At 43.9% G+C, this 56,512-nt stretch carries 60 protein-coding genes, 5 tRNA genes and 2 rRNA genes (2 of these 67 running past the window's edge); 60 read left to right on the top strand and 7 right to left on the bottom strand.

What is annotated here, in order from left to right; translation table 11 throughout:
* From ACZ5O6_RS02135 to ACZ5O6_RS02235, 21 genes are all read left to right on the top strand, one after another.
* A 23S ribosomal RNA gene (locus ACZ5O6_RS02135) occupies positions 1-2,100 on the top strand (it extends 773 nt beyond the left edge of the window).
* A 229-nt stretch (positions 2,101-2,329) separates the two neighbouring features.
* Positions 2,330-2,445, top strand: a 5S ribosomal RNA gene (gene rrf, locus ACZ5O6_RS02140).
* Between the two features lie 76 nt (positions 2,446-2,521).
* A complete protein-coding gene (gene alr / locus ACZ5O6_RS02145; protein WP_447093021.1) occupies positions 2,522-3,724 on the top strand; it encodes an alanine racemase in 1,203 nt (400 codons plus the stop codon).
* 15 nt (positions 3,725-3,739) lie between these two features.
* Complete coding sequence (birA, locus tag ACZ5O6_RS02150; protein WP_447093022.1) at positions 3,740-4,726, top strand: bifunctional biotin--[acetyl-CoA-carboxylase] ligase/biotin operon repressor BirA; 987 nt, start codon at positions 3,740-3,742, stop codon at positions 4,724-4,726.
* Positions 4,716-5,522 carry a type III pantothenate kinase gene (locus ACZ5O6_RS02155; protein ID WP_447093023.1) on the top strand — a complete coding sequence of 269 codons (807 nt, stop codon included), beginning with the start codon at positions 4,716-4,718 and terminating at the stop codon, positions 5,520-5,522. The genes birA and ACZ5O6_RS02155 overlap by 11 nt, the downstream gene beginning before the upstream one ends.
* A gap of 65 nt (positions 5,523-5,587) precedes the next feature.
* Positions 5,588-6,346 carry an SPOR domain-containing protein gene (locus tag ACZ5O6_RS02160; protein ID WP_447093024.1) on the top strand — a complete coding sequence of 253 codons (759 nt, stop codon included), beginning with the start codon at positions 5,588-5,590 and terminating at the stop codon, positions 6,344-6,346.
* A gap of 94 nt (positions 6,347-6,440) precedes the next feature.
* Positions 6,441-6,516 (top strand) — tRNA-Thr (locus ACZ5O6_RS02165).
* A gap of 62 nt (positions 6,517-6,578) precedes the next feature.
* Positions 6,579-6,662, top strand: a tRNA-Tyr gene (locus ACZ5O6_RS02170).
* Between the two features lie 83 nt (positions 6,663-6,745).
* A tRNA-Gly gene (locus ACZ5O6_RS02175) sits at positions 6,746-6,819 on the top strand.
* Between the two features lie 31 nt (positions 6,820-6,850).
* Positions 6,851-6,926, top strand: a tRNA-Thr gene (locus tag ACZ5O6_RS02180).
* A gap of 173 nt (positions 6,927-7,099) precedes the next feature.
* Positions 7,100-8,323 carry an elongation factor Tu gene (gene tuf / locus ACZ5O6_RS02185; protein ID WP_464283529.1) on the top strand — a complete coding sequence of 408 codons (1,224 nt, stop codon included), beginning with the start codon at positions 7,100-7,102 and terminating at the stop codon, positions 8,321-8,323.
* A 108-nt stretch (positions 8,324-8,431) separates the two neighbouring features.
* Positions 8,432-8,507 (top strand) — tRNA-Trp (locus ACZ5O6_RS02190).
* 59 nt (positions 8,508-8,566) lie between these two features.
* Positions 8,567-8,935, top strand: a complete 369-nt coding sequence (secE, locus tag ACZ5O6_RS02195) for a preprotein translocase subunit SecE (protein ID WP_447092984.1) — start codon at positions 8,567-8,569, stop codon at positions 8,933-8,935.
* 6 nt (positions 8,936-8,941) lie between these two features.
* Positions 8,942-9,475 carry a transcription termination/antitermination protein NusG gene (gene nusG / locus ACZ5O6_RS02200; RefSeq protein ID WP_447092985.1) on the top strand — a complete coding sequence of 178 codons (534 nt, stop codon included), beginning with the start codon at positions 8,942-8,944 and terminating at the stop codon, positions 9,473-9,475.
* A gap of 126 nt (positions 9,476-9,601) precedes the next feature.
* Positions 9,602-10,036 (top strand): 50S ribosomal protein L11, encoded by a 435-nt coding sequence (gene rplK, locus ACZ5O6_RS02205; protein ID WP_447092986.1) that lies wholly within the window; start codon positions 9,602-9,604, stop codon positions 10,034-10,036.
* A 2-nt stretch (positions 10,037-10,038) separates the two neighbouring features.
* Complete coding sequence (gene rplA, locus ACZ5O6_RS02210; RefSeq protein WP_447092987.1) at positions 10,039-10,734, top strand: 50S ribosomal protein L1; 696 nt, start codon at positions 10,039-10,041, stop codon at positions 10,732-10,734.
* A gap of 323 nt (positions 10,735-11,057) precedes the next feature.
* Entirely contained in the window at positions 11,058-11,588 is a 531-nt protein-coding gene (gene rplJ / locus ACZ5O6_RS02215) for a 50S ribosomal protein L10 (RefSeq protein ID WP_447092988.1), read from the top strand.
* Positions 11,589-11,652: 64 nt separating this feature from the next.
* Positions 11,653-12,033, top strand: coding sequence for a 50S ribosomal protein L7/L12 (gene rplL / locus ACZ5O6_RS02220; RefSeq protein ID WP_447092989.1), 381 nt, complete (start codon positions 11,653-11,655; stop codon positions 12,031-12,033).
* A gap of 250 nt (positions 12,034-12,283) precedes the next feature.
* Positions 12,284-16,369: a DNA-directed RNA polymerase subunit beta gene (gene rpoB / locus ACZ5O6_RS02225; RefSeq protein WP_447092990.1), complete on the top strand. Its 4,086-nt coding sequence runs from the start codon at positions 12,284-12,286 to the stop codon at positions 16,367-16,369.
* An 80-nt stretch (positions 16,370-16,449) separates the two neighbouring features.
* The gene (rpoC, locus tag ACZ5O6_RS02230; RefSeq protein ID WP_447092991.1) at positions 16,450-20,679 is read left to right on the top strand and encodes a DNA-directed RNA polymerase subunit beta'; all 4,230 of its coding nucleotides are present in this window, start codon (positions 16,450-16,452) and stop codon (positions 20,677-20,679) included.
* Between the two features lie 114 nt (positions 20,680-20,793).
* Entirely contained in the window at positions 20,794-21,735 is a 942-nt protein-coding gene (locus ACZ5O6_RS02235; protein ID WP_447092992.1) for a L,D-transpeptidase family protein, read from the top strand.
* 14 nt (positions 21,736-21,749) lie between these two features.
* On the opposite strand, the gene ACZ5O6_RS02240 is transcribed toward ACZ5O6_RS02235, so the two are convergent.
* Positions 21,750-22,598 (bottom strand): M14 family zinc carboxypeptidase, encoded by an 849-nt coding sequence (locus ACZ5O6_RS02240; RefSeq protein ID WP_447092993.1) that lies wholly within the window; start codon positions 22,596-22,598, stop codon positions 21,750-21,752.
* A 91-nt stretch (positions 22,599-22,689) separates the two neighbouring features.
* Positions 22,690-23,148, bottom strand: coding sequence for a hypothetical protein (locus ACZ5O6_RS02245; RefSeq protein WP_447092994.1), 459 nt, complete (start codon positions 23,146-23,148; stop codon positions 22,690-22,692).
* 319 nt (positions 23,149-23,467) lie between these two features.
* On the opposite strand from ACZ5O6_RS02245, the gene rpsL reads away from it, so the two are divergent.
* The 4 genes from rpsL (at position 23,468) to tuf (ACZ5O6_RS02265) (ending at position 28,048) form a co-directional block, all read left to right on the top strand.
* The gene (gene rpsL, locus ACZ5O6_RS02250) at positions 23,468-23,839 is read left to right on the top strand and encodes a 30S ribosomal protein S12 (protein ID WP_009669144.1); all 372 of its coding nucleotides are present in this window, start codon (positions 23,468-23,470) and stop codon (positions 23,837-23,839) included.
* A 139-nt stretch (positions 23,840-23,978) separates the two neighbouring features.
* A complete protein-coding gene (rpsG, locus tag ACZ5O6_RS02255) occupies positions 23,979-24,449 on the top strand; it encodes a 30S ribosomal protein S7 (RefSeq protein ID WP_447092995.1) in 471 nt (156 codons plus the stop codon).
* A gap of 138 nt (positions 24,450-24,587) precedes the next feature.
* Positions 24,588-26,696, top strand: coding sequence for an elongation factor G (gene fusA / locus ACZ5O6_RS02260; RefSeq protein WP_447092996.1), 2,109 nt, complete (start codon positions 24,588-24,590; stop codon positions 26,694-26,696).
* A 128-nt stretch (positions 26,697-26,824) separates the two neighbouring features.
* The gene (tuf, locus tag ACZ5O6_RS02265) at positions 26,825-28,048 is read left to right on the top strand and encodes an elongation factor Tu (protein ID WP_464283529.1); all 1,224 of its coding nucleotides are present in this window, start codon (positions 26,825-26,827) and stop codon (positions 28,046-28,048) included.
* A gap of 64 nt (positions 28,049-28,112) precedes the next feature.
* On the opposite strand, the gene ACZ5O6_RS02270 is transcribed toward tuf (ACZ5O6_RS02265), so the two are convergent.
* The 4 genes from ACZ5O6_RS02270 to ACZ5O6_RS02285 form a co-directional block, all read right to left on the bottom strand.
* Positions 28,113-29,264 carry an IS4 family transposase gene (locus ACZ5O6_RS02270; protein WP_447093036.1) on the bottom strand — a complete coding sequence of 384 codons (1,152 nt, stop codon included), beginning with the start codon at positions 29,262-29,264 and terminating at the stop codon, positions 28,113-28,115.
* A gap of 143 nt (positions 29,265-29,407) precedes the next feature.
* Positions 29,408-30,652 (bottom strand): retropepsin-like aspartic protease family protein, encoded by a 1,245-nt coding sequence (locus ACZ5O6_RS02275; protein WP_447092165.1) that lies wholly within the window; start codon positions 30,650-30,652, stop codon positions 29,408-29,410.
* A 201-nt stretch (positions 30,653-30,853) separates the two neighbouring features.
* A complete protein-coding gene (gene fusA, locus ACZ5O6_RS02280) occupies positions 30,854-32,938 on the bottom strand; it encodes an elongation factor G (protein ID WP_447092164.1) in 2,085 nt (694 codons plus the stop codon).
* 248 nt (positions 32,939-33,186) lie between these two features.
* Positions 33,187-33,903: a glycosyltransferase family 25 protein gene (locus ACZ5O6_RS02285; protein WP_447092163.1), complete on the bottom strand. Its 717-nt coding sequence runs from the start codon at positions 33,901-33,903 to the stop codon at positions 33,187-33,189.
* A 334-nt stretch (positions 33,904-34,237) separates the two neighbouring features.
* On the opposite strand from ACZ5O6_RS02285, the gene rpsJ reads away from it, so the two are divergent.
* The 28 genes from rpsJ (at position 34,238) to rplQ (ending at position 48,422) form a co-directional block, all read left to right on the top strand.
* On the top strand, positions 34,238-34,549 hold the full coding sequence (rpsJ, locus tag ACZ5O6_RS02290; protein WP_009668524.1) for a 30S ribosomal protein S10: 312 nt from the start codon (positions 34,238-34,240) through the stop codon (positions 34,547-34,549).
* Between the two features lie 200 nt (positions 34,550-34,749).
* A complete protein-coding gene (rplC, locus tag ACZ5O6_RS02295; protein WP_447092162.1) occupies positions 34,750-35,388 on the top strand; it encodes a 50S ribosomal protein L3 in 639 nt (212 codons plus the stop codon).
* Between the two features lie 11 nt (positions 35,389-35,399).
* Positions 35,400-36,014, top strand: a complete 615-nt coding sequence (rplD, locus tag ACZ5O6_RS02300) for a 50S ribosomal protein L4 (protein ID WP_447092171.1) — start codon at positions 35,400-35,402, stop codon at positions 36,012-36,014.
* Positions 36,011-36,316: a 50S ribosomal protein L23 gene (rplW, locus tag ACZ5O6_RS02305; protein WP_447092161.1), complete on the top strand. Its 306-nt coding sequence runs from the start codon at positions 36,011-36,013 to the stop codon at positions 36,314-36,316. The genes rplD and rplW overlap by 4 nt, the downstream gene beginning before the upstream one ends.
* 11 nt (positions 36,317-36,327) lie before the next feature.
* Positions 36,328-37,155, top strand: a complete 828-nt coding sequence (gene rplB / locus ACZ5O6_RS02310; RefSeq protein ID WP_447092160.1) for a 50S ribosomal protein L2 — start codon at positions 36,328-36,330, stop codon at positions 37,153-37,155.
* 41 nt (positions 37,156-37,196) lie between these two features.
* Positions 37,197-37,472 (top strand): 30S ribosomal protein S19, encoded by a 276-nt coding sequence (gene rpsS, locus ACZ5O6_RS02315; RefSeq protein ID WP_447092159.1) that lies wholly within the window; start codon positions 37,197-37,199, stop codon positions 37,470-37,472.
* A gap of 10 nt (positions 37,473-37,482) precedes the next feature.
* On the top strand, positions 37,483-37,812 hold the full coding sequence (gene rplV / locus ACZ5O6_RS02320; RefSeq protein ID WP_447092170.1) for a 50S ribosomal protein L22: 330 nt from the start codon (positions 37,483-37,485) through the stop codon (positions 37,810-37,812).
* A gap of 28 nt (positions 37,813-37,840) precedes the next feature.
* Positions 37,841-38,527 carry a 30S ribosomal protein S3 gene (rpsC, locus tag ACZ5O6_RS02325; RefSeq protein WP_447092158.1) on the top strand — a complete coding sequence of 229 codons (687 nt, stop codon included), beginning with the start codon at positions 37,841-37,843 and terminating at the stop codon, positions 38,525-38,527.
* An 18-nt stretch (positions 38,528-38,545) separates the two neighbouring features.
* Positions 38,546-38,959, top strand: a complete 414-nt coding sequence (gene rplP, locus ACZ5O6_RS02330) for a 50S ribosomal protein L16 (RefSeq protein WP_447092157.1) — start codon at positions 38,546-38,548, stop codon at positions 38,957-38,959.
* A complete protein-coding gene (gene rpmC / locus ACZ5O6_RS02335) occupies positions 38,959-39,150 on the top strand; it encodes a 50S ribosomal protein L29 (protein ID WP_447092156.1) in 192 nt (63 codons plus the stop codon). The genes rplP and rpmC overlap by 1 nt, the downstream gene beginning before the upstream one ends.
* A gap of 3 nt (positions 39,151-39,153) precedes the next feature.
* Entirely contained in the window at positions 39,154-39,432 is a 279-nt protein-coding gene (rpsQ, locus tag ACZ5O6_RS02340) for a 30S ribosomal protein S17 (protein ID WP_447092155.1), read from the top strand.
* A 55-nt stretch (positions 39,433-39,487) separates the two neighbouring features.
* A complete protein-coding gene (rplN, locus tag ACZ5O6_RS02345) occupies positions 39,488-39,856 on the top strand; it encodes a 50S ribosomal protein L14 (RefSeq protein WP_447092154.1) in 369 nt (122 codons plus the stop codon).
* Between the two features lie 35 nt (positions 39,857-39,891).
* On the top strand, positions 39,892-40,209 hold the full coding sequence (gene rplX / locus ACZ5O6_RS02350) for a 50S ribosomal protein L24 (RefSeq protein ID WP_447092153.1): 318 nt from the start codon (positions 39,892-39,894) through the stop codon (positions 40,207-40,209).
* 45 nt (positions 40,210-40,254) lie between these two features.
* On the top strand, positions 40,255-40,794 hold the full coding sequence (gene rplE, locus ACZ5O6_RS02355; RefSeq protein ID WP_447092152.1) for a 50S ribosomal protein L5: 540 nt from the start codon (positions 40,255-40,257) through the stop codon (positions 40,792-40,794).
* A gap of 20 nt (positions 40,795-40,814) precedes the next feature.
* The gene (rpsN, locus tag ACZ5O6_RS02360) at positions 40,815-41,120 is read left to right on the top strand and encodes a 30S ribosomal protein S14 (RefSeq protein ID WP_447092151.1); all 306 of its coding nucleotides are present in this window, start codon (positions 40,815-40,817) and stop codon (positions 41,118-41,120) included.
* Positions 41,121-41,134: 14 nt separating this feature from the next.
* Positions 41,135-41,527 carry a 30S ribosomal protein S8 gene (gene rpsH / locus ACZ5O6_RS02365; protein WP_447092150.1) on the top strand — a complete coding sequence of 131 codons (393 nt, stop codon included), beginning with the start codon at positions 41,135-41,137 and terminating at the stop codon, positions 41,525-41,527.
* A 40-nt stretch (positions 41,528-41,567) separates the two neighbouring features.
* Entirely contained in the window at positions 41,568-42,101 is a 534-nt protein-coding gene (gene rplF, locus ACZ5O6_RS02370; protein WP_447092149.1) for a 50S ribosomal protein L6, read from the top strand.
* Positions 42,102-42,162: 61 nt separating this feature from the next.
* The gene (rplR, locus tag ACZ5O6_RS02375) at positions 42,163-42,513 is read left to right on the top strand and encodes a 50S ribosomal protein L18 (protein ID WP_447092148.1); all 351 of its coding nucleotides are present in this window, start codon (positions 42,163-42,165) and stop codon (positions 42,511-42,513) included.
* Between the two features lie 10 nt (positions 42,514-42,523).
* A complete protein-coding gene (gene rpsE, locus ACZ5O6_RS02380; RefSeq protein WP_009668425.1) occupies positions 42,524-43,033 on the top strand; it encodes a 30S ribosomal protein S5 in 510 nt (169 codons plus the stop codon).
* Between the two features lie 61 nt (positions 43,034-43,094).
* Positions 43,095-43,280 carry a 50S ribosomal protein L30 gene (gene rpmD, locus ACZ5O6_RS02385; protein WP_009668414.1) on the top strand — a complete coding sequence of 62 codons (186 nt, stop codon included), beginning with the start codon at positions 43,095-43,097 and terminating at the stop codon, positions 43,278-43,280.
* Between the two features lies 1 nt (position 43,281).
* Positions 43,282-43,716, top strand: coding sequence for a 50S ribosomal protein L15 (gene rplO / locus ACZ5O6_RS02390; RefSeq protein ID WP_447092147.1), 435 nt, complete (start codon positions 43,282-43,284; stop codon positions 43,714-43,716).
* A 4-nt stretch (positions 43,717-43,720) separates the two neighbouring features.
* Positions 43,721-45,049 (top strand): preprotein translocase subunit SecY, encoded by a 1,329-nt coding sequence (gene secY, locus ACZ5O6_RS02395; RefSeq protein ID WP_447092146.1) that lies wholly within the window; start codon positions 43,721-43,723, stop codon positions 45,047-45,049.
* 41 nt (positions 45,050-45,090) lie between these two features.
* On the top strand, positions 45,091-45,207 hold the full coding sequence (gene rpmJ, locus ACZ5O6_RS02400; RefSeq protein WP_447092145.1) for a 50S ribosomal protein L36: 117 nt from the start codon (positions 45,091-45,093) through the stop codon (positions 45,205-45,207).
* Positions 45,208-45,429: 222 nt separating this feature from the next.
* On the top strand, positions 45,430-45,786 hold the full coding sequence (gene rpsM / locus ACZ5O6_RS02405) for a 30S ribosomal protein S13 (RefSeq protein ID WP_447092144.1): 357 nt from the start codon (positions 45,430-45,432) through the stop codon (positions 45,784-45,786).
* A gap of 56 nt (positions 45,787-45,842) precedes the next feature.
* Positions 45,843-46,226, top strand: a complete 384-nt coding sequence (gene rpsK / locus ACZ5O6_RS02410) for a 30S ribosomal protein S11 (RefSeq protein ID WP_447092143.1) — start codon at positions 45,843-45,845, stop codon at positions 46,224-46,226.
* 14 nt (positions 46,227-46,240) lie between these two features.
* Positions 46,241-46,858 carry a 30S ribosomal protein S4 gene (gene rpsD, locus ACZ5O6_RS02415; protein WP_447092142.1) on the top strand — a complete coding sequence of 206 codons (618 nt, stop codon included), beginning with the start codon at positions 46,241-46,243 and terminating at the stop codon, positions 46,856-46,858.
* 66 nt (positions 46,859-46,924) lie between these two features.
* Positions 46,925-47,920 carry a DNA-directed RNA polymerase subunit alpha gene (locus ACZ5O6_RS02420; protein WP_447092141.1) on the top strand — a complete coding sequence of 332 codons (996 nt, stop codon included), beginning with the start codon at positions 46,925-46,927 and terminating at the stop codon, positions 47,918-47,920.
* A gap of 106 nt (positions 47,921-48,026) precedes the next feature.
* Positions 48,027-48,422, top strand: a complete 396-nt coding sequence (gene rplQ, locus ACZ5O6_RS02425) for a 50S ribosomal protein L17 (protein ID WP_447092140.1) — start codon at positions 48,027-48,029, stop codon at positions 48,420-48,422.
* A 155-nt stretch (positions 48,423-48,577) separates the two neighbouring features.
* Here rplQ and uvrA read toward each other — a convergent pair whose 3' ends face one another.
* A complete protein-coding gene (gene uvrA, locus ACZ5O6_RS02430) occupies positions 48,578-51,409 on the bottom strand; it encodes an excinuclease ABC subunit UvrA (RefSeq protein ID WP_447092139.1) in 2,832 nt (943 codons plus the stop codon).
* 179 nt (positions 51,410-51,588) lie between these two features.
* On the opposite strand from uvrA, the gene ACZ5O6_RS02435 reads away from it, so the two are divergent.
* The 7 genes from ACZ5O6_RS02435 to ACZ5O6_RS02465 all read left to right on the top strand — a co-directional run.
* Complete coding sequence (locus tag ACZ5O6_RS02435; RefSeq protein WP_447092138.1) at positions 51,589-52,812, top strand: MFS transporter; 1,224 nt, start codon at positions 51,589-51,591, stop codon at positions 52,810-52,812.
* Positions 52,813-52,963: 151 nt separating this feature from the next.
* Positions 52,964-53,506, top strand: coding sequence for a single-stranded DNA-binding protein (gene ssb / locus ACZ5O6_RS02440; protein ID WP_447092137.1), 543 nt, complete (start codon positions 52,964-52,966; stop codon positions 53,504-53,506).
* Between the two features lie 204 nt (positions 53,507-53,710).
* A complete protein-coding gene (locus ACZ5O6_RS02445; protein WP_447092136.1) occupies positions 53,711-54,679 on the top strand; it encodes an acyl-CoA desaturase in 969 nt (322 codons plus the stop codon).
* On the top strand, positions 54,672-54,998 hold the full coding sequence (locus ACZ5O6_RS02450) for a metalloregulator ArsR/SmtB family transcription factor (RefSeq protein WP_447092135.1): 327 nt from the start codon (positions 54,672-54,674) through the stop codon (positions 54,996-54,998). Before ACZ5O6_RS02445 ends, ACZ5O6_RS02450 begins: the two co-directional genes overlap by 8 nt.
* Positions 54,999-55,001: 3 nt before the next feature.
* Positions 55,002-55,919, top strand: a complete 918-nt coding sequence (locus ACZ5O6_RS02455) for a hypothetical protein (protein WP_447092134.1) — start codon at positions 55,002-55,004, stop codon at positions 55,917-55,919.
* Between the two features lie 2 nt (positions 55,920-55,921).
* Positions 55,922-56,389 carry a DUF2269 family protein gene (locus ACZ5O6_RS02460; protein ID WP_447092133.1) on the top strand — a complete coding sequence of 156 codons (468 nt, stop codon included), beginning with the start codon at positions 55,922-55,924 and terminating at the stop codon, positions 56,387-56,389.
* Positions 56,386-56,512, top strand: the 5' portion of a protein-coding gene (locus ACZ5O6_RS02465) for a DUF4166 domain-containing protein (RefSeq protein WP_447092132.1). 881 nt of this gene lie beyond the right edge of the window; 127 of the gene's 1,008 nt are visible here — the first part of the coding sequence; the start codon lies at positions 56,386-56,388; its stop codon lies beyond the right edge, outside the window. The genes ACZ5O6_RS02460 and ACZ5O6_RS02465 overlap by 4 nt, the downstream gene beginning before the upstream one ends.

The following is a 56,512-nucleotide window of genomic DNA, read 5'->3' on the forward strand; positions in this document are numbered from 1 at the left end:
AGCCCGGAGATAGCTGGTTCTCCCCGAAAACTATTTAGGTAGTGCGTCATGTCTCACCCACGGGGGTAGAGCACTGTTTGGGCTAGGGGGTCATCCCGACTTACCAACCCCATGCAAACTCCGAATACCGTGGAGTGCAATCATGGCAGACACACGGCGGGTGCTAACGTCCGTCGTGAAGAGGGAAACAACCCAGACCGCCAGCTAAGGTCCCAAATGTTAATTAAGTGGGAAACGATGTGGGAAGGCTTAGACAGCTAGGAGGTTGGCTTAGAAGCAGCCACCCTTTAAAGAAAGCGTAATAGCTCACTAGTCGAGTCGGCCTGCGCGGAAGATGTAACGGGGCTAAATTAGCAACCGAAGCTGCGGATACTTTCGAGTATGGTAGGGGAGCGTTCTGTAAGCCGTTGAAGGTGACTTGAGAAGGTTGCTGGAGGTATCAGAAGTGCGAATGCTGACATGAGTAACGATAAGGGGAGTGAAAAACTCCCCCGCCGGAAGATCAAGGTTTCCTGTCCAACGTTAATCGGGACAGGGTTAGTCGGCCCCTAAGGCGAGGCGGAAACGCGTAGTCGATGGGAAACAGGTTAATATTCCTGTACTTTTTATTACTGCGATGGAGGGACGGAGTAGGCTAGGCCAGTGCGGCGTTGGTAGTCCGCATGAAAGCTAGTAGGCTGGAGACTTAGGTAAATCCGGGTTTCTAAGGCTGAGAGGTGATGACCAGCTCTTTTTTGAGCGAGGTGGTTGATGCCATGCTTCCAAGAAAATCTTCTAAGCTTCAGGTAATAAAGAACCGTACTGTAAACCGACACAGGTGATCAGGTAGAGAATACCCAGGCGCTTGAGAGAACTCGGGTGAAGGAACTAGGCAAAATAGCACCGTAACTTCGGGAGAAGGTGCGCCGATGTTGGTGATGAGACTTGCTCTCTAAGCCGATGTCGGCCGAAGTGACCAGATGGCTGCGACTGTTTATTAAAAACATAGCACTCTGCAAACACGAAAGTGGACGTATAGGGTGTGACGCCTGCCCGGTGCCGGAAGGTTAATTGATGGGGTTAGCTTAGGCGAAGCTCTTGATCGAAGCCCCGGTAAACGGCGGCCGTAACTATAACGGTCCTAAGGTAGCGAAATTCCTTGTCGGGTAAGTTCCGACCTGCACGAATGGCGTAACGATGGCCATGCTGTCTCCACCCGAGACTCAGTGAAATTGAAATTGCGGTTAAGATGCCGTATACCCGCGGCTAGACGGAAAGACCCCGTGAACCTTTACTACAGCTTGACACTGAACTCTGAACCTATTTGTGTAGGATAGCTGGGAGACTTTGAAGCGATGACGCTAGTTGTTGTGGAGTCGACCTTGAAATACCAGCCTGATATGTTTGGGGTTCTAACGCTGGTCCCTTATCGGGATTGCGGACAGTGTCTGGTGGGTAGTTTGACTGGGGCGGTCTCCTCCCAAAGAGTAACGGAGGAGCACGAAGGTACGCTAATCCTGGTCGGAAATCAGGAGTTTAGTGCAATGGCATAAGCGTGCTTGACTGCGAGACTGACAAGTCGAGCAGGTACGAAAGTAGGTCATAGTGATCCGGTGGTTCTGTATGGAAGGGCCATCGCTCAACGGATAAAAGGTACTCCGGGGATAACAGGCTGATACCGCCCAAGAGTTCACATCGACGGCGGTGTTTGGCACCTCGATGTCGGCTCATCACATCCTGGGGCTGAAGCCGGTCCCAAGGGTATGGCTGTTCGCCATTTAAAGTGGTACGCGAGCTGGGTTTAGAACGTCGTGAGACAGTTCGGTCCCTATCTGCCGTGGGCGTTGGAAAGTTGAGAAGAGCTGCTTCTAGTACGAGAGGACCGAAGTGGACGAACCTCTGGTGTTCCGGTTGTGATGCCAATCGCATTGCCGGGTAGCTACGTTCGGACGGGATAAGCGCTGAAAGCATCTAAGCGCGAAGCCTCCTTCAAGATTAGCTTTCCCTGATTCTTTAAGAATCCTGTAGGGCCGTAGAAGACTACTACGTTGATAGGCTGGGTGTGGAAGCGTTGTAAGGCGTTGAGCTAACCAGTACTAATTGCCCGTGAGGCTTGACCATATAATTGAGATAATTAGAAACAGACTGACATATAGCTTGTTCTTAATTGACTGATTAGTGATAAAGATAGAAATATCAACAATATAAAGCCGAGAGGCTGTAGCAATAAGCCATTGGATAAACATGATTATCGAATGCATATGCCAAGATAGAAGAGTGTATTACGTAGACAACACAAGCATCTAATTTAGATTATTGAGAGAGGTTCTCTTAATGATCACCCAGTTTGCTTGACGACCATAGAGAATTGGAACCACCTGACCCCATACCGAACTCAGAAGTGAAACGATTCCTCGCCGATGGTAGTGTGGGGCTTCCCCATGTGAGAGTAGGTCATCGTCAAGCTTTTATTCGAAAACCCCGATCAGTAATGGTCGGGGTTTTTTTATGTGCTTTACATAGAAGCCTGAGAAGTTAATTGATGACCCCTAGGCTGGTGATCGATCGCTGCCTAGCGTATATTGGCTTCGATAAAGTCCTCATATTGTCTATCTGCGGAGCTAGTGTGCATAGTCAGAGCTTGCTAACGATTAACCTACCTGCCATTGTGGCTAATTGGCGCTTATTGAACGATACAGTCGGTGATCGGTGTTGTTGCGCAAGTGTTGTGAAAGCGGATGCCTATGGCCTAGGTGTTAAACCTGTTGCGCAAGCGTTATATGCAGGAGGTTGTCGATCGTTCTTTGTGGCAACGCTAAATGAAGGTGTCGAGCTAAGGGAGTACCTTGATTATAAAGATTGTGAAATTTTTGTATTTGGAGGTTTGGCATACGATGTGGTTGCTAATGGTTGCTCCTCTGCTTGGTTGAATTCTCGTCTTACTCCTGTTCTGTTTTCTTTAGATCACGTGGTTCGCTGGGAGTGTTTTACTCAAGCTGTTGGTGTTTTATTGCCTTGTGTTTTAAAGCTAGATACAGGGATGCATCGTACAGGCTTATTAGCCGATGATCTGGATACTTTATTGGCAACAGGAGCTATTGCTAAGTTAAATTTGCGCTATCTTATGAGTCACTTTGCCTGCGCTGATGAGCCATCTCATGAAATGAATACGCGGCAGCTTACTATACTTGATTCCTTTGTTGAAAAGGTGCAAGGGCTATCGCCAAAATGTCTCATTTCGGTGTGCAATTCCCCGGGTATTTTTTTACCCAGTCGTCCTCACTACGATATGGTTCGTCCGGGCATTGCATTGTATGGCGGTAACCCGTCGGGTTTACCTGAAAGCGCTATGAAGCCGGTTGTGACGCTTCTTTTAGCCGTTATGCAGGTAAAAGCGATCAAAAAGGGAGAAAGTGTTGGGTACGGTGCGAGCTACATTACTCAAAAAGATAGATTGATTGCTATTACATCGGGTGGCTATGCGGATGGTATTGCACGTAGTCTGAGTAATATAGGTGTCGGTTATTGCGGCAGTCAAGCAGTACCCATTATTGGGCGTGTTTCGATGGATTCTCTAGTCTTTGATATAACGCATGTGGTGGGGCGCTGTGACAGGATAATCCTTTTGGGCGAATGTCAGACTATAGATGAGTTGGCCGAATCTGCAGGCACTATAGGCTACGAAGTGTTGACGAGCTTGGGTAGCCGTTTTCAGCGTGAATATATTCCTTTTATACCCGATTAACTTGAGTGCTTCTTCGTGCCTGACTCTCATATGAAATTGTTAGCAATTCTTTCCGATGGCAAGTTCCATTCAGGTGTGGATATTGGTCGTCAGTTGAATATCTCCCGCTCTGCAGTGTGGAAGCAATTACAAAAACTGATAGACCTTGATCTCGAAATAGATAGTGTTAAGAGTAAAGGTTACCGTTTGCTTGGCGGTTTTGAGCCTCTTGATACAAGCGCTATTCTTGCTCAGTCTATATCGACATGCTCTACACCCCTAACGTTAGAGCTTTTCGACAGTGTGGAATCTACCAATACTGTGGCGATGGAAAGAGCGGTCGAGGGTAAGTGTGATGAATTGAAAGGGTATGTGTGCCTAGCTGAGCGTCAGTCTAAAGGAAAAGGGCGTCGTGGGCGTCACTGGAGCAGCCCTTATGGGCGCAACATATATCTTTCTTTGATTTGGGAATTTGAAGGCGGCGCCAATAAGTTGGAAGGCTTGAGTCTTGCGGTAGGAATGGCTGTGGCTGAATCCTTGAATGCAATTGGCTTGTCGGCTGTTAAGCTTAAATGGCCCAACGACATTTTGGTTGATGGCAAAAAGCTTGGAGGGATTCTCGTAGAAATGGCTGGTGATCCTGCGGGTCTATGCCAGGTTGTTATTGGCGTTGGTCTTAATGTGCATATGCAGCGTGGTGATGATATTGAACAGCCTTGGGCGAGCATCGGCCACTACTTGCCCGAGGTATCTAGAAACTATTTAACCGCAGAGATAATTCGTCGTTTATTTACGATGTTAGCAATATATGAGAAAGAAGGTTTTACAGCGCTTTCCTCAGCTTGGCAGCAATGGGATGGTTTTGCTGATGCGGATGTTTGCGTGCACTCAGGGGCGAGTACCATATTGGGTGTTGCAAAGGGTATTTACCCAAATGGGGCATTAAGGTTAGTCGTCGATGGAGTTGATCAGGCTATTTACGGAGGGGAAGTATCTCTGAGGCTTGCGCAAAATGATTCTTGATATTGATGTTGGTAATACAAGAATCAAGTGGCGTTTCTGTGACAGTTTGGGCAATGTGGTTTCTCGTGGTTTCTCAGTCAGTGCGTCGATTGATTCTGGCGATGCATTTAATAAGCTTTTTGATATTAAGCTAATGTCTCCTTTATCTGTTGTGCGTGTGGCGGCGGTAGCTTCTGATTTCAACGAATATATATCACGATGGGCGAGTGACCATGGTGCAGATTTGTATTTTGCTGAAACCCAGTCATCCAGTGCGGGCGTTAGTAACGCTTATCAGCAAGTGTCTCACATGGGAGTTGATCGTTGGTTAGCTATGATAGCGGCTTATCAGAAATGGTTAGCCATGCGAACAACTATTCCTGATTTACATCGGGCGCTTATTGTTATTGATGCGGGAAGTGCGCTCACTCTAGATATAATAACTTCAGGTGGTCAGCACCTTGGGGGATACATCGTTCCTGGTTTGGCGATGATGCATAATGCGCTATTAGGTAATACGGAGCGAGTCCGCTTTGCTGAGAACAGTAGTAATAACTACCCTGATGATCTGTGTTTAGGCGACAGTACCAAGCGTGCAGTGTTGTCTGGTGCACCCATGATGCAGTTGGGCTTTATTCAGCGAGTGATAACTACAACTGTTGCGAATCAAAAAAATCCTAGTCAAGAAGATGTGGCTATTTTTATTACAGGGGGGGATGCTGCTTACCTTTCGAGCTTTTTGCGTCAAGATGGTATTGCTGATATTCATCATTACCCTGACTTGGTTATGGATGGTCTAGCGTTATGCCTAGACTGAATGAGCACAATCTAGAACGCTTTTTAATATGTCGTTTTGACTTCTAAGAAGGGCTTTAACTATTTATGCGCTTTATCTTTTTTACCCTAATTTTTGTCAATATCGGATTTGCCATTTATCAATATTGGCTGCCTGTTGAGCAAGGCGCCGTAACGGGTGTCGTTCTATCTGTTAACTCTTCTCGTTCAATTGATGATAGAGCCTCGCTTACTTTATTGAGTGAGATGAGGCCAGTTGCAGCATTGGAGACGGTGCGTGTAGCAACGCCTGAAGATGTGGTACTGCCTTCAGGTTCAGGTGAGGTGGATGCTGGCAGTAATGAGGGCGTGGTGAAGTCTTTAGAGGAGAGCTTGTGTTTGAAGGTAGGCGCCTTTTCTTCTGTATCTAAGGCTAATTATTTTGTTGAAAGATTGGCCTCTAAGGGCGTGAAATCATCAATCAAAAATGTACTCGTTTCTACTACCGTGGGTTTTTGGCTGCATTTGCCCCCCTTAAGCTCGAAAAAGGCCTTGTTTAGAAAGTTGGAAGAATTGCAGCGGCAGGGGATCGATAGCTACGCTATCCCCGATGGCAATTTAGCGAATGGCATTTCTTTGGGGATGTTTTCCCAGGCTCAGCGCGCAAATAGCTTAAAGCAAAAGATTTCAGGCCTTGGGTATCGGCCGCAAATTGCTGAAGTCCCACGAGAAAAAAGAGAGCTTTGGGTGTTCCTTCACTCTGTAGAAGCTCAAAAAATAAGCGATGAAGTGTGGAAAAAATGGCTTTCTTCAAAAGAATTTCCTAAAAAACAACAAATTTCGTGTTCAGATGTTGCGTCCGCGTGAAAGTTTCTCTAGAATCGCGCCTCCGGATTTGGGGAAGGAGTTGTTTTTCTTTATCCGGGTATGTGAAAGTGTTGGAGTGTTCAGCTTCAGTTAGGCTGGCGTAGCTCAGTTGGTAGAGCAGCTGACTTGTAATCAGCAGGTCGTAGGTTCGACTCCTATCGCCAGCTCCATTTTATCTTTCTTGTGATGCTCCTTTGGAGATCGTGAGGAGTAGCGATTTATTTCGCCTTTCGCAGGGGTTCCAGAGTGGCCAAATGGATCAGACTGTAAATCTGACGCGAAAGCTTCGGTGGTTCGAATCCACCCCCCTGCACCATACAAATAATGCGTAAAGTCAGCGCCGCTGTAGCGAATGTTGAGAGTTCAGGATCTGCATTAATCTATTTGTAGGTCTTATCTGCGGGTATAGTTTAATGGTAGAACCTCAGCCTTCCAAGCTGATGATGCGGGTTCGATTCCCGCTACCCGCTCCAAACTTTGCGGTTTTGATCCTATTAAGTTTGTGCTCATGTAGCTCAGTTGGTAGAGCACACCCTTGGTAAGGGTGAGGTCGGCAGTTCAAATCTGCTCATGAGCTCCATTGGCAATATAGATGTTTTTCGTAGCCAAGTAGGCTGCGGACATAGAGAGAATAACACGGCAAGCTCGTTACATACTTTTTTGAAAGTATATGCGATCGGTCTGTGTTTTTTTGGTATTTGATCGCTTGATCATTTTTTTATTCGGGCAGCACTACATTAGGAGACGCTCACGATGGCAAAAGAAAAGTTTGAACGTAATAAACCTCACGTCAACGTGGGAACAATTGGTCACGTTGACCATGGTAAAACAACATTAACGGCTGCACTAACGCGCGTTTGTGCGGAAGTATGGGGCGGCGACGCGGTTGCATTCGACGGTATCGATAATGCACCAGAAGAGCGTGAGCGCGGTATTACGATTGCAACTTCGCACGTTGAATATGATTCGCCCACACGTCACTACGCACACGTAGACTGCCCAGGTCACGCCGACTATGTTAAGAACATGATTACCGGTGCGGCACAAATGGATGGCGCTATCCTTGTTTGTGGTGCAACGGATGGCCCTATGCCACAAACACGTGAGCACATCTTGTTGTCACGTCAGGTAGGTGTACCATTTATAGTTGTATTCCTAAACAAAGCTGACTTGCTTGCAGAAGATTGTGGCGGTGTGGGTTCAGAAGAATACACAGAAATGCTAGAACTCGTTGAAATGGAATTGCGTGAACTATTAGACCTTTACGAATTTCCTGGCGACGATACGCCAATCATCGCAGGTTCTGCATTAATGGCATTGAACGGCGAAGATGATAACGAATTAGGCACAACAGCAGTTAAGTCGCTGGTTGAAGCCCTAGATTCATACATTCCAGAGCCAGAGCGTGCTATCGATCAGCCATTCTTGATGCCAATTGAAGACGTGTTCTCAATTTCAGGCCGCGGTACTGTAGTTACCGGTCGTGTTGAGCGTGGTATCGTTAAAGTCGGTGAAGAAATCGAAATCGTTGGTATCAAAGAAACTACGAAAACCACGTGTACGGGTGTTGAGATGTTCCGTAAATTGCTTGACGAAGGTCGTGCAGGTGAGAACGTTGGTGTTCTATTGCGTGGTACTAAGCGTGAAGAGATTGAGCGCGGTCAAGTATTGTGTGTTCCAGGTTCAGTGAAGCCGCACACGACATTCGAAGCTGAAGTTTATGTGTTGTCAAAAGATGAAGGTGGTCGTCATACGCCATTCTTTAAAGGCTACCGTCCACAGTTCTACTTCCGTACTACTGATGTAACCGGTGCGTGTGAATTACCAGAAGGCGTAGAAATGGTTATGCCAGGTGATAACATTCAGATGGTTGTGACCTTGATTCACCCAATTGCGATGGAAGACGGTTTGCGTTTTGCGATTCGTGAAGGTGGTCGTACGGTTGGTGCAGGTGTTGTTGCTAAAATCATCGAATAATTCTTGATGATTCTTTAAGCCGTAAGGCGGGCAAGCCGAGTCGAATCTTCGTCTCGGCTTGTGTATTTTTGAAATCGCATCGTTTTGTTATTTGAAATGTTGCGTACTAGGCCAGTAGTTCAATTGGTAGAGCGTCGGTCTCCAAAACCGAAAGTTGGGGGTTCGAGTCCCTCCTGGCCTGCCATATAAAAATAGTTGATTGGTTGCTTAGTTGGCAGCGAGTCAATAGACGTTGGAGTGCAAGTGAACGCTAATACAGAATCAAATAATAGCCCGTTAAATGCCGTTAAATGGCTCGTTGTTGTTGCCTTGATTGCTGTTGGTGTTGTGGGTAACTCTTACTATAGCGATTTGGGTCTTTTATATCGCGTAGGTGCTCTCTTGGTATTAGGTGCGATTACCTTGTGGGTTGCTGTTAATACGGTACAGGGTGCTGTGTTGTGGGCAACGGTTAAGGAATCGCAAACAGAAATTCGTAAAGTGGTTTGGCCATCTCGACAAGAGACAAATCAAACGACATTGATCGTTGTTGCGTTAACGATTGTTATGGCATTTATCTTGTGGGGCTTAGATACATTTATCGGCTGGATAGCCTCTCTCATTATAGGGTAGTAAATAATGTCTAAACGTTGGTATGTTGTACACGCTTACTCGGGTTATGAAAAAAAAGTTGCCGCTGCGCTACAGGAGCGTATCGAGCTGAACGGAATGCAAGAAGCTTTTGGTGATGTCTTAGTTCCCACAGAAGAAGTGGTTGAAATGCGCGCTGGACAGAAGCGTAAGTCCGAAAGAAAGTTTTTCCCCGGATATGTTCTTGTTCAAATGGAGTTGTCGGATGCATCTTGGCATTTGGTCAAAGAAACTCCACGAGTGATGGGCTTTATCGGTGGTAAAGCTGATGAGCCAGCGCCAATTACAGAGAAAGAGGCTGAGTTAATTCTGCAGCGAATCGATGATTCCGTTGAGAAGCCTAAGCCTAAAACAATATTTGAACCCGGTGAAATGGTTCGTGTTATCGATGGCCCCTTTAATGACTTTAATGGTGTTGTCGAAGAAGTTAATTATGAAAAGAGTCGCCTTCAAGTGGCTGTGCTCATTTTTGGTCGCTCTACGCCTGTAGAGTTAGAGTTTGGTCAGGTCGAAAAAACCTGATAACTATCGGTCTTTTGTTCGTTGAGCAAAAGTTGAAGGGGAGCCTTTGATAAGTGATTGCTGCTTGTATGTTGCAAGGAGTTATTGTTTTGAGGCGTTACTACCCATTTTAGAGGAGTGGTCATCATGGCTAAAAAAGTAGAAGCTTATATTAAGCTGCAAGTTCCTGCGGGAAAAGCAAATCCAAGTCCTCCTGTTGGTCCAGCATTGGGTCAGCACGGTGTTAATATTATGGAGTTTTGTAAAGCGTTCAATGCCCAGACTCAAAGTATTGAAGCTGGAGCTCCAGTTCCTGTGATCATTAGTGTATACAGTGATCGTAGTTTTACCTTTGAAATGAAAACGCCTCCAGCAGCTTTCCTTTTGCGTAAAGCTGCCGGTATTGCTAAAGGCAGTGGTCGTCCGAATACAGAAAAAGTAGGTAAGGTAACGCGTGAGCAATTAGAAGAAATTGCAAAAGCTAAAGAACCAGATCTAACTGCAGCAGATATGGACGCCGCTGTGCGTACTATTGCGGGAAGTGCAGTTAGTGCTGGTATTGAAGTAGAAGGGGTTAACTAATCATGGCTAAATTAAACAAGCGTCAAAAATTAGCAAAAGAAAAAGTTGATCCAAATAAACAGTATTCTATTGATGAAGCTGTCGCCATTATTAAAGAGCTCTCAACAGTAAAGTTTGAAGAAACTGTTGATGCTGCCATTAACTTGGGTATTGACCCTCGTAAATCAGATCAGGCTGTGCGTGGTGCAAGTTCATTGCCCCATGGTACCGGTAAAACAGTACGTGTTGCTGTATTTACACAAGGTGCTAATGCTGATGCCGCAAAAGAAGCCGGTGCTGATTTAGTGGGTATGGAAGAGCTTGCTGCTGAAGTTAAAAAAGGCAATATGGATTTTGATGTTGTTATTGCTGATCCTGCGGCTATGCGTGTAGTTGGCCAGTTAGGTACTATCTTAGGTCCTCGTGGTCTAATGCCAAACCCTAAAACAGGTACAGTAACACCTGATGTTGCGACAGCCGTTAAAAACGCAAAAGCAGGTCAAGTGCGTTATCGCGCAGACAAAGGTGGCATCATTCATGGTGGCATTGGCCGAGTTAACTTTGAAGTCAGCGCAATCAAAGAAAATCTTGAAGCCCTAGTGGCTGACCTGAAAAAAGCCAAGCCAGCTTCTGCAAAAGGTATTTACTTAAAGAAAATATCCCTGAGCAGCACAATGGGTCCTGGCATTAATTTAGATTTAGCGAGCTTAGACGTTTAAGTCTACTCGAACCGAACTTTGGGGTCTGCTCTACTTTTTGTAGTAGCAGGCCGTCAAAGACCGTAGGGGAAGAGCAGTATTGTTGTCACTTTTTAGAAGGTGAATATCGCTTTTCTTAATTGCGTTTTTGCTTATATCGGAGCACGCCCTACGCAGACGGTGGGAACCCAAATCAGAATTATTCATCGTGACATACGATTAAAAATACTGGATTTGATCACCGAAATACTAGCACTTGTTATTAAGTGTTAGTCATGTAACCGATCAGTAAGTCTTTATTAGTATAAAAGGCAGTGTTTATTGATCATTTTAGGAGATAACTCGTGGCATTAGCACTACAAGACAAGAAACAGATTGTCGCTGAAGTTAACGAGACTGCTAGCAATGCATTGTCCCTAGTCATCGCTGACGCCCGAGGCGTTAACGTGACAGATATGACAGGCTTGCGTAAATTAGCGCGTGAAAATAATGTAGAACTTCGTGTGATTCGCAATACTCTTGCGAAACGTGCGTTTGGTGAAACAGAATTCGATTGTGTTAATGAAGCGCTTGTGGGTCCCTCGCTATTTGGTTTTTCTATGGAAGATCCAGGAGCGGCGGCACGCATCTTTAAAGATTTCGCGAAAGAAAATGAAAACTTTGAAGTTAAAGCTTTGTCAGTGGGTGGCAAGTTATTAGATGCTGGTCAAATTGATGCACTCGCAAAACTACCAACACGCGATCAAGCGTTGGGTATGTTAGCAAGTGTAATGATTGCGCCAGTCACCAAGTTGGTACGTACGTTAAACGAAGTGCCAACCAAAGTAACACGTGCTGTTGCAGCCGTTCGCGACCAAAAACAGGAAGCTGCATAATTGCCCTTGTAGGTGATTTAACCAGTTTATTATTAATTAAATTTTTTATCGGGAGATTTGGGTCATGGCTCTATCTAAAGACGATATTTTGAATGCGATTGCTGACATGTCAGTAATGGATGTTGTTGAACTTGTTGAAGCAATGGAAGAAAAGTTTGGTGTTTCTGCTGCTGCAGCTGTAGCGGTTGCTGCACCTGCTGCTGGTGGTGACGCTGGTGGCGCTGCTGCTGAGCAAACTGAATTTGACGTTGTATTGACAGCTGCTGGCGACAAGAAAGTTAACGCTATTAAAGCAGTTCGTGCAATCACCGGCCTTGGCTTAAAAGAAGCTAAAGAAATGGTAGAAAGCGCACCAGCAACAGTTAAAGAAGGCGTATCGAAAGATGACGCTGAAGAAGTGAAAAAGCAGCTTGAAGAAGCTGGCGCATCTGCAGAATTGAAATAATTCGCGAGTGCGACACCCTGAGTTAATGAGTCGATATTTTTGTCGACTCATCCAATAAAGGGTTAAGGCTGACGGGTTTTCTCGTCGGCCTTTTTCCGTTTGCAGTAAACGGTAAAACTGCACCCTATATTTAGAGTGCCTTTTGAAGGCTCTCTTAAGATAAGTGTAGCGTGAACTAGCAACGTTACATAAAAATAAAACGCATATTGCGTTGTAAGGCTAGCCCCTTTTATACAGCTGAGGCATACAGATGGCTTACTCATATACTGAGAAAAAACGTATCCGCAAGGACTTCGGCAAATTGCCCCACGTAATGGACGTCCCTTATCTTTTGGCGATCCAATTAGATTCATACCGTAAATTCACTCAGGCCGATATTTCTTTGGAAGAGCGCTTAGACATAGGTCTGCATGCGGCTTTCAAATCTGTATTTCCTATCGTGAGTTATTCAGGTAGCGCAGCACTTGAGTATGTTAGTTACAAATTAGGCAAAGTAGCCTTTGATGTTTCTGAATGTATTTCACGTGGTGCGACATATGCGGCCCCTTTGCGCGTAAAAGTACGTTTAATTATTTATGATAAAGAATCATCAAATAAGACCATCAAAGATATTAAAGAGCAAGAAGTCTACATGGGTGAAATCCCATTAATGACAGATAACGGAACGTTTGTTATCAATGGTACCGAGCGAGTGATTGTTTCTCAGCTGCATCGTTCTCCGGGTGTGTTCTTCGATCATGATAAAGGCAAAACACACTCTTCTGGTAAATTGTTGTATTCAGCACGTGTTATTCCTTACCGTGGTTCGTGGTTAGATTTTGAATTCGATCCAAAAGATCTTGTGTTCGTACGGATTGATCGCCGTCGAAAACTCCCCGCAACTATCTTGTTGCGTGCTTTAGGCTATACGTCTGAAGAAATGTTAGAGATGTTCTTTAGTACTAGTAGCTTTGAAATGAACAAAGATCGTGAGTGTTTGTTGGAGCTTGTGCCTTCGCGCCTTCGTGGCGACGTCGCGACATTCGACATTAAAGACAAAAAAGGCAAGGTACTTATCGAAGAAGGTCGTCGTATCACGGCGAAAAATATTCGTGACCTAGAAAAAGCCAAAGTAACACAGTTATTAGTGCCAGAAGAGTATTTGATCGGGCGTTCTTTAGCGAAAGATATTGTCGACACTAATTCGGGCGAGTTACTTTTTGAATGTAATACTGAAATCACAGCAGAAGTTATCGATAAGTTGGTTGAAGCGGGTATTACTTCAATTGAAACCCTCTATACCAATGAACTAGATTGTGGGCCATTTATTTCTGACACCCTACGTTCAGATGCTGCGCGTACAGAGCTAGAAGCCTTAGTTGAAATTTACCGCATGATGCGACCGGGTGAGCCACCAACAAAAGAGTCGGCTGAAGCTCTGTTCCAGAATCTATTCTTCACTCCCGACCGTTATGATCTATCAGTTGTAGGGCGAATGAAGTTTAATCGCCGTCTTAAGCGAGAAGATGAAACCGGCGAAGGTATCTTGTCAAAAGAAGATATCGTTGATGTATTAAAAACATTGATCGATATTCGTAACGGTAATGGTGTGGTTGATGATATTGATCACTTAGGTAACCGTCGTATTCGTTCTGTTGGTGAAATGGCAGAAAACCAATTCCGTGTTGGTCTTGTTCGTGTTGAGCGCGCGGTTAAAGAGCGCTTATCGGTTGCAGAGTCAGAAGGGTTAATGCCTCAAGACCTTGTTAACGCTAAACCGGTATCTGCAGCAGTAAAAGAATTCTTTGGTTCATCACAACTATCGCAGTTTATGGATCAGAACAATCCGTTATCAGAAATTACACACAAACGTCGTGTTTCTGCATTAGGCCCAGGCGGTTTAACGCGTGAGCGTGCAGGCTTTGAAGTACGTGACGTTCACCCGACGCATTATGGTCGAGTATGTCCTATCGAAACGCCAGAAGGACCAAATATTGGTTTGATTAACTCTCTGGCAACCTATGCTCGTACTAACCACTACGGCTTTTTAGAAAGTCCATATCGCCGTGTTGTTGATGGCAAAGTGACTGATGAAATTGATTTTTTATCAGCGATTAACGAAGCAGAGTATGTTATTGCACAGGCATCGGCAGAGTTAGATAAAAAAGGTAAGTTAGTCGACGAGCTTGTTTCTGTTCGTCACATGAACGAATTTACCTTAAAAGCTCCTCAAGATGTTCAGTATATGGATGTTTCACCGCGTCAGGTGGTTTCCGTTGCCGCATCGCTGATTCCTTTCCTTGAACACGATGATGCGAACCGTGCATTAATGGGTTCAAACATGCAACGCCAAGCTGTACCCACCTTAAAGGCGGATAAGCCGTTGGTTGGAACGGGCATGGAGCGCCATGTTGCTGCTGACTCTGGTGTGTGTGTTGTCGCTAAACGCGGTGGTGTTATTGAGCGTGTTGACGCTGCTCGTATTGTTGTCCGTGCTAGTGATAGTGAAACAGAAGCGGGTGATGCGGGTGTCGATATTTACAACCTGACCAAATATACCCGTTCAAACCAAAACACGTGTATCAATCAAAAACCGATTGTTCAGGTTGGCGATTCGATTGCACGCGGTGACATCCTTGCCGATGGGCCATCTGTTGATATGGGTGAGTTGGCATTAGGCCAAAACATGCGTATCGCATTTATGCCTTGGAACGGTTATAACTTTGAGGATTCCATCCTTGTTTCTGAACGTGTAGTTCAAGAAGACCGATTCACGACTATTCATATTCAAGAGCTTACTTGTATTGCTCGTGATACAAAATTAGGTAGTGAAGAAATCACAGCCGACATTCCCAATGTTGGCGAGAGCGCATTGTCTAAATTGGATGAGTCTGGCATCGTTTATATTGGTGCAGAAGTGGGGCCGGGTGACATCCTTGTGGGTAAAGTAACACCTAAAGGCGAAACTCAGCTAACGCCAGAAGAAAAGTTACTACGTGCAATCTTTGGTGAAAAAGCTTCAGACGTGAAAGATACGTCATCACGTGTTCCTTCAAGTACAAAAGGCACTGTTATTGATGTTCAGGTTTTCACTAGAGATGGCTTAGAAAAAGATCCGCGCTCAAAAGCGATTGAGGAAATGCAGCTTGAAAAAGTCCGTAAAGACTTAAATGAAGAGTTCCGCATTGTTGAAGCCGCAACGTTTGAGCGTTTGTACTCTGTACTTGATGGGCAAAAAGTTTCTGCCGGTAAAGCCGTTAAAAAAGGCACGGTATTAACGACAGAAATATTAACAGAGTTAGACAAAGATCAGCTGCTTAATCTTCGTGTTGCAGACGACGCTTTAAATGAGCAAATCGACCGTGCTGAAGAGCAGTTGAAAGAGCGTCGTGCGATTTTAGACGAGCGTTTTGAAGATAAGAAACGTAAGTTGCAAACAGGTGATGATTTGGCGCCTGGCGTATTAAAAATCGTCAAAGTTTATCTCGCGATTAAACGTCGTATCCAGCCGGGTGATAAAATGGCCGGTCGTCATGGTAACAAAGGGGTTATCTCGGTCATCATGCCGGTTGAAGATATGCCTTATGACGAAAATGGAGAACCAATTGATATCGTCCTGAACCCTCTAGGTGTTCCTTCTCGAATGAACGTTGGTCAGGTGTTAGAAATGCACCTAGGCTTGGCTGCGAAAGGCTTGGGTAATAAGATCGACGCTATGGTTCGTCAACAAAAGGCAGTCAAAGAAGTTCGTGGCTTCCTCGAAGATGTTTATAACAAAACGGGCGACGTGAAAGATCGAGAAGATCTGAAAAACTTCTCTGATAACGAAGTGATGGATTTGGCTAATAATTTACGTGGTGGTGTGCCGATGGCAACGCGCGTATTTGATGGAGCAAAAGAAACGGAAATTAAATCGCTATTACGCTTAGCTGATCTACCCGATAGTGGGCAGATGACATTATATGATGGCCGTTCGGGCGATGCTTTCACTCGACCAGTCACTGTTGGTTACATGTATGTATTGAAACTTAACCACTTGGTTGATGACAAAATGCATGCACGTTCTACGGGCTCATATAGCTTGGTGACACAGCAACCGCTCGGTGGTAAAGCACAGTTTGGTGGACAGCGTTTCGGAGAGATGGAAGTTTGGGCATTAGAAGCCTATGGTGCTGCCTATACACTTCAAGAAATGTTGACAGTGAAATCTGATGATGTCGCTGGTCGAACGAAAATGTATAAAAACATTGTTGATGGTGATCATCGCATGGAACCTGGAATGCCAGAATCGTTTAACGTGCTCGTTAAAGAGATTCGCTCTCTAGGTATTAATATGGAATTGGAAACAGATTCCTAAGCGATAGTTATCGGCGCATACCTCAGAACGGTATGCGCAAATTCACCACAAAATTTTAATCCTTACTTGGAGAAAGAGCCTTGAAAGACTTACTCAACTTGCTGAAGTCCCAGGGACAAAACGACGAATTTGATTCGATTCGTATTGGTCTAGCATCACCCGAAATGATTCGTTCATGGTCATTTGGTGAAGTGAAAAAACCAGAAACCATCAATTACCGAACGTTTAAGCCTGAGCGTGAAGGCTTGTTCTGTGCCAAAATTTTTGGCCCCGTTAAAGATTACGAATGCTTATGCGGTAAATATAAGCGCATGAAGCACCGCGGTATTATCTGTGAAAAATGTGGTGTTGAAGTAACTTTGGCTAAAGTTCGTCGTGACCGAATGGGCCATATTGAGCTTGCGAGCCCAGTGGCGCATATCTGGTTCTTAAAATCATTGCCTAGCCGTATTGGTCTTTTATTAGATATGACCTTGCGCAGCATCGAACGTGTGCTCTATTTTGAATCTTATGTGGTTACCGATCCCGGTATGACAACCTTAGAAAAAGGTCAGTTGTTAACGGACGAGCAATTTTTCGAAGCCATGGAAGAGTTCCCTGACGAATTTGAAGCGAAGATGGGTGCTGAAGCTATTCAGGACCTGATGAAAGACATTCATCTTGAAGAAGAAATTAATCGCCTACGCGAAGAGATTCCAGAGACTAATTCTGAGACAAAAATTAAGAAATTGTCTAAGCGTCTTAAATTGCTTGAAGCCTTTTTCTTTTCAGGTAACAAACCTGAGTGGATGGTGATGGAAGCCTTACCGATTCTTCCGCCTGATCTTCGTCCTTTAGTGCCTCTAGATGGTGGTCGTTTTGCCACATCTGACTTGAATGATTTGTACCGCCGTGTGATCAACCGTAACAATCGTTTGAAGCGTTTATTAGATCTTAATGCGCCTGATATCATCGTACGTAACGAAAAGCGTATGTTGCAAGAGTCGGTGGATGCACTGTTAGATAATGGTCGTCGCGGTCGTGCGATTACCGGTTCTAATAAGCGCCCATTAAAATCACTTGCAGATATGATTAAAGGTAAGCAAGGCCGTTTCCGTCAAAACCTTCTTGGTAAGCGTGTTGACTATTCAGGACGTTCGGTGATTGTAACGGGGCCTACTCTGCGCCTGCATCAGTGTGGTCTACCGAAAAAAATGGCGTTGGAATTATTTAAGCCATTTATCTTTAGCAAGCTAGAATTGCGCGGTCTTGCAACAACCATTAAAGCTGCTAAGAAAATGGTTGAGCGAGAAGAGCCCGTAGTATGGGATATTCTCGATGAAGTCATTCGCGAGCATCCTGTATTGCTAAACCGTGCACCAACTCTTCACCGCTTGGGTATTCAAGCGTTTGAGCCAGTATTGATTGAAGGTAAAGCAATTCAGTTGCACCCTCTTGTCTGTGCGGCATACAACGCCGACTTCGATGGCGACCAAATGGCGGTTCACGTACCACTAACTATCGAAGCTCAACTAGAAGCACGCGCGTTGATGATGTCAACGAATAACATCTTATCTCCAGCATCAGGTGAGCCGATTATCGTGCCATCACAGGATGTTGTATTAGGCCTTTATTGGATGACGCGTGATCGTGTTAATGCGCTTGGTGAAGGCATGGTATTTTCTGATACGTCAGAAGTATCCCGTGCTTATTATGCTGATCAAGTTGATCTTCAGGCGCGCATTAAAGTGCGTATCACTGAAGTGACAAAAAACGAAGATGGTGAAGAAGAGACAAAAACCGCTATACAAGATACTACCGTAGGTCGTGTTTTGTTCTGGGAAATTGTGCCCGAAGGTATGCCATTCGATATGGTGAACACACCGATGGTGAAAAAGGCCATTTCTAAAGTTATTAACTATTGTTATCGTGTTGTTGGATTGAAAGCGACGGTTATATTTGCTGACCAACTCATGTACATGGGCTACAAGTTTTCAACGCGCTCAGGTTCTTCTATTGGTGTTAATGACTTTGCCATCCCCGATAGTAAGGCAGAGATTATTGCTCGTGCCGATAACGAAGTGAAAGAAATTGAAAGTCAGTTTGCCTCGGGTCTTGTGACTCAAGGTGAAAAATATAACAAAGTGATTGATATTTGGTCTCGTGCCAACGACCTTGTTGCTAAGTCAATGATGGAAGGTATTTCGAAAGAAAGTGTTATCAATCGCGACGGTGAAGAAGAGCAGCAAGATTCTTACAACTCCGTATTTATGTATGCTGATTCTGGTGCGCGTGGTTCGCCTGCACAGATTCGTCAGTTAGCCGGTATGCGTGGTTTGATGGCGCGTCCAGATGGTTCAATTATTGAAACACCTATTACCGCAAACTTCCGTGAAGGACTTAACGTACTCCAGTACTTTATTTCTACGCACGGTGCACGTAAAGGTCTCGCGGATACCGCACTTAAAACCGCTAACTCAGGTTACTTAACTCGCCGTTTAGTGGATGTTGCTCAGGATCTTGTTGTTACTGAAATTGATTGTGGTACTGAGGAAGGCTTAACGTTAACGCCAATTATTGAAGGTGGTGACATTATTGATCCGCTAGGTGATCGAGTGTTAGGTCGTGTAGTGGCTCAAGATGTTGTTGATGCTGCAACGGGCGAAGTGCTTCTCGAAGCTGGCACGATGATTGATGAGAAGTTGGTTGGTATTGTTGAAGCTAATGCGATTGATGAAATTGTAGTTCGCTCGGCAATGACTTGTGAAACACGTCATGGTATTTGTTCCAAATGTTACGGTCGTGATTTGGCTCGTGGGCATTTAGTGAATGTTGGTGAGGCCGTAGGTGTTATTGCGGCACAATCTATTGGTGAGCCGGGTACACAGTTAACGATGCGTACCTTCCACATTGGTGGTGCCGCGAGTAGAGCGTCTGCTGTTGATAGTGTTCAAGTTAAGCAAGAAGGTACAGTCCGCCTACACAACGTAAAAGTTGTCGAGAATGCAAATAAACATTTGGTTGCGGTTTCTCGTTCGGGTGAGCTCGCCGTAGCTGACGCGACGGGTCGTGAGCGTGAACGTTATAAAATTCCATATGGTGCGGTAATTTCTGTACAGGATGGTGCATCGGTTGACGGTGGTGCCATTATCGCGAAGTGGGATCCACATACGCATCCAATTATCACTGAAGTGGCAGGTAAGGTTTCATTTTCTGGCATGGAAGATGGATTATCAATTCGTCGCCAAACAGATGACCTGACTGGTCTGACATCGATTGAAATCATTGATCCAGCCGAGCGTCCAGCGGCGGGTAAAGACTTAAAGCCTGCAATCACATTGATGGGGCCAAACGGTGAAGAGCTAACTTTGGCAAACACTAATGTACCTGCACACTATATGCTCCCATCGAAAGCGATTTTAAGTTTGAATGATGGTGACGAAATTGGTGTTGGTGATATTATTGCGCGTATTCCTCAAGAAGGATCTAAAACACGTGATATTACCGGTGGTCTACCGCGTGTTGCTGACTTGTTTGAAGCGCGTAAGCCTAAAGAGCCTGCGATTCTTGCAGAAATATCGGGTACCGTTAGCTTTGGTAAAGAGACTAAAGGTAAGTTCCGCTTAGTGATTACACCAACCGATGGCAAGCCATTAGAAGATGGTTCTGATCATTATGAAGTGTTGATTCCTAAGCATCGTCAAATGACTGTGTTTGAAGGTGAGCAAGTCGAGAAGGGTGAAGTTGTATCTGATGGCCCAAGTAACCCGCATGATATTCTTCGTTTACGTGGCGTAGAGGCGCTTGCCCGTTATATTACTAACGAGATTCAAGACGTTTATCGTTTACAGGGTGTAAAAATTAACGATAAGCATATTGAAACCATTGTTAGACAAATGCTGCGTAAAGTAGAAATCACCGGTATGGGTGAGTCTAGTTTCGTTAAGGGCGAGCAGGTTGAATTTACCGATGTGCTTGAGCAAAACGAAGGCCTGCGTGCCGATGATAAACTGCCAGCACGCTTCCAGAGACAACTGCTAGGTATTACAAAAGCATCGCTGGCAACAGAGTCGTTTATTTCAGCGGCTTCGTTCCAGGAAACAACACGCGTACTTACAGAAGCGGCGGTCACGGGTAAGAAGGATTACTTGCGCGGCTTGAAAGAAAACGTTGTTGTTGGTCGTTTGATTCCAGCGGGTACAGGCCTTGCTTATCATGCTGAGCGTAAGCGTCAGCGAGCGGCAGAAGTTGTTGACTCTCATTCAGAGGGGGTCAGTGCTGAAGATGTTGAAGCGGCACTTACTGAAGCGCTTCAATCTAATGCAAGCTAAGTAAATTTTGTCGATCTGACCACAAAAGCCTCCTTTTTAGGGGGCTTTTTTATAACCAACTATTTATAATAGTGGTATTAAAACTTCCTGTTTCTAAAGGCAAACAACGTTAAAATGAAAATAATTTGTAAAGCCTCACTTGTTTTCTTACTAGCATATAGTGTTATCGCCTCCTCTCAGGTGCCCGATTTCACTTTGCAGCCTGATTACACCATGCAGCCTCAATCATTGATTGATGTCGCACCTAGTTACCCTCACGTTATTATCTCTGAGTTAACGACAGGTAAGCTTTACGTTTATAAACGCCAATCTGATGGTACTTTTCGTTTGCTAGAAACGATGCATACATCCATTGGCAAAAAGGGATTTGGTAAGGAGATTGAAGGGGACAATAAGACACCCATTGGGGTTTATCGTATTACCAGTCATCTCACGCCGACGCAGCTCGATGACTTTTATGGCAATGCAGCTTATCCCGTTAATTATCCGAATGCATGGGATAAAATTAACGAACGTACAGGTTACGGCATTTGGTTGCATGCAGAACCTATTGGCTTAACAGAAAAAACGCGCCCCTTGCTGGATAGCAATGGTTGTATTGTTCTTTCAAATAACGATATTGATATTATTAACCAATATGTTGATGTGGGTTACACCTATATTGTCATGACGCCGGAAGTGCGTATGGTTAAGGTTGAAGAAATTACCGAATTGCGCAAAGAGCTTTACGATCGCCTTGATCAATGGGAGCGAGCGTGGGAGTCTTTATATGCAGAGCCTTACCTTGATTTTTATTCTAAAAATTTTACAAATTTAGAAAAAAATATTGATGAATGGAAGGCTTATAAGAAACGAGTGAATGGTAATAAGTCATTTGTCGATGTAGCTATTTCGGATGTCGGCATCTACCGTTACCCCGGTGAAGACGATATGGTGTGGGTTGAGTATTACCAAACCTATAACAGTAGTAATTATCGTTCACGTGGATGGAAACGTCAGTTATGGAAAAAAGAGGCTGATAACGTTTGGCGTATTACTTACGAGGGGGGTGGTTAATGTCATCCATCGCTTTAGTTTAATTTTGGCACTTCTCGTTTTAGCCAGCGAACAATATCAACCCACATCCGAGTAATTTCTTGATCGCTCGGCATAATTCCTGCTGACGCTAGCTCTACGGTTACCACTGGGATATTTAAGTCCACACCTGCGTAATTACCTAATGATCCAGGGTATGTTCCCAATAGTCTAAGCTGTAAATTGCCTAGGCGTTTTGGGGCGTTTATAGCGCCATCAAAATCAACCAGCCTATGGGGTGCATGTACGGCGATAATAACGCTGGGAGCAAAGCTTTCTATCTTATTGCTAAACCATTGCGTTTCTAGCTCGCTCAATGCATAGGGGCCTGGATAGCGACGGGGGTTTTTATAGGTTCTTTCTTTCCAGTATTTGAGCGCTAAGGCGTCCCAGTTTTTAGAAGGGAAGTTACGATTTAGATCGACGCCGTTGGCATTTTGCCGTTGGGATTTTTTTTGCAGTAAGCCATCGGGATTGAGATTAGGAATGACCAACCAATGAAAGAGGCCAGAATGGTGTTGGTTGAGCTTTTCCATCCAACGAAACATAATCGAAATAGCCGAATATTCATCGCCATGAATGCCACCCATCAGTAATACCTTTCCTAACGGTCTTTTACCCTCTACTGGTAAGTATTCTTTATAGGCTAAAGGGTAGCCAAAAGTGGATTTTGAGCCATCACTGGTAAGTTGCTGTTGTATGCAGTCCTTGCTGTTTACACTACCTAGCTTGTTGCCTATGTCTTCACAGAGTTGAAAAATTGTTTTATCGTCAGCGAAAGCGGCTTGCGTATTAATACTGAGAATAATAAGGGATAGTAATACCCTTTTTATGGAAGGACACATAAGGACTCTATAATTTTTATGGTGTGTTTTTCATAATCAATTATAGACCTTGTGTGAGGAATGCCCAATGGGCATTCCCTTCTTTATGCGTTTATTCAGCGCTTTTTTTGTTGAGTAAGCGGCTGATGCAGCTATCAGGGTTTTTAAGTTCAATGAATATTAGGGCGACGGCTGATAGCCAGGTAAGGCATGCCATGCCAAAAAGAATGCCGGAATCATCACCAATTTGCAGCGCAGTATCAGGGTCAAAATGTGGCATTACAATACCTAGCGGTGTGAATAGATGAAAGAAGATCGCACCCGTCATAATGCCCATAGCCATTACAGCGGCGAGTGAACGGAACTTGGTAAATAGCAAAATAGCGGTGACAAGCTCGGCGGCACCAATCATGTAGCCACCATATACACCGAACCACGTTAGCCCCGACCATTCTGCTAGGGTAGTAAATATATGCTGAGTTTCTAATGAATTACTGAATTTAAAAGGCAGTGATTGAAGAAAGACGAAAGCGATAAAGATACAGAGTGCTAGGGGAATATACTTTTTCATAGTGATTATTCTCTATTGTTATGTTGTTATAAATTAGGCATCTGTTTACATCGGCGTACCCCGGATAAACAACGCGTGGTTGCGATTGTAGACCATCTAAATACCTATATGTTCAATATGTCGTACATTATACATTCTGTTGACCCAGCCTCTATTAATCCGTACAATGCGCAACCCCTATTTGAGGGCATGATCCTTATTTCATACAAATACAGGGTTTTTTACATTAATAGCCAATTTCTCACTCTTTGTTATCTTTGATTTTAGGTGCTTTGAGCAATAAGAGAAGGCGGCGTCAACATAGTTGGAGTTATATTTCATGGCAACGATCAACCAATTGGTTCGTAAGCCTAGAAAGCGTAAAGTACAAAAGAGTGACGTACCTGCTTTACAAGGTAACCCTCAGAAACGTGGCGTATGTACGCGCGTTTATACCACTACACCGAAAAAACCAAACTCGGCATTGCGTAAAGTATGTCGTGTTCGCCTAACTAACGGCTTTGAGGTAACTTCGTACATTGGTGGTGAAGGGCATAACCTTCAAGAGCATAGTGTGGTATTGATTCGTGGCGGTCGTGTAAAAGATTTGCCAGGTGTTCGTTATCACACCGTTCGCGGTAGCTTAGACACCTCAGGTGTTGCTGACCGTAAGCAAGGTCGTTCTAAGTACGGTACTAAACGTCCTAAGTAATGGGCTTTTAATTAGTACACGTTTTTTAGAAAAGATTGAACGAAGAGTAAGGCTAAGCGCAGTCGAGAGCAGTAATGCTTTAGTGTCGTCTTAGAATTAACCTGAAACAGAGGCCGAGGCCAAACAGAGGCGTAACAACATGCCAAGAAGAAGAGTCGTCGCGAAACGCGAGATATTACCTGATCCTAAATTCGGTAATATCACGCTAGCGAAATTTATGAACATACTAATGATCAGCGGTAAAAAAGCCGTTGCTGAACGCATTGTTTACGGCGCGTTAGATTTAGTTGCTCAAAAATCAGATAAAGATGCGTTAGAAACATTTAACGAAGCCCTAGAAAAAATTGCTCCACTCGTCGAAGTTAAGTCTCGTCGTGTTGGTGGTGCAACCTATCAAGTGCCCGTTGAAGTTCGCCCAGCTCGCCGTGAAGCGCTTGCTATGCGTTGGTTGGTAGAGTACTCACGTAACCGTAGCGAGAAGTCAATGGCTGCGCGCTTAGCGGGTGAGTTGATGGATGCAGCGCAAGGTAAAGGCGGATCCGTTAAAAAGCGTGAAGATGTTCACCGTATGGCGGAAGCGAACAAAGCGTTCTCACACTACCGCTTCTAAATTTTTTGCTTCAAGCCTTCATTTAGCGATGGCTTGTTAGTAATGGTTTAATAATAAGAGTGTAATAAAAGGCAGCTATTATCAGCTGCCTTTTTTTTAATGCTGTTTTTAATAGTACTTCATACAGAGGAATAAGCTGTGGCACGTAAGACTCCACTATCCCGTTATCGTAATATTGGTATTTGTGCGCATGTTGACGCTGGTAAAACGACGACAACTGAGCGCGTACTTTTTTATACAGGCCTTTCTCATAAAATTGGTGAAGTGCACGATGGTGCGGCAACCATGGACTGGATGGAGCAGGAGCAGGAGCGCGGCATTACTATTACGTCGGCGGCGACCACTTGTTTTTGGGCGGGTATGCAGCAGCAGTACGATCAGCATCGTATTAATATTATTGATACGCCGGGACACGTTGACTTTACTATTGAAGTTGAGCGGTCTTTGCGTGTGCTTGATGGTGCAGTCGTTGTGCTATGTGGTTCGTCAGGTGTTCAACCGCAAACAGAAACTGTGTGGCGCCAAGCGAATAAGTACGAAGTGCCGCGTATGGTATTTGTCAATAAAATGGATCGCGCAGGTGCGGATTTCGAGATGGTTGTCGACCAATTGCGTACACGTTTGAAAGCAAATCCAGTGCCTCTTCAAATGACTATTGGCTCCGAGGATGAATTTAAGGGTGTCGTTGATCTCGTTAAAATGAAAACGATATTGTGGAATGAAACGGATCAAGGAATGACGTTCGAGTACGGTGATATTCCCACTGATATGCAGGAAGTTTGCGAGAATATGCGAGAGTATATGATTGAGGCGGCTGCAGAAGCATCAGATGAACTTATGGATAAGTACTTAGAGGGCGAAGAGCTGACAGAAGACGAGATTAAAGCGGGTATTCGTATGCGCACCTTATCAAATGAAATTGTCCCTGTGATTGGTGGTTCTGCCTTTAAAAATAAAGGTGTTCAGGCCATGCTCGATGCTGTGGTTGACTATCTACCTTCGCCAACAGAAGTTAAGGCAATTGAGGGTACATTGGATGATGAGGAAACGATTGCACATCGTGAAGCGGATGACGAAGCACCATTCTCCGCGTTAGCGTTTAAAATTGCTACCGACCCGTTTGTGGGGACACTAACCTTCTTTCGAGTTTATTCCGGTACGCTAGAAAGCGGCACTTCAGTTTACAACGCAGTTAAAGGTAAGCGTGAACGTGTTGGGCGTATGGTGCAAATGCACGCTAATTCGCGCGAAGAAATAAAAGAGGTGCGAGCCGGCGATATTGCTGCAGCCATTGGCCTTAAGGATGTCACTACCGGTGATACCCTCTGTTCTGAAAACGGCAAAATCGTGCTTGAGCGAATGGAGTTTCCCGAGCCGGTTATTTCTGTTGCGGTAGAGCCAAGAACCAAAGCCGATCAAGATAAAATGGCGGTTGCTTTGGGTAAACTTGCGCAAGAAGACCCCTCTTTTCGTGTCAAAACAGATGAAGAAACCGGCCAGACTATTATTTCTGGAATGGGTGAGTTACACCTCGATATTCTTGTCGACCGTATGAGTCGAGAATTTAGTGTGGAAGCAAATATCGGTAAACCACAAGTGGCTTACCGTGAGCGAATTACTAGTGTTTCTGATATTGAAGGAAAGTTTGTTCGCCAGTCGGGTGGGCGTGGTCAGTATGGACACGTATGGGTGAAATTTGAACCCGCTGATGATAACAACGCTGAAGGTTTAGAGTTTGTTAACGAAATTGTAGGCGGTGCTGTACCTAAGGAATATATTCCAGCTGTAGAGAAAGGTATTACCGAGCAAATGCAAAACGGCGTTCTAGCGGGCTATCCATTATTAGGTTTAAAAGCAACACTATACGATGGTTCTTTTCATGATGTTGACTCAAACGAAATGGCGTTTAAAATAGCGGCCTCAATGGCGACTAAAAAATTGGCAGAAAATGGTGGCGCAAAACTATTAGAGCCGATGATGAAAGTGGAAGTTGTGACCCCAGAAGAAAATATGGGCGATGTTGTCGGTGACTTGAATCGACGTCGCGGCATTATTTTAGGTATGGAAGAAGCGATTTTGGGGAAAGTGGTGAATGCGCAAGTGCCGCTATCTGAAATGTTTGGCTATGCGACAGATTTACGATCGGCGACTCAGGGGCGTGCAACGTTTGCCATGGAGTTTGATCAATATGTCGAAGCGCCGAATAATGTGGCTCAAGAAATTATGGCAAAAAATGGCATGATTTAATGTTTGGTGATCACACGAAAGCTGCCGGCGTATCGCCTATTGCCGGTGCGATTAGTTCGTCAATATTTTTCGATTATTTTTATTAAAAAATTTGCAAATATGCAAAATTATTAGAGGAGTTTGTCACTGTGGCAAAAGAAAAGTTTGAACGTAATAAACCTCACGTCAACGTGGGAACAATTGGTCACGTTGACCATGGTAAAACAACATTAACGGCTGCACTAACGCGCGTTTGTGCGGAAGTATGGGGCGGCGACGCGGTTGCATTCGACGGTATCGATAATGCACCAGAAGAGCGTGAGCGCGGTATTACGATTGCAACTTCGCACGTTGAATATGATTCGCCTACACGTCACTACGCACACGTAGACTGCCCGGGTCACGCCGACTATGTTAAGAACATGATTACCGGTGCGGCACAAATGGATGGCGCTATCCTTGTTTGTGGTGCGACCGACGGTCCTATGCCACAAACACGTGAGCACATCTTGTTGTCACGTCAGGTAGGTGTACCATTTATCGTTGTATTCCTAAACAAAGCCGACTTGCTTGCAGAAGATTGCGGCGGCGTGGGTTCAGAAGAATACACAGAAATGCTAGAACTCGTTGAAATGGAATTGCGTGAACTATTAGACCTTTACGAATTTCCTGGCGACGATACGCCAATCATCGCAGGTTCTGCATTAATGGCATTGAACGGCGAAGATGATAACGAATTAGGCACAACAGCAGTTAAGTCGCTGGTTGAAGCCCTAGATTCATACATTCCAGAGCCAGAGCGTGCTATCGATCAGCCATTCTTGATGCCAATTGAAGACGTGTTCTCAATTTCAGGCCGCGGTACTGTAGTTACCGGTCGTGTTGAGCGTGGTATCGTTAAAGTCGGTGAAGAAATCGAAATCGTTGGTATCAAAGAAACTACGAAAACCACGTGTACGGGTGTTGAGATGTTCCGTAAATTGCTTGACGAAGGTCGTGCAGGTGAGAACGTTGGTGTTCTATTGCGTGGTACTAAACGTGAAGAGATTGAGCGCGGTCAAGTATTGTGTGTTCCCGGTTCAGTGAAGCCGCACACGACATTCGAAGCTGAAGTTTATGTGTTGTCAAAAGATGAAGGTGGTCGTCATACGCCATTCTTTAAAGGCTACCGTCCACAGTTCTACTTCCGTACTACTGATGTGACCGGAGCGTGTGAATTACCAGAAGGCGTAGAAATGGTTATGCCAGGTGATAACATTCAGATGGTTGTGACCTTGATTCACCCAATTGCGATGGAAGACGGTTTGCGTTTTGCGATTCGTGAAGGTGGTCGTACGGTTGGTGCAGGTGTTGTAGCAAAAATTATTGAGTAAATGTCGCTCGCAATACGTGTTTAAAAAAGGTCGCCAATGGCCACTACTGTCCCACAGTTTGAAATCATAAGACCAACCTCATTTGAGGTTGGTCTTTTTGTTTAGGAGGAGGACTTGGATCAAGTATCTCTCTCAAGGCTTTTCGTTCAAATAAATTGAGTTGGATCACCCGAAGAATGCGCTGCACTGTCCACCCTTTCTTTGCTGAATGCCGAGCAAAAGCGAGTAGTAAATAGGTAATCATTGCTATCCAAATTTGTGTCAATATGGCGTTTTTTGATAAGCCTAAAAACGCTTTGATTTGTAAGTTTTGCTTAATCGCTTTGAAGAATAATTCGACTTGCCAGCGGTCTTTGTAAATGGCAGCAATCGTACTCGCCGCCAGTATTAAATTGTTGGTTAAAAACGTATAGAACTTACCGCTATTTTTGTCTCGGTAGCCTATCCGTCGTAGCGTAGGCGCACCGCGTTTGATGGCGTGAGCACTGCTCAGCTGAATAACTTGATCACTTGAAACGCCTTTCTTTTTGTTGACTTCTCTGCGCTCTAACACGCGGTAAACGGCTTTAGATCGTAGGCGCGTTACGAACGATACACCTTGCTGTGTAAGACTTCCAAACCATTGGTAGTCCACATACCCCTTATCAAAAGCAACAATGCTTCCTTTTGGAAAGGTGAATTCTCTACCTTTAACCATATCATTTTCGTTGCCATCACTCAGTGCGACAAACTCAGGCATCAGTGTTCCATGGTTCAAGCCCACGCTGAGTTTTACATTAGCGGTATCATCTCGATGAGCTGCCCAAGGAAACAGTTTTAGTGAGAGATCAATCGCACTTGCATCCAGTGAATACAATGGATTTTTGAAACGGAATTTGTGCTGGCCGGATTGGTTTTTACAGCGATTCAGTAGTTTATAAAAAAGTGCTTCGTAGAGTTCTGCAGGTTGATTGGCATTTAATCGAGATAGCGTTGATTTTGAAACGGGTTTTGCACCCAAGTGATACAGCTTATCCTGTTGAGATTCTAAATTAGATTGAATATCTCGTAGGCTTTGGCGGCCAGATAGCTGCGACATCGCCATACCAATAAACTGATCCCAGCGAGTGGCCGACCTTAATTTTTGCCCTACATGATGCTTTTTAGCAAGCCCTTCAAATTCATGTCTAGATAATGGTTTTAGTAACTGATGAAATGCGGTGTTATGATGTGACAAAGCCTGAACCCCTTTGTTAGTAATGTTTTCTTCGCAGAATCATTATAACAAGTGAGGTTCAGGCTTTCTTATCTAGATCAAACTGTGGGACAGTAGTGGCCAATGGCGGCCTTTTTTGTTCGTCTTGCCTATTGAAATTTACGTTAACGTGAAGTATTTTTTTCTAATATTAGCGCTGCGTTTTCTTGGTCAATTTGAAAAGTGAATTGCTGTAAAACGTTCATGCCAAGTAGCCCATTGCTATGGCTTGATGTGGGGAAGTCGAGAACGGCTATTTCTATATTTTCTAACAGATACTCCCCAATAAAGAACTCCTTTGCTGTATACACTGCTCCGGAAGTTTTCCCGTTTGCCGTTAAAAAATTTTGTTGCCGTAAAAAAGATAAGTTACTTGTGCGTTTAATAGTGTTGAAGTGTGTTTTGTTAATTGTGGTGAGTGATGCGCCAGTATCAATCAGTAACTGTGTCGAGCTACTTGATATTTTTGTTGAGACGATAAATTGATTTGCGACTCTTTTTAGTGGTATTGACAGCTTCGAATCCTCGTTTTCGCGATTATTTTGCACTGATGTTTCATTTTCTTCCTTTGGGAAAATAGCGGCTGCTTGAGCGCTCCATTCTGGAGTATTTGGTAGCTTTGATAGTTGTTCCTTTGCAAGGTATTTGTCGCCTGCTCGTAAGTAAAGGGCGGCTAAGCGAACAATGTCTTTGTTCTCTAATAATTCTAGGCTTCCGGCATATTCGTAAATCGTTACCAATTCTTGATTGCGTTTTTGGTTTGAGAGTTGAGTGTCGATATAGTTTATTATTTTTCTATATGTTTCTGTGATCAGTGATTTTTTTTGGTTGGTGTATGCGTAGCTGTTGGCTTGCTGGAGTGTGATAAGTGCTTCGTAAAAATTTTCTAACAGTACGTATTGTTGGCTTTGTAGTAATAGAGCCTCTGTGTCGTCATAAAATGTTGCTAAGTAAGTGTTTAAAGCGTCGCTGGTTCTTCCTTTGTTTTGCTCAGGGGTGCTGAGAAGTGTCAAAATGTGATCAATGTAAGATGCTTTAAAATTTGAGTGTTCGGTTGAGTCGATGGGTGTCTCATAGAGAATGTTGACGGCTTGTTTGTACATGCCATCATTCAGTAGTTTCGAAAAGTTTGTTTTTGGTTGGGAGGAAAACTCTTGATTAGAGCGTTCAGCGGTTGATGGCTTCGTCTGGTTTTGTTTGGCTGTCGCAATTCCTATTTTTTGGCTTAATGTTTTTGTTATTTGTGTTTCTGTGGATTTCTCTTCTGCAGTCTGTGTTGGTGGTGTTTGTTGTGACTTGTTGCTAGAGCCAAGCCAGTATCCAACACTTAGGCAGATTGAGATTAAACAGATAGCAAACATCCACTTCATTTGAATGGTCTTTTGGTTGGTAGATTTAAAAGTATTATTCACTATAGAGTAAGCGGAATGTTTATGGCAAGTCCGGTTGTTTATCAGCCTAAATTAATGTGAGTGCAATGATACGTTACATTTGAATGGCTGATAGTAAAAAGCCCCTGACGAGCTTTACTCATCAGAGGCTTTTTTAGCAATCGTCACAAAAAAGTGAAATTATTTCTCTTCTTTACGCGCCTTCACTTCTGCGATCACTTCCTCTGCCACTTGGTTCGGGCAAGGTAGGTAGTGTGAGAATTCCATAGAGAACTGGCCGCGACCAGAAGTAATCGTACGCAGGTGGCCAATGTAACCAAACATTTCTGATAGTGGTACATCTGCTTTAATGCGCACACCCGTAGTGCCTGGCTCTTGGTCTTTAATCATGCCGCGGCGACGGTTAAGGTCACCAATAACATCACCTACATGATCATCTGGCGTAAATACGTCAACGTGCATGATAGGTTCGATTAACTGAGGGCCAGCTTTTGGAATTGATTGACGGAACGCACCTTTAGCAGCGATTTCAAACGCAACGGCCGATGAATCGACGGCGTGAAAGCCACCATCATACAGTTCTACTTCTACATCGAGTACCGGGAAGCCTGCAAGTACACCTTCATTCATCATACCCTTAAAGCCCTTCTCAATAGCTGGGAAGAATTCTTTAGGTACGTTACCACCAACAACGGTAGAGGTGAATGCGAAGCCAGTGCCAGGCTCGCCAGGTTTGATGCGGTAGTCAATTTTACCAAACTGACCAGAACCACCCGATTGCTTCTTGTGTGTGTAACTATCTTCAATTTCTTGAGTAATAGTTTCGCGATAAGCTACCTGAGGTTTACCTACATCTAATTCTACACCGTAAGTACGTTTTAGAATGTCGACTTTAATATCTAGGTGTAATTCACCCATGCCTTTAAGGATGGTTTCACCTGAGTCTTCATCGGTCTCAACGCGGAAAGAAGGGTCTTCAGCAACCATCTTACCAATGGCAATACCCATTTTTTCAACGCCGCCTTTATCTTTAGGTGAAACGGCAATAGAGATTACTGGCTCAGGGAAAATCATAGGTTCTAATGTACAAGGGTTTTTTGTATCACATAGTGTGTGACCGGTTTGTACGTTTTTCATACCGACAACAGCGATAATGTCGCCCGCTTGCGCTGAGTCAATCTCGTTGCGCTCATCGGCGTGCATTTCTACCATGCGACCAATGCGCTCGGTTTTGCCAGTGTACGAATTCAATACAGTCATGCCTTTTTCCATTTTACCGGAGTAAATGCGGATAAAGGTCAATGCGCCAAAGCGGTCATCCATAATTTTAAAGGCAAGTGCGCGAAGCGGCTCATCCACAGAAACGGTAGCGACTTCCCCTGTATCGTTACCTTCTTCGTCTGTGAGTGGTTGTGGGTCAACTTCTGTTGGGCTAGGAAGATAGTCGACAACGGCATCAAGTATGAGTTGGATACCCTTGTTCTTAAATGCTGAACCACAGTATGTGGGGAAGAAATCTAGTGCAATGGTACCTTTGCGAATGCAGCGCTTGATGTCTTCTATAGAAGGTTCTTCGCCTTCCATGTAAGCCATCATTAAGTCGTCGTCTTGCTCTACAGCCAGCTCGATGAGTTGTTCACGATACTCAGCCGCTTTTTCGACTAAGTCTTCTGGAATATCTGTGATTTCATAATTTTCTGGTAAGCCAGTGTCATCCCAGATGTATGCTTTTTGGCTGAGTACATCGACTACACCAGTAAAGTCATCTTCAATACCAATAGGTAAAGTCATGATCATAGGTTTGGCACCTAGGACTTTCTTTGTTTGTTCGACAACACGATAGAAGTCAGCGCCCATGCGGTCTAACTTATTAACAAAAATGATGCGAGCGACTTCTGATTCGTTAGCATAGCGCCAGTTTGTTTCAGATTGAGGTTCAACGCCGCCAGAACCACAGAAAACACCGACGCCGCCGTCGAGTACTTTTAATGAGCGGTAAACTTCAACAGTAAAGTCAACGTGTCCAGGTGTGTCGATAATGTTTAAGCGATGATCTTTCCAAAAACAAGTTGTTGCTGCAGATTGAATAGTAATACCGCGCTCAGCCTCTTGTTCCATAAAGTCGGTTGTCGCTGCACCATCATGCACTTCACCTGTTTTATGGATTTTACCGGTGAGTTTAAGGATGCGCTCAGTTGAGGTCGTCTTTCCCGCGTCAACGTGGGCAAAGATACCGATATTTCTGTAGTTCGATAATTCAGTCATGAGAATTTACTCGTTGGTTCTTCTGGGTTGAAAATAATAAAAAGCGGAAGAATCCGCATTTGTCGTTAATTTGGTCAAAAATAGCGCGGCATTATATAGTAGTTGAGAGGATTTGTTGAGAAAAATATCGGTGCTAGTCCTTGCAGTACTAGTTTTAGTTCTGTTTCCGATTAGATGGCTATATAAAGAAGCTATATAGGAAGTTGCACGAGTGCTTTAAGTTGTGCTGTCCTCAAAAATAGCAGGTGCTACTGAGTTGCCCGAAGTATGGCTTGTTTGAGTTTTCGATAGTATTTGCTGGCGGGCTTGAGAAGTGGGTGTCTATCGATAATGGAGCTTTGGTGTATATCTGTCTTTGATGGTCGTTGGTAGCCAAGATTCTTAGAGTAGTAGTAGGCTTTTATGTCGCTGTTTTGAGAGAGGAATGTATTGAGTGCTCCATCGTAATGCATGGGGCCGCCTTTGGGATCACCTGCAGGACGTGTCAGCATTTGTCTCAAAAACTCGGCAAGTTTTTTGATAGCTCTACCGTTTACAGCATAGCAATGAGATAAAAGCATGGGTTCTGATACAGGCTTCCAATGCGGGGAGGTGGAAGAGCTTTTGAGTAGGTGTCCAAAGTACGCAATATCCCAATCGGTTTCTTTGAGTGCGTCGGTAGCTTTTTGGCCATGTTCGAGAATTTGATTGGAAAACTGTATGTCGTCCTCCAATAGAAAGAGGGTGTTGGCGTTTTCTTCTATGGCGGTTTCTAGGAGAGTGAGGTGGCTCATAAAGCAGCCTTTCGCACCTATGTTAGGAAAGCTGTCCGGAGTGTTGGGGGTGATGGCATTGAAAAACTGGACCTTGTCGGTGTTGACGGGGAGTTGGTAGCGTTGAAACTCCTCTTCGGTTTCTTGGCGCCGGTCTGTTCGAGACTTCATGTTTATAATTCGAGTTTGGTCAAAGTAGTCGATAAAGCTCATGTGTTTGCCTTGTTGTGAAGCGCTAAGATGATTGTTCGATCAAATGTACCAGTTTTCATTGGCTATTTGTAGTGAGCTTATTGCTTTGGGTTTTTGTGGGGTGTTCTTTTGGAGTGTGTGTAAGGATGGGTTGTTGCTTTTAATTGGGCGATGGCTGGCATTGCTGGGTTAAGTTTGGGAGTGGTTTCGGTATAAAAGTAATACTTAAAATTAATTTCAATTAGTGGTTGACGACCCTGTGGGTCATCCCTATAATTGCGCCTCCTTTTTACAGGGGCTGGCTGAAAAGCTGGTTGGCTGTAATCGTTCTTTAAGATTTTGGAGTTTAGTTGCAATGCAGAATCAGCGTATTCGTATTCGTTTAAAAGCATTCGATCACAAGTTGATTGATACGTCCACGCAGGAAATTGTCGAGACTGTACGTCGTACTGGCGCGCAGGTTAGAGGTCCGATTCCTTTGCCGACTCGCAAAGAGCGTTTTACTATATTGGTTTCTCCGCATGTTAATAAAGATGCGCGTGACCAATATGAAATTCGTACACACAAGCGCTTGTTGGATATCGTTGAGCCAACCGAGAAAACTGTTGATGCCCTTATGAAGCTAGATCTAGCGGCGGGTGTTGAAGTTCAGATTTCTTTAGGTTAGAGCTGAGCGGTTAGTAATTAAAAGTGAGGGCTTTTGCTCTTGCTTAAGAAGCAACTGAACACCAAGCATGATTCGCTTTCAATTGTTTTGTCAATGAGTGGGTCTTGTGTAACGCTCTGAAATGGGCGGCCATAGCGGGTCTCTTTGTCTAGTTTAGGCTGCAGAGAGTGAATAGCCCCGTACACTGAGAGGTTAGAAAAATGACGATAGGTCTCGTCGGTCGCAAAAGCGGCATGACTCGTGTATTCGCTGATGATGGCGCATCTATTCCGGTTACTGTAATCGAAGTGGAGCCAAATCGCATAACGCAAGTAAAAAATACAGAAACAGATGGCTATAGTGCTGTGCAGGTAACTGTCGGTTCTCGTCGTGCATCGCGTGTTTCTAAATCTGCTGCAGGGCATTTTGCAAAAGCTAACACCGAGGCGGGTCGTGGTGTTTGGGAATTGCGTAATGATGCGGAAGAGTCTTTTGAGGTTGGTGGAGAAATCACCGTTGCTGCGTTTGAAGCGGGTCAAAAGGTTGATGTCACTGGTACTTCTAAGGGTAAAGGTTTTGCGGGCGGCGTAAAGCGTTGGAACTTTAAGATGCAAGATGCGACGCATGGTAACTCCTTGTCTCACCGTGCGCCGGGTTCTATTGGTCAATGTCAAACCCCGGGTCGCGTTTTCAAAAACAAGAAAATGGCGGGTCACATGGGTGCCGAACAGGTAACCGTTCAAACGCTGGAAGTTGTTCGTGTAGATGCAGAAAGAAACTTGCTCCTAGTTAAGGGTGCGGTTCCTGGTGCTCCTGGCGGCGATGTTGTTGTTCGTCCAGCCGTTAAAGTTAAGGCCTAAGGGGATAGATGATGGAATTAAGTATTTCAACACCCAAAGGCGCTAAAGGTACTGTAGAAGTATCTGAGCTGACTTTTGGAAAAGAATTTAATCAAGATTTAGTGCATCAGGCAGTGGTTGCTTATCAAGCAGCTTCGCGTCAAGGTAGTAAGGCGCAGAAAAATCGTTCGGCGGTTTCTGGTGGTGGCGCTAAGCCTTGGAAGCAAAAAGGTAGTGGTCGTGCTCGTGCGGGTACTTCTCGCGGCCCTATCTGGCGCAGTGGTGGTGTTACTTTTGCTGCTCAGCCACGTAGTTATGAGCAAAAAATTAATAAGAAAATGTACCGTGCAGCAATGCGCTGTATTTTGTCTGAGCTGGCTCGTCAAGATCGTTTGATGGTTGTTGAGTCGATTGCATTGGATGCGCCGAAGACAAAAGGTCTGGTGAGCTATCTTGCGCAATTTGATGTCTCGGAGGCCTTGATTGTCACCGAAGATATTAATGCAAATTTATATTTGGCATCACGTAACTTGCATAAAGTTGATGTGATCGACGCGCAAGCGGTTAATCCGTTAAGCTTGGTCGGTTTTGATCGAGTGATTATGACTGTTGATGCAATCAAGAAAGTTGAGGGGGCATTAGTATGAGTCAATCACAAGAAGAGCGCCTTTATAAAGTTTTGTTAGCGCCTGTTGTTTCTGAGAAAGCGGCGGCGGCATCTGAGCTTGCAAATCAAGTCGTTTTTAAGGTTTTGGTTACAGCAACTAAAGCAGAAGTTAAGGCGGCAATTGAGAAGTTGTTTGATGTTAGCGTTGTTGAAGTGAAAACGCTTAAAGTGAAAGGTAAAACCAAGCGTACTCGTCATGGCTTAGGTCAGCGTAGCGATTGGAAAAAAGCCTATGTTCGTTTGGCCGAAGGTCAAGATATTGACTTCGCGACAGCAGAGTAAGGGGTTAGAAAATGGCAGTTGTAAAACGTAAACCAACGTCCGCCGGTCGCCGCTTTGTTGTTAGTGTCGTCACGCCGGACCTACATAAGGGTGCACCTTATGCGCCTTTATTAGAGAAAAAATCGAAAAGTGGTGGCCGTAATAATAATGGCCGTATCACTACTCGTCATATTGGTGGTGGTCACAAGCAGCACTATCGTTTGATTGATTTTAAACGCACGAAAGATGGGATTCCGGCAACGGTTGAGCGTCTTGAATATGATCCGAATCGTACGGCTCATATTGCATTGTTGTGCTATGCAGACGGTGAGCGTCGCTATGTTATTGCGCCAAAAGGCATTGCTGCAGGCGATAAGGTTGAGTCAGGTGAAGCGGCGGCTATCAAGCTGGGTAACACCTTGCCGATTAGAAATATTCCAGTCGGTAGTACCATTCACTGCGTTGAGTTGAAGCCAGGTAAAGGCGCTCAGATCGCACGCTCTGCCGGAACATCTGTTCAGTTGGTGGCTCGTGAGGGTGCATATGCAACACTTCGTTTGCGTAGTGGTGAAATGCGCAAAGTGCTGTCTGATTGTCGAGCAACTATCGGTGAAGTTTCTAATAGTGAGCACAGCTTGCGCTCACTGGGTAAGGCTGGTGCATCTCGCTGGCGTGGTGTTCGTCCTACCGTCCGCGGTGTAGCGATGAACCCAGTTGATCACCCGCATGGTGGTGGTGAAGGTCGTACATCGGGTGGTCGTCATCCGGTAAGTCCATGGGGTACGCCAACTAAGGGTTACAAAACTCGTAGTAATAAGCGTACAGATAAAATGATTGTTCGTCGTCGTGGTAAGAAGTAATAACCGCGTCGTTTTGTAGAGCTGATTAAGAGGAAAGAACAGTGCCACGTTCACTGAAAAAAGGTCCTTTCATCGATCTTCATTTGTTGAAGAAAGTAGAAACAGCGGCTGAAAAAAATGACCGTCGTCCGATCAAAACTTGGTCGCGTCGTTCAATGATTTTACCCAACATGGTTGGTTTAACAATTGCCGTTCATAATGGTCGTCAGCATGTGCCTGTCGTTGTTAATGAAGAGATGGTAGGTCATAAGTTGGGTGAGTTTGCGGTTACGCGAACTTATAAAGGCCACGTCGCTGATAAAAAAGCGAAGCGCTAAGGGGTTGATGATGGAAGTTGCAGCAAAGTTAAGCGGTGCGCGTTTATCAGCTCAAAAAGCTAGATTGGTTGCCGATCAAATTCGCGGTAAGCATGTAGAAGAAGCGCTAGACCTTTTGCACTTTAGCAAGAAGAAAGGTGCGGAAATCATTAAGAAGGTACTTGAAAGTGCAATTGCTAATGCAGAGCAAAATGAAGGTGCTGATGTTGATGAATTACGAGTGTCGACTATTTTTGTCGATGAAGGCATGACAATGAAGCGTATCCGTCCACGTGCAAAAGGTCGTGCGGATCGTATCTTAAAGCGCAGTTGTCATATTACAGTTAAAGTCGCCGACTGACTTACATAGAGAGTAGAGAGCGAACGTTATGGGTCAAAAAGTACATCCAACGGGTATTCGTTTAGGTATTGTTAAAAAGCATACTTCAACGTGGTACGCCAATAGTAACGAATATGCGGATAAGCTTCATGCCGATCTTAATGTTCGTGAGTACATCGAAGATAAGCTTGCTAGTGCTTCTGTTAGCCGCGTTGACATTGAGCGCCCAGCTAATACAGCTAAAGTAACAATTCACACGGCTCGTCCGGGTATTGTTATTGGTAAAAAAGGCGAAGACGTAGAAAAGCTACGTAACGAAGTGTCTAAGATTATGGGTGTGCCTGTCCACATCAATATTGAAGAAATTCGTAAGCCCGATCTCGATGCAAAGTTAGTTGCTGAAAGTGTTGCTAACCAGCTTGAGCGTCGCGTTATGTTTCGTCGCGCCATGAAGCGTGCAGTGCAAAATGCTATGCGTCAAGGAGCTGAAGGTATCAAGATTCAGGTCGGTGGTCGTCTTGGCGGCGCTGAGATCGCTCGTTCAGAGTGGTATCGCGAAGGTCGAGTGCCATTGCATACGCTACGTGCTGATATTGATTATTCAACAGCTGAAGCGTCAACAACTTATGGCATCATCGGTGTTAAAGTTTGGATATTCAAGGGTGAAGTTATTGGTGATGTAGTTGATGCAGAGCCAGCACCTAAAAAGAAAAACTCAAAAGCTAAACAAGGCTAATAGGGTAGGGTTACGCAAATGTTGCAACCAAAGCGTACTAAATTTCGCAAAATGATGAAAGGCCGCAATCGCGGTTTGGCACTAAGAGGCTCAAAAGTGAGCTTCGGTGAGTTTGGCTTGAAAGCAGTGGGTCGTGGTCGTATTACGGCTCGACAAATTGAAGCGGCTCGTCGTGCAATGACTCGTCACATTAAACGTGGCGGTAAAATCTGGATTCGTGTTTTTCCAGATAAGCCAATTACCAGTAAGCCTTTAGAAGTTCGTCAAGGTAAAGGTAAGGGTAATGTAGAATATTGGGTGGCTCAAATTCAGCCAGGTAAAGTGTTGTATGAAATGGACGGTGTTAGCGAAGAGCTGGCTCGTGAAGCATTTGCACTAGCCGCTGCGAAATTGCCAATTAAAACAAATTTTGTTAAACGTTCGGTGATGTAATGAAAGCAACAGAACTTCGTGAAAAAACAGTTGAAGAGCTTAACGCTGAATTACTCTCTACATTAGAAGAGCAATTTAAATTGCGTATGCAGGCATCATCAGGCCAGCAGGTACAAACGCACCTGTTTAAGCAAACTCGTCGTGACGCAGCTCGCATCAAGACGATCTTGAAAGAAAAGGCAGGTAAGTAATCCATGGCTCAGACAGAAAAACAACCAGCTAAAGAAGCTCGTACTTTAATGGGTAAAGTGGTTAGCGACAAAATGGATAAAACCATTACCGTTCTTATTGAGCGTCGTGTTAAGCACCCAATTTATGGCAAGTACATGAGCAAGTCATCGAAGCTGAAAGCGCATGATGAAGAAAACTCATGCAATATCGGTGATGTTGTGACTATTGCAGAGTCTCGCCCATTGTCTAAAAGCAAATCATGGGCATTAGTTAAAATAGAAGAGCGTGCTACGCAAATTTAATTTCACTGTTTGTGTGATTTTATTTACACAAAAGTAGAAATGTCGGAGACGAACAATGATTCAAACACAATCTTATTTAGACGTTGCAGATAATAGCGGTGCGCGTCGAGTTATGTGTATTAAAGTGCTTGGTGGCTCTCATCGCCGTTATGCTCGTGTTGGTGACATTATTAAAGTTACTGTGAAAGAAGCAATTCCTCGCGGTAAAGTTAAAAAAGGTCAAGTGATGAACGCTGTTGTCGTTCGTACTAAAAGTGGTGTTCGTCGAAATGATGGCTCGCTAATCAAGTTTGATGACAACGCAGCAGTTATTTTGAATGCACAAAATGCACCTATTGGTACACGTATTTTTGGGCCAGTAACCCGTGAGTTACGTGGTGAAAAATTCATGAAGATTATTTCTTTAGCGCCTGAAGTACTGTAGTACTAATTAGTCGATAAAGAGTAGAGGGCAGAGTAATGCGCAAAATTAAAAATGATGACGAAGTAATCGTTATTGCTGGCCGCGATAAAGGTAAGCGCGGCAAAGTTGTTAAAGTATTAAAAGATGATCGTTTGATCGTGTCTGGCATCCAAATGGTGAAAAAACACCAAAAGCCTAACCCGCAAGCCGGTGTTCAAGGTGGTATTGTTGAAATGGAAGCACCGATACAAATTTCAAACGTTGCGCTTTTTAACCCAGCAACAGAGAAAGCTGACAGAGTCGGTTTTAAAATTCTTGAAGATGGCAAAAAAGTGCGCGTTTTCAAATCTAATGGCGAATCAGTTGACGCTTAACGTCACCGCTGAGCCCACAAGACGTAATTGATACGGTAAATAAAAATGGCTAGTTTGAAAAAACTTTACACAGAAGACTTAGCGCCAAAGTTACAGCAAGAGCTTGGTCTGAAAAATGTAATGGAAATTCCACGCATTACCAAAATCACTCTTAATATGGGTGTTGGTGAAGCGATAGGTGATAAAAAAGTACTTGAGCACGCTGTAAAAGATTTGGAAAAAATATCCGGTCAAAAAGTTGTTGTTACAAAAGCGCGTAAATCTATCGCGGGTTTTAAAGTTCGTGAAGATTGGCCTGTTGGTTGTAAAGTGACGTTGCGTAAAGAGCGCATGTACGAATTTTTAGAGCGTTTAGTGGCTATTTCTATTCCTCGTATTCGCGATTTTCGCGGTATTAGCCCAAAGCAATTTGACGGCAAAGGTAATTTCTCTATGGGTGTTACTGAGCAAATTATTTTTCCAGAAATTGATTACGATAAAATCGATAAGCTGCGCGGCTTAGATATTTGTATTACAACAACTGCGCGTAACGACGAAGAAGGTCGTGCTTTATTGAAAGCGTTCAACTTTCCCTTTAAAGGATAGAGAAACAGGTAACCTGAGTTATGGCAAAGAAATCAATGATCGCTCGTGAAGCAAAGCGTGCTGCCACCGTAGCAAAATTTGCAGAAAAGCGTAAAGCATTAAAAGCAGTTATCGTAAACCCTAATGCATCAGAAGATGAAGTATGGGATGCGCAGCAGCAACTTCAGAAGTTACCTCGCGATGCGAGTCCTTCACGTCAACAACGCCGTTGTCGTTTAACTGGCCGACCACACGGTGTTTACCGTAAGTTTGGTTTGTGCCGTAATAAATTACGCGAAGCCGCAATGCGTGGTGACGTACCAGGCTTAGTCAAAGCTAGCTGGTAATTGGAGTAGATAGTATGAGTATGCAAGACCCATTAGCGGATATGTTAACCCGCATTCGCAACGCACAAATGGTTGGCAAAACTGAAGTATCAATGCCTTCATCAAAGCTAAAAGTTAGTGTTGCTAAAGTGTTAGAAGAAGAAGGTTATGTTGGTGCGCAAACGGTATCAGGCGATGCTAAGCCACAGCTAACCATCGCGCTTAAGTATTACGAAGGTAAGCCAGTAATTGCAGAGCTTGCACGCGTAAGTCGCCCAAGTTTGCGTAGCTATAACGGTAAAGATGATCTGCCATCAGTACGTGCAGGTTTAGGTATTGCTGTAATCTCTACCAGTAAAGGTGTTATGACTGATAGAGCGGCTCGCGAAGCGGGAATCGGCGGCGAAGTACTTTGCACCGTATTCTAACGATTATTTTAAATTAACTCTTCTATATTAGAGAAAGATTATGTCACGTATTGCAAACAGTCCTGTTGAAATACCTGCTGGTGTTGAAGTGAAGCTTGATGGTCAAGACATCAGCGTTAAAGGCGCAAAAGGTTCAATGGCATTAGTTATCAACAATAATGTTGAAGTTAAACAAGAAGAAAATACACTGAACTTTTCTGCCAAAGGTAAAGGAAAATCATCAGTTGCATTAGCGGGTACTACACGCGCACTTGTTAACAACATGGTTTTTGGTGTTAGCAGTGGTTTTGAGAAAAAGTTAGTTCTTAATGGTGTTGGTTACCGTACTAAAGTAGCCGGTAAAACATTAAATTTGGTTTTGGGTTTTTCTCATGATGTTAATTATGAGCTACCTGAAGGCGTAACTGCTGAAACGCCAACTCAGACAGAAATTGTACTTAAAAGTGCTAATAAGCAGTTGTTAGGTCAAGTTGCTTCAGAAATTAGAGCTTTCCGTCCCCCAGAGCCTTATAAAGGTAAAGGTGTTCGTTACGCTGATGAGTATGTTCGTCGTAAAGAAGCGAAGAAAAAATAAATAGTGCATTGTAACAATCGCTAGTCGCAAGAAAAATTGCTAGGAATTACAGGTTAACCCTATGAATAGTAAAAAACAGTCTCGTATACGCCGCGCACGTCGCGCTCGAGCCAAAATTCGTGAGTTAAGAATTGATCGTTTGTGTATTAATCGTACCCCTCGTCATATTTATGCTCAGGTCATTGCCGCTGATGGTGGTAACGTGATTGCTAGTGCTTCAACACTAGATAAGAACCTACGTACAGGAGCAACAGGTAATGCTGATGCTGCTAAAGCAGTAGGTGAGTTAATTGCTGAGCGTGCAAAAGCGGCAGGTGTTACCAAAGTTGCTTTCGATCGTAGCGGTTTTAAATACCATGGTCGCGTAAAGTCACTAGCTGACGCTGCGCGTGCAGGCGGATTAGAATTTTAAAGGTTAAATCATGGCTCAATTTAAGAAAGACGATGCTAATAGCGAAGGCCTAGAAGAGAAGTTAGTTCAGGTCAATCGTGTTGCTAAAACAGTTAAAGGTGGTCGTATTTTCGGCTTTACAGCACTTACAGTAGTAGGTGATGGTAATGGTCGAGTTGGTTTTGGTCGCGGTAAAGCACGTGAAGTGCCAGCAGCGATTCAAAAAGCAATGGAAGCAGCTCGTCGTAATATGATTCAGGTTGAACTGAATGGTGATACGCTTCAATATGCAACTAAAGGTCGTCATGGTGCTTCTAAGGTATACATGCAGCCCGCTTCTCAGGGTACGGGTGTTATTGCAGGTGGTGCAATGCGTGCAGTATTAGAGATTGCAGGCGTTCAAAACGTATTGGCTAAATGTTATGGTTCGACAAATCCAGTTAACGTTGTTCGTGCTACGTTCAATGCGCTTGATGCGATGAAATCACCTGAGCAAGTTGCTGCTAAGCGTGGAAAATCAGTAGAAGACATCCTGAACTAATTTCAGATTGAATATACGAGCTGTTTTAGGCAGTTCGTAACGTAATAGGTCGAGACTCATCATGGCTAAGAAAACAATTAAAGTCACCCAGCTTAAAAGTAATGCTAAGCGTTTGCCAAATCACAAGGCATGTCTAGCAGGTCTAGGGTTACGTCGTATAAACCACACCGTTGAAGTAGAAGATACTCCATCTGTTCGTGGAATGATTAATAAAGTTCATTATCTAGTTAAAGTTGAGGGTGAGTGATATGCGTTTAAATACATTGGCTCCAGCACCAGGTAGCAGAACAAGCAAAAAACGTGTGGGTCGTGGCATCGGTAGTGGTTTAGGTAAAACTGCTGGTCGTGGTCATAAAGGTCAAAAGTCTCGCTCAGGCGGTTCAGTTCGTCCAGGCTTTGAAGGCGGGCAAATGCCTTTACAGAAGCGTTTACCAAAGTTTGGTTTTACCTCACGCATCGGCATGGTTAGTGCTGAAATTCGTTTGGCAGAGTTAAACAAAGTTGACGGTGATGTAGTTGATTTACAGGCTCTCCGTGCTGCGGGTCTTATCAATGCAAATATCAAGCGTGCAAAAGTATTTTTATCTGGTGAGCTTAGTAAAGCGCTAACGATTAAAGGCTTAGCTGTCACTAAAGGCGCTCAAGCAGCAATCGAAGCCGCTGGTGGCAAAGTAGAAGAGTAATCTTATGACGACGCCAGGTGGTTTGTTGGGTAATCAAAAAGGTTTAGGCGAGCTATGGGCTCGCCTTCGTTTTCTTTTCTTAGCGATAATTGTATACCGTATAGGTACGCATATTCCTGTACCGGGTATCGATCCAGATCAAATCGCATTACTATTTGAACAAAATGAAGGGACTATTATCGGTCTCTTTAATATGTTCTCTGGCGGTGCTTTAGAGCGCATGAGTATTCTTGCTTTAGGGATTATGCCTTACATTTCTGCCTCTATTATTATGCAGTTGATGACAGCGGTAACGCCCTCTTTAGAGCAGCTTAAGAAAGAAGGTGATGCTGGTCGTCGAAAAATTAGTCAATATACTCGTTACTTAACTATCCTTCTTGCTTTAGTGCAAGGTACAGCAATGTCGGTAGGTCTTGCCTCACAAGGTTTGGTTTATCAAGGTGAAAACCTAATGTTCTTTTATATTATTGCGATTACGTCATTAGTGACTGGCGCAGTATTTATGATGTGGTTAGGTGAGCAAGTGACCGAAAAAGGTATTGGTAATGGTATATCGATGCTTATCTTTGCCGGTATTGTGGCAGGTCTTCCGAGTGCGGTAGGTCAGGCATTTGAAAGTTCTCAGCAGGGTGACCTGAATATATTATTATTGCTAGGTATTCTATTTATATTGCTTGCAGTTGTGTGGTTCGTTGTTCGCGTTGAGCGTGGTCAGCGTCGCATTACCGTTAATTATGCGAAGCGTCAGCAGGGTAAGAAAGTTTATGCCGCCCAAAGCTCCCATTTGCCACTCAAGGTAAATATGGCGGGTGTTATCCCGGCTATTTTTGCGAGCTCGCTTTTACTCTTCCCGCAATCAATTGCATCATGGTTAGGTAATGGTGAAGGTGGTGGTAGTGAGTTCCTACAAGAGTTTGCGCTCGCGTTAGGCCCAGGTCAGCCACTAAACTTTATTATTTTTGCGGCACTTATTATCTTTTTCTGTTTCTTCTATACCGCGTTGATGTATAACCCGAATGAAGTGGCAGATAACTTGAAAAAGTCAGGTGCTTACATCCCCGGTATACGCCCGGGTGAGCAATCTGCAAAGTACATTGATAGTGTGTTAACACGCTTAACGGTTGTTGGCTCATTGTATATGGCAGCGGTATGTTTAATGCCTCAGTTCTTGATTGTGGCGACAAGTATTCCGTTTTATTTAGGTGGTACCTCATTGTTGATCGTTGTTGTTGTCTTGATGGACTTTATGTCGCAAGTGCAGTCGCACTTAATGTCGAGCCAATATGAATCACTAATGAAAAAGTCTAACTTAAAAGGCTATGGTGGCGTATAATCGCCGCCGCTGCTATTTGATTGAAATTTATTGAGGGCATTATGAAAGTTCGCGCTTCTGTTAAAAAAATTTGTCGTAACTGTAAACTCGTTCGCCGTAAAGGTGTTCTTCGTGTTATTTGCAACGCTGAGCCAAGACATAAACAGCGTCAAGGTTAAGTAAAGACTTAGATAGAGCTAGCCTTAGCTTCTATCAAACTGGTGGTATTGACTGTCGTTTATTGAGAAATTAATAAACTATTGCAATCAGGTGGTTTATCAGCTATTCTTCGCGCCTTTTTTGGGTGGCAGGGTGGTTAAAACCGCTGTCAATACTTAAATATCTATTGCTCGCCTTATTAAAGTAGGCATAAAAGAGCAACACAATGTGGAGTACATTGAATGGCCCGTATCGCTGGTGTCAACATACCCGATAACAAACATGCCGTCATCTCTCTAACCTATGTTTATGGGATTGGTTCGACAACTGCTAAACGCATTCTTGCTGAAGTTGGTATCGCAGAAGCGACCAAAATGAGTGAGCTATCCGAATCTGATATGGATAGAGTACGTGCTGAAGTGGCAAAAGTAACTGTAGAAGGTGACTTGCGTCGTGAAGTTTCTATGAACATTAAACGTCTAATGGATTTAGGTTGCTTCCGTGGCATTCGTCACCGTCGTAATTTACCATTACGTGGTCAGCGCACAAAAACAAATGCGCGTACACGTAAAGGTCCACGTAAACCGATTAAGAAATAAATTATTTCTATTTATTTAACGTTTACTAGACAAATTAAAGGTTAGGAAATATTACTATGGCTAAGCCAAGTACAAAAAAGAAAGCGAAAAAGTCGGTAGTGGATGGCATTGCCCATATCCATGCCTCTTTTAATAATACTATCGTTACTATCACAGATCGTCAGGGTAATGCACTGAGCTGGGCAACAGCAGGTGGCTCTGGTTTCCGTGGTTCACGTAAAAGTACCCCGTTTGCTGCACAGGTTGCTGCTGAGCGCGCTGGTCAAGCTGCACTAGAATATGGCTTGAAAAATCTCGATGTCGAAGTGAAAGGTCCTGGCCCTGGCCGTGAATCTGCCGTTCGTGCATTAAACAATGTTGGTTATAAAATTGCTAACATTACTGACGTAACACCCATTCCGCATAATGGCTGTCGTCCACCGAAAAAACGTCGCGTATAAGGGGGAATTGAAAAATGGCTCGATATTTAGGACCAACATGTAAACTTGCCCGCCGCGAAGGTACAGACCTTTTTCTTAAAAGCGGTGTTCGTGCGTTAGATTCAAAGTGTAAGATTGAAACCGCTCCGGGCGTTCACGGCGTTCGTCGTGGTCGTTTGTCAGATTACGGTGTTCAGCTTCGTGAAAAACAAAAAGTACGTCGTACTTATGGTGTGCTTGAGAAGCAATTCCGTGCATATTATAAAGAAGCGGCTCGTCGTAAAGGCGCTACAGGTGAGAACCTATTAAAGCTATTAGAAACACGTTTAGATAATGTAGTTTATCGTATGGGCTTCGGTTCTACACGTGCTGAATCAAGACAGCTTGTTTCCCATAAGTCTATTCTTGTTAACGGTTCAACCGTCAACATTCCTTCTTATCAAGTGAAAGCTGATGATGTGATTTCTATTCGTGAAAAGGCGAAGAATCAATTACGTATCAAAAGTGCTTTAGATCTTGCTGCTCAGCGTGATGTTGAATGGGTTGAAGTGAGTGCTGCAAAACTTGAAGGTACATTTAAGCGCGTTCCTGACCGTGAAGATCTACCTGCAGAAATTAACGAAAACCTCATTGTTGAATTGTACTCTAAGTAATTACACATTTTTTTGTGTATTACTTAGATGGAATGAACAAAGATTAACCCTTAAAAAGGTATGGTTATGCAAAGTGCTGTTAACGAATTTTTGACTCCGCGTCATATTGATGTTACTGAACATTCACCAACCCATGCGAAAGTGGTTTTAGAACCATTAGAGCGTGGCTTTGGACACACATTGGGCAATGCACTACGTCGTATTTTATTGTCTTCAATGCCCGGTTGCGCAATCATCGAAGCTGAAATCGAAGGTGTAGAACACGAATATAGCGCTCTTGAAGGTGTTCAAGAAGATATTATTGAGATCTTGCTAAACCTTAAGGGTGTTGCGGTTGTGATGCACGACCAAGAAAAATCTCATGTAATGCTTTCTTTGAAAAAGAAAGGGCCTGGCGTTGTTACTGCTGCAGATATCGTAGTTGATCATGAAGTTGAGATTAAGAACCCAGAGCACGTCATAGCGACGATTACTGGTGATATCGACTTAAATATGATGTTAACTGTTGCTCGTGGACGTGGTTATCAGCCTGCTGATGCTCGTCGTAGCGATGATGATGAAACAAGAGCTATTGGTCGTCTACAGTTAGATGCTTCGTTTAGTCCTGTTAAGCGTTTAGCCTATTCTGTAGAGAGTGCTCGTGTTGAACAGCGAACTGACCTTGATAAATTAGTGCTTGATTTAGAAACTAACGGCACTATTGATCCAGAGGAAGCGATTCGCCGTTCTGCAACTATCTTGCAACAGCAACTGGCAGTATTTGTTGATCTTGAAAGCGAGAAGTCTTCAGAGCCAGAAGAGAAAGAGGAAGATGTTGATCCTATTCTACTTCGCCCGGTTGATGACTTAGAGCTAACGGTTCGTTCGGCTAACTGCTTGAAAGCAGAGAATATTTACTACATTGGCGATCTTATTCAGCGTACTGAAGTTGAGTTGTTGAAGACACCAAATCTAGGTAAAAAATCATTAACAGAAATCAAAGATGTGTTGGCCTCTCGTGGCTTATCATTGGGTTTACGTCTTGAAAACTGGCCACCCGCTAGTCTTCGCACCGACGACTAAATAAATCGCCCAGTTTTCTGGGCTAATTACACAGAAGCTGCTGGCGCTTACGTTAGTAGTTTAATAACAGAATTGCTGAGAAGCAGCTAGTAGGAAGGATTGAGTCATGCGTCATCGTAAAAGTGGCCGTCAGTTAAATCGTAATAGTTCTCACCGTAAAGCCATGTTTCGTAACATGTCTATATCGCTGGTAGAGCACGAATTAATTAAAACAACATTACCTAAAGCCAAAGAATTGCGTCGAGTGATCGAGCCGTTAATTACTTTAGCGAAGAAAGATAGCGTAGCTAACCGTCGTTTAGCTTTTAGTCGTCTTAACTCAAAAGAAGCTGTGGGTAAATTATTCAGTGATCTTGGTCCTCGTTATGAAGAGCGCCCAGGTGGTTACGTGCGCATTTTAAAATGTGGTTATCGTACCGGCGACAAAGCGCCAATGGCCTATGTTGAACTTGTTGATCGCGTTGTTGTAGATGCAGCGGAAGAAGTGGCTGAAGAAGCATAGATTACTTGACGTAATCGTTAAAGGCGCCAGTATTTACTGGCGTTTTTTTTGTCTGTAAAAAACGCATAAGTAGCCTGTGTACTTTTGTTGGGCTAGCTTTGTAGGGCATCCGTGCCCATATACGCCATTTATGGAGTTTGGCTATGTAAGGCTTATTAGTTTATCGCCTCGACATGCTTTTTGAGAAACACGCCTGTATGTGAGTCTTCCAGTGCCATTACTTCTTCGGGCGTGCCCTCAGCAATGATTTTCCCGCCTCCGCTACCGCCTTCCGGCCCGAGATCTATAATCCAATCTGCGGTTTTTATCACATCCAAATTATGTTCAATAACAACGACGGTATTTCCGTGATCTCGCAGTCGATGCAATACATTCAGTAATTGCTGAATGTCGTAAAAGTGTAGCCCGGTTGTTGGTTCATCTAGTATGTACAGTGTTTGGCCGGTATCTCTTTTCGATAATTCTTTAGCTAATTTAACACGTTGTGCTTCACCACCGGATAAGGTGGTTGCTGCTTGACCGAGGCGAATATATGAAAGTCCGACATCGATTAATGTTTGTAGCTTGCGTGAGATAGCTGGAACAGCATCAAAAAATTCGCGTGCGTCCTCAACAGTCAGGTCGAGTACTTGATGTATATTTTTGCCCTTGTATTTAATTTCTAGCGTTTCGCGATTGTAGCGTTTGCTGTGACAAATATCACAAGGGACATACACATCAGGTAAAAAGTGCATCTCTACTTTAACAACACCATCTCCTTGGCAAGCTTCGCAGCGCCCGCCTTTTACATTAAAGCTAAATCGGCCGGGTTTATAGCCGCGTGAGCGTGCTTCTTGAGTGCCAGAGAAAAGTTCTCTGATAGGGGTAAATATTCCGGTATAGGTCGCTGGGTTGGAGCGAGGTGTACGGCCTATAGGGCTTTGGTCAATATCCACACATTTATCGAGTTGATCTAGGCCTTTAATACTTTTATAGGGAGCCGCTTTTAATGTGGTTGCGCCGTTGAGTTCTGTAGCTACCAAAGGGTAGAGCGTACCATTGATTAGCGTGGATTTTCCGGAGCCAGACACACCAGTAATACAGGTTAATAAACCAAGGGGGATGTGCAAATCAGCATTTTGTAAATTATTGCCTGAGGCGCCGGTTAAAGATAATTGCTTATCGGTATTTCTTGGTGTGCGTACTTCTGGATACTCGATTTTCTTTCGTCCTGAGAGGTATTGCCCGGTGAGAGAGTCTTTATTTTTCTTAATCGCTGAGAGCTTACCTTGGGCAATGACTTGTCCACCGTGTACGCCAGCTCCGGGGCCAATATCAATAATATGATCCGCTAAACGCATGGCATCTTCATCATGTTCGACAACAATGACGGTGTTGCCAATATCACGTAAATGAATCAATGTTTTTAGTAGTCGGTCATTATCGCGTTGATGTAGTCCAATAGAAGGTTCATCCAGAATGTACATTACACCCACTAAGCCGGCACCTATTTGGCTAGCTAAGCGAATACGTTGTGCTTCGCCGCCAGATAATGTATCTGCACTACGATTGAGTGAAAGATAGTTAAGCCCTACATCAACGAGAAAGCTCAAGCGGTCTTGTAGCTCTTTGATAATCTTTTCAGCGATACTGCCTTTTGCGCCTTCAAAAGCGAGTTGCTCAAAATAAGAAAATGCATCACCAATAGGAAGTAAAGTGAGTTCAGGTAACGTCTTGCCATCAACAAAAACATTGCGCGCTTCTTCGCGCAACCGTGCCCCCTTGCAGTCTGGGCAGTCTTGCGTGGAGAGTAATTTAGATAAGTCTTCTCTCACCATTTGTGAGTCGGTATCACGATAACGGCGTTCTAAATTGTTGAGTACGCCTTCAAAGCGATGCTTGCGTTGAATTATATCGCCTCGATCGTTGACATAGTTAAAGTTGATCTCAGTATCGCCGGATCCTAAGAGGATAGCTTGTTGATGAGGTTTGGATAACGCTTCCCATGGGGTGTCAACGTCGAATCCATAGTGCTCGGCGAGTGAATTGAGCATATGGAAGTAATAGATATTGCGCTTGTCCCAGCCGCGAATAGCGCCTTCAGAAAGTGACGATTCGGGATAGTGAACAATTTTTTCTTGATCAAAATACTGTTTAACACCTAAGCCATCGCAAGTTGGGCAAGCGCCGGCCGGATTGTTAAAAGAGAATAGCCGTGGTTCTAGCTCGCTGAGTGAGTAGTCACAAATCGGGCAGGCATGTTTAGATGATAATAGTTGGTCTTCTTTGTCGCCGTCCATAAAATTTACGATAAGCAGACCGGACGATAAGGTAAGGGCCGTTTCTATCGATTCGGCTAGGCGTAACTGCAGGTCTTCCCGAACTTTAAAACGATCGACGACGACTTCTATCGTATGTTTCTTTTTCTTATCAAGTGGTGGGGTATCGTCTAGATCGACAACCGTACCGTCAATACGTACTCGAATAAAACCATCACGACGTAGCTGTTCAAAAACATGAGCGTGTTCGCCCTTGCGGTCTCGCACTATGGGTGCCAGTAGCATGACTTTGGTGGCTTCTGGTAATGCTAAAATCGTGTCTACCATTTCACTAATGGTTTGTGCTGCCAAGGGTACATCGTGTTTTGGGCAGCGCGCTTCACCAACGCGGGCAAAGAGCAGGCGTAGGTAATCGTAAATTTCAGTAATGGTACCTACGGTAGAGCGAGGATTGTGAGATGTTGATTTCTGTTCAATAGAAATGGCGGGGCTTAGGCCTTCAATATGATCAATGTCAGGCTTTTCCATCATTGATAGAAACTGACGGGCGTAGGTCGATAAGGATTCTACATAGCGCCGCTGGCCTTCCGCATATAAGGTATCAAATGCCAGCGAAGATTTGCCCGAACCCGATAAGCCGGTAATTACAATAAACTTGTCGCGAGGAATATCGAGATTAATATTTTTTAAATTATGGGTGCGTGCCCCGCGTACAATGATCGTATCCACTACCGTATCCCAAGTAAAAGTTAATCAGCCATTATAGGCTTCCGCCCATCATAGGCAAGGGAAGAGATCGTAATCAATCCACTCCCGCTTTCATTGTTCGTGTTATTCGTCACCTTGGTTTGCTCTCTATCCATGGCTGTTGATAGAATGCGCCATTCACTTAAGCTAGCCTGCCTTTTATGTCGTCTAACCTAACGTCTGTGCCATCTCAGTCCCGTGTGATTAGTTCACTCGCATCGCTATACATTTTGCGTATGCTGGGTTTGTTTATGGTGTTGCCTGTGCTCACCTTAGCGGGCGATGCCTACCAAACCACGAGCACTTTTTTACTCGGTGTCGCTTTAGGTATTTATGGCTTAACGCAGGCAATGCTGCAAATTCCTTTTGGCTTATTGTCTGACCGCTTTGGGCGTAAACCGCTTATTTTGATTGGCCTATTACTATTTGCTGCTGGCTCTTTGATTGCCGCAACATCCGATAGTGTGACCGGGCTAATTATTGGTCGTGCCTTACAAGGCGCAGGTGCTATTGCCGGAGTGATTATGGCAATGGTAGGAGATCTGACTACTAACGATAATCGCACTAAGGCGATGGCCGCTATTGGTGCCTCGATCGGTGTGGCTTTTGCTTTGGCTTTGGTTATTGGCCCGTGGATCGCTTCGTTCAGTGTGATGGGTTTATCGGGTGTAAAGCTACTGTTTGCGATGACAGTGTTGTTATCAATAGTCGGCCTACTGATTCTTTATGGTTTTGTACCGAGTGAATCAGCTCATCAGCGGCGCACTTCTTATTTGTCATTATCCCAACTGGGTGATGTGGCAAAAGATAGGCAATGCCAGCTTCTCTATGTAGGCGTCTTTGTTTTACATTATGTGCTGATGGCGATATTTCTTGTCATACCTCACTTATTAGAGAGCGTCGGTATACTCAAAGCAGGCCATGCCGGTGTGTACTTGGTGGTTATGCTGTTGTCGTTTGTGGTGATGATTCCGTTAATGATAGTGGGTGAAAAAAAGCAGATCGTTAAAGTGCTTATTCAGTGTGCGGTTGGTTTACTCCTTTTCACCATACTGATACTCGCATTATTTTACCGTCACCTATGGTTGTTGATTACTTGCTTATTTCTATTCTTTGTCGCCTTTAATTATTTAGAGGCCAATCTGCCCTCGTTACTCACTAAGTGTTTGCCTGCCCAAAGCAAAGGTGCCGGTTCGGGTATGTTTGCCACTTGTCAGTTTTTAGGTGCTGCTTTAGGTGGCATTATCGGTGGTGCGCTCTATCAGCAGTGGGGTTTAGCCATTTTATTAGCGTCTGTCGTTTTATTACTTCTTGTGTGGTTGATATTGGCTCGCCAGATGGTTATACCTAAAAAGCCACGGTCAGCAGGTGTAAACGAGGTGTAAAGTGCAGAGTTGAAATGTGGTAGCATATAGCCATATTTAATGCGGTCAGTGTTCAGAGGCTCCTTAAGTACAAGAGCCCAGTAAACCGTTAGAGTGGAAACATCGATAGTATTAAAACAGATAAATACCAAGAAATTGAGAGGATAGGCAGATGGCCAGAGGAATTAATAAAGTAACAATCGTGGGCAATCTAGGGAACGACCCAGAAGTAAAATATATGCCGTCAGGCGGGGCAGTGACTAACATTAGTGTTGCCACCTCCGAGAGCTGGAAAGATAAGCAAACCGGACAACCTCAAGAGCGTACCGAATGGCATCGCATCGTTTTCTTTAACCGCCTTGCAGAAATCGCGGGTGAGTACTTAAAGAAAGGTTCACAAGTTTACGTTGAAGGCTCATTAAGAACTCGTAAATGGCAAGACCAAAGCGGTCAAGATCGCTACACCACCGAAATTGTCGGTAGCGAAATGCAAATGCTCGGCGGCCGTCAAGGTGGTGGCATGGGCGGCGGTATGGGCGGTGACAATATGGCCTACGATCAAACACCCGCCTACGGTGGTGGCCAGCAGCAACAAGCGCCTCAGCAAGCTCCCCATCAAGCACAACAACAACGCCCTGCAGCACCACAGCAGCCACAACAAGCGCCAGCACCCGCACAGAGTATGGATAGCTTTGATGATGATATTCCGTTTTAACGAATACCACAGGTTATAATGTAAAAAATGTTCTTGAAAGCCCCGCTAGTTGGGGTTTTCTTGTTTTTGGCCGTGTAAAAAAGGTGTGAAGAGCACCCTTCAGTTTCGCTTTTTCTGCTGAAAACTACCTGTTACTTATGCTTGATAAGCGGCAATTTGATAAATATAATTAACTAATTAGTTAATTATATTTTGGTTTGCATTGTGAAAGCTTCAGTTCCCCGTATTTTTGCTAGTCCTAGTAATAGTGATGCTTTAAATGGCCAAGTAAATTGGTCGCCCATAAAATCGCTGTGGATATCAGTGATGTATCTTGTAGGTATTGTGGGTGGTGTTTATACCTTTAGCTTGGAAGCACTTTTGTTATTTCTAGTCACTTGCGCCATCACCTTGTGTGGCGGACATTCTTTAGGTATGCATCGCCGCTTAATTCATAACAGTTTTCAGTGCCCCCTCTGGCTTGAATACTTATTGGTTTACTTAGGTGTATTGGTGGGATTATCTGGCCCTCTTGGCTTAATGAAAACCCATGATATGCGTGATTGGGCACAAAGACAGTCTCGTTGCCACAGTTATTTCGGTCATAAGCAAGCGTTTTTAAAAGATTGGTTTTGGCAAGTTCATTGTGATATTTCTCTCTTCTCTAGCCCAGAATTTCATCCTGAGCTGCGAGTTATTGATGATAAATTTTATCGCTTCATGGAGCGTACATGGATGTGGCAACAATTACCTTGGATCATTCTCTTTGGTGTTGTTGGAGGTATTAGTTGGGTTGTTTGGGGTGTCTTTTTAAGGGTTGCTGTTTGTGTCACCGGACATTGGCTAATTGGATATTTTGCTCATAACCGAGGGGTTAAGCACTGGCATGTAGGCGGTGCAGCAGTACAGGGGTATAACATTCCCTATATGGGTTTAATAACGATGGGGGAATGCTGGCATAACAATCACCATGCTTTTCCAGGGTCAGCAAAACTTGGATTACATAATAACGAAACAGACCCTGGCTGGTGGGTGTTACGTATTTTAGAAAAAATAGGTTTAGTCTGGGATATTAAAGAACCTAATGATTTGCTTCCTCGCTCTGAACTTAAGAAGGTCAAAGTGTTAAAGGGTGGCTATTCATCTTCTTGCCGTTTCCTGCGAGTACTAAAAAAGGTCACTCATTGTGGATAGAGTCAATTTAGTTTTTGAAGCCTTGTCATCAACACCGCGTCGTAGAATATTAAGTTATTTATCGGCTGCTTCCTTAACAGCAGGAGAGATTTCTGAACGATTTGAGATGAGTAAGCCAGCATTGTCAAAGCATTTAAGGGTTTTGGAAATGGCAAATTTAATTCACAGTGAAAAAAAGGGACAGTATATTCATTACAGCCTTAATAGAGATAATCTAGTGACTAGCCTTCACGATTTTGCAGCTAATTTTTGCCCTCAAGGGTCATCGATAAAAAAAGAAAGCCAGCAATTATCTAAAAGCAATAAAAAGGATCAATGACTTATGGGTATAAAGTTTTCCTATCGCCCTACGGCGCTTACCTTACTGGCTATTGTTTTAGTGGCATCGTTATTGTTTCATGGTGTTTTAAACTCAAGGGTATCAGGTAGTGCATTCCTGTACATAGGCATTCCATTTTTGATAGCGCTAATGTTGGTTTTTTCGGTTAAGAAAATTGATAAGCCTAGCCTTAAACGACGATTTTGGTCTTTGGTAAGAGATGCTTTTATTGTGATGTTGGCAAGCTCGGCTATTTTACTGGAGGGTTTCTTATGTGTAATTATGTTTATGCCCATTTACTTTTTTATTGTGTTGTTGGCATTTATCATAATCGTTATTTACGAAAAGCATGCCAATAAGAAAAATAAGTTACATATTCATATCTTGCCCATATTATTGTTGGTTTCTGCCCTAGAAGGGATCCACCCCGATTTAAGTTTTAATCGTTACAATGAAGTGACATCGACTCAAGTAATTTCAGCAGATATCCAACAAATAAAGCGCAGTTTAATGCAGCCAGTAGATTTGCAAGATAAAAGGGGGTGGTTTTTGTCGATATTCCCTATGCCCTATAAAGTTGAAGCAAAAGCATTGCAAGCGGGTGATATTCATAAAATTCACTACCGCTATCATCGATGGATTTTGACTAATACTCATGAAGGTCATGTGTTATTAAAAATTGCTGAAGTTAAAGACGACTACATTAGAACAGAAGTAGTTGAAGATACTAGCTATTTATCGAACTATATGAAATCACATGGTACTGAAATACGACTCAAGCCCATTGATGATAACAATACAGAGGTTACCTTAACAATAAAATATGAGCGCCTTTTAGACCCCTCCTGGTATTTTGGCCCGCTTCAAGCATATGGCGTAAAGCAAACGGCTGATTATTTGATTGCTAAAATGATGGAATAATAATGGATGCTTACTTTTTCGTAAAAACACTGCATATAATTAGTGCTACCGTACTCTTTGGAACAGGCTTAGGTATTGCCTTTTTTATGTTTCGTTCGATGTTCTCTAGCAATATAGTCGAAAAAATTTATGCCGCTAAAACAACGGTGTTAGCGGATTATTTATTTACTTTCCCCGCTGCGATTGTTCAACCCCTTAGTGGTGTATGGTTGGTTTGGAAAGCAGGGTTTGATTGGGGTAGTACATGGTTGTTGATAACTTATATTATTTATGGAATAGCGGCACTGTGTTGGTTGCCGGTTGTTTGGCTGCAAGTAAAAATGAGAAATATTTTAGTAACGTGTGCCGAAACTAATACCGATATTCCAGATATTTACCATGCCTACTTTAAATGCTGGTTTATATTGGGTTGGCCTGCGTTTGTAGGTCTCGTGGCCGTATTCTTTCTTATGGTGAAAAAGCCAATATGAAAAATAAAGATTCTGCAAAAGGCATATGGTTTGTTTACGATGGCGAATGCCCTTTGTGTAAGCAAGCTGCGTTAGCACTGCGAATTAAAGAGGCTTATGGAATCTTACATTTGTTGGATGCAA

This window comes from Eionea flava, assembly GCF_055393785.1.

Coding starts and splice junctions, on each gene's coding strand:
- rplV (WP_447092170.1), top strand. CDS start 37,483: ATGGAAGTTGCAGCAAAGTTAAGCGGTGCGCGTTTATCAGCTCAAAAA.
- rplD (WP_447092171.1), top strand. CDS start 35,400: ATGGAATTAAGTATTTCAACACCCAAAGGCGCTAAAGGTACTGTAGAA.
- rplE (WP_447092152.1), top strand. CDS start 40,255: ATGGCTAGTTTGAAAAAACTTTACACAGAAGACTTAGCGCCAAAGTTA.
- rplR (WP_447092148.1), top strand. CDS start 42,163: ATGAATAGTAAAAAACAGTCTCGTATACGCCGCGCACGTCGCGCTCGA.
- rplA (WP_447092987.1), top strand. CDS start 10,039: ATGGCTAAATTAAACAAGCGTCAAAAATTAGCAAAAGAAAAAGTTGAT.
- ACZ5O6_RS02420 (WP_447092141.1), top strand. CDS start 46,925: ATGCAAAGTGCTGTTAACGAATTTTTGACTCCGCGTCATATTGATGTT.
- rpmD (WP_009668414.1), top strand. CDS start 43,095: ATGGCTAAGAAAACAATTAAAGTCACCCAGCTTAAAAGTAATGCTAAG.
- rplL (WP_447092989.1), top strand. CDS start 11,653: ATGGCTCTATCTAAAGACGATATTTTGAATGCGATTGCTGACATGTCA.
- rplK (WP_447092986.1), top strand. CDS start 9,602: ATGGCTAAAAAAGTAGAAGCTTATATTAAGCTGCAAGTTCCTGCGGGA.
- ACZ5O6_RS02460 (WP_447092133.1), top strand. CDS start 55,922: ATGGATGCTTACTTTTTCGTAAAAACACTGCATATAATTAGTGCTACC.
- alr (WP_447093021.1), top strand. CDS start 2,522: ATGACCCCTAGGCTGGTGATCGATCGCTGCCTAGCGTATATTGGCTTC.
- rpoB (WP_447092990.1), top strand. CDS start 12,284: ATGGCTTACTCATATACTGAGAAAAAACGTATCCGCAAGGACTTCGGC.
- fusA (WP_447092164.1), bottom strand. CDS start 32,938: ATGACTGAATTATCGAACTACAGAAATATCGGTATCTTTGCCCACGTT.
- ACZ5O6_RS02455 (WP_447092134.1), top strand. CDS start 55,002: ATGGGTATAAAGTTTTCCTATCGCCCTACGGCGCTTACCTTACTGGCT.
- rplP (WP_447092157.1), top strand. CDS start 38,546: ATGTTGCAACCAAAGCGTACTAAATTTCGCAAAATGATGAAAGGCCGC.
- rpsJ (WP_009668524.1), top strand. CDS start 34,238: ATGCAGAATCAGCGTATTCGTATTCGTTTAAAAGCATTCGATCACAAG.
- rpsM (WP_447092144.1), top strand. CDS start 45,430: ATGGCCCGTATCGCTGGTGTCAACATACCCGATAACAAACATGCCGTC.
- rplF (WP_447092149.1), top strand. CDS start 41,568: ATGTCACGTATTGCAAACAGTCCTGTTGAAATACCTGCTGGTGTTGAA.
- ACZ5O6_RS02155 (WP_447093023.1), top strand. CDS start 4,716: ATGATTCTTGATATTGATGTTGGTAATACAAGAATCAAGTGGCGTTTC.
- rplW (WP_447092161.1), top strand. CDS start 36,011: ATGAGTCAATCACAAGAAGAGCGCCTTTATAAAGTTTTGTTAGCGCCT.
- rpsK (WP_447092143.1), top strand. CDS start 45,843: ATGGCTAAGCCAAGTACAAAAAAGAAAGCGAAAAAGTCGGTAGTGGAT.
- rplQ (WP_447092140.1), top strand. CDS start 48,027: ATGCGTCATCGTAAAAGTGGCCGTCAGTTAAATCGTAATAGTTCTCAC.
- ACZ5O6_RS02245 (WP_447092994.1), bottom strand. CDS start 23,148: ATGAAAAAGTATATTCCCCTAGCACTCTGTATCTTTATCGCTTTCGTC.
- ACZ5O6_RS02240 (WP_447092993.1), bottom strand. CDS start 22,598: ATGTGTCCTTCCATAAAAAGGGTATTACTATCCCTTATTATTCTCAGT.
- rplN (WP_447092154.1), top strand. CDS start 39,488: ATGATTCAAACACAATCTTATTTAGACGTTGCAGATAATAGCGGTGCG.
- rplB (WP_447092160.1), top strand. CDS start 36,328: ATGGCAGTTGTAAAACGTAAACCAACGTCCGCCGGTCGCCGCTTTGTT.
- ssb (WP_447092137.1), top strand. CDS start 52,964: ATGGCCAGAGGAATTAATAAAGTAACAATCGTGGGCAATCTAGGGAAC.
- ACZ5O6_RS02285 (WP_447092163.1), bottom strand. CDS start 33,903: ATGAGCTTTATCGACTACTTTGACCAAACTCGAATTATAAACATGAAG.
- tuf (WP_464283529.1), top strand. CDS start 7,100: ATGGCAAAAGAAAAGTTTGAACGTAATAAACCTCACGTCAACGTGGGA.
- ACZ5O6_RS02160 (WP_447093024.1), top strand. CDS start 5,588: ATGCGCTTTATCTTTTTTACCCTAATTTTTGTCAATATCGGATTTGCC.
- rpsE (WP_009668425.1), top strand. CDS start 42,524: ATGGCTCAATTTAAGAAAGACGATGCTAATAGCGAAGGCCTAGAAGAG.
- rpsC (WP_447092158.1), top strand. CDS start 37,841: ATGGGTCAAAAAGTACATCCAACGGGTATTCGTTTAGGTATTGTTAAA.
- rpsH (WP_447092150.1), top strand. CDS start 41,135: ATGAGTATGCAAGACCCATTAGCGGATATGTTAACCCGCATTCGCAAC.
- rplO (WP_447092147.1), top strand. CDS start 43,282: ATGCGTTTAAATACATTGGCTCCAGCACCAGGTAGCAGAACAAGCAAA.
- rpsL (WP_009669144.1), top strand. CDS start 23,468: ATGGCAACGATCAACCAATTGGTTCGTAAGCCTAGAAAGCGTAAAGTA.
- rpsD (WP_447092142.1), top strand. CDS start 46,241: ATGGCTCGATATTTAGGACCAACATGTAAACTTGCCCGCCGCGAAGGT.
- rpsG (WP_447092995.1), top strand. CDS start 23,979: ATGCCAAGAAGAAGAGTCGTCGCGAAACGCGAGATATTACCTGATCCT.
- rpmJ (WP_447092145.1), top strand. CDS start 45,091: ATGAAAGTTCGCGCTTCTGTTAAAAAAATTTGTCGTAACTGTAAACTC.
- ACZ5O6_RS02235 (WP_447092992.1), top strand. CDS start 20,794: ATGAAAATAATTTGTAAAGCCTCACTTGTTTTCTTACTAGCATATAGT.
- ACZ5O6_RS02275 (WP_447092165.1), bottom strand. CDS start 30,652: ATGAAGTGGATGTTTGCTATCTGTTTAATCTCAATCTGCCTAAGTGTT.
- nusG (WP_447092985.1), top strand. CDS start 8,942: ATGTCTAAACGTTGGTATGTTGTACACGCTTACTCGGGTTATGAAAAA.
- ACZ5O6_RS02435 (WP_447092138.1), top strand. CDS start 51,589: ATGTCGTCTAACCTAACGTCTGTGCCATCTCAGTCCCGTGTGATTAGT.
- rpsQ (WP_447092155.1), top strand. CDS start 39,154: ATGGCTCAGACAGAAAAACAACCAGCTAAAGAAGCTCGTACTTTAATG.
- rpsN (WP_447092151.1), top strand. CDS start 40,815: ATGGCAAAGAAATCAATGATCGCTCGTGAAGCAAAGCGTGCTGCCACC.
- rplC (WP_447092162.1), top strand. CDS start 34,750: ATGACGATAGGTCTCGTCGGTCGCAAAAGCGGCATGACTCGTGTATTC.
- rpmC (WP_447092156.1), top strand. CDS start 38,959: ATGAAAGCAACAGAACTTCGTGAAAAAACAGTTGAAGAGCTTAACGCT.
- secY (WP_447092146.1), top strand. CDS start 43,721: ATGACGACGCCAGGTGGTTTGTTGGGTAATCAAAAAGGTTTAGGCGAG.
- rplX (WP_447092153.1), top strand. CDS start 39,892: ATGCGCAAAATTAAAAATGATGACGAAGTAATCGTTATTGCTGGCCGC.